49 protein-coding genes and 1 pseudogene (2 of these 50 only partly in view) are annotated in these 56,680 nt (G+C 72.9%); 27 read left to right on the top strand and 23 right to left on the bottom strand.

Annotation, left to right across the window (positions count from 1 at the left end):
• Together ABZX67_RS08385 and ABZX67_RS08380 are read left to right on the top strand one after the other, a co-directional pair.
• Positions 1-501: the final stretch of a glutamate--cysteine ligase gene (locus ABZX67_RS08385; RefSeq protein WP_355356213.1), read on the top strand. It extends 639 nt beyond the left edge of the window; the window shows 501 of its 1,140 coding nt (coding positions 640-1,140); its start codon lies beyond the left edge, outside the window; its stop codon occupies positions 499-501.
• Between the two features lie 146 nt (positions 502-647).
• Positions 648-2,234 (top strand): NAD(P)-binding domain-containing protein, encoded by a 1,587-nt coding sequence (locus ABZX67_RS08380; RefSeq protein WP_355356211.1) that lies wholly within the window; start codon positions 648-650, stop codon positions 2,232-2,234.
• A gap of 80 nt (positions 2,235-2,314) precedes the next feature.
• On the opposite strand, the gene fusA is transcribed toward ABZX67_RS08380, so the two are convergent.
• The 11 genes from fusA to ABZX67_RS08325 all read right to left on the bottom strand — a co-directional run bounded on the left by fusA (position 2,315) and on the right by ABZX67_RS08325 (position 14,646).
• Positions 2,315-4,366, bottom strand: a complete 2,052-nt coding sequence (gene fusA, locus ABZX67_RS08375) for an elongation factor G (RefSeq protein ID WP_355356209.1) — start codon at positions 4,364-4,366, stop codon at positions 2,315-2,317.
• A gap of 348 nt (positions 4,367-4,714) precedes the next feature.
• Complete coding sequence (locus tag ABZX67_RS08370; protein ID WP_355356207.1) at positions 4,715-5,401, bottom strand: restriction endonuclease; 687 nt, start codon at positions 5,399-5,401, stop codon at positions 4,715-4,717.
• A 13-nt stretch (positions 5,402-5,414) separates the two neighbouring features.
• Positions 5,415-5,885 carry a hypothetical protein gene (locus tag ABZX67_RS08365; RefSeq protein ID WP_355356205.1) on the bottom strand — a complete coding sequence of 157 codons (471 nt, stop codon included), beginning with the start codon at positions 5,883-5,885 and terminating at the stop codon, positions 5,415-5,417.
• A complete protein-coding gene (locus ABZX67_RS08360; protein ID WP_355356203.1) occupies positions 5,885-6,529 on the bottom strand; it encodes a hypothetical protein in 645 nt (214 codons plus the stop codon). The genes ABZX67_RS08365 and ABZX67_RS08360 overlap by 1 nt, the downstream gene beginning before the upstream one ends.
• Positions 6,530-6,650: 121 nt before the next feature.
• Positions 6,651-7,943 carry a PP2C family protein-serine/threonine phosphatase gene (locus tag ABZX67_RS08355; RefSeq protein WP_355356201.1) on the bottom strand — a complete coding sequence of 431 codons (1,293 nt, stop codon included), beginning with the start codon at positions 7,941-7,943 and terminating at the stop codon, positions 6,651-6,653.
• Positions 7,944-8,120: 177 nt separating this feature from the next.
• Positions 8,121-9,242: an LOG family protein gene (locus ABZX67_RS08350; RefSeq protein WP_355356199.1), complete on the bottom strand. Its 1,122-nt coding sequence runs from the start codon at positions 9,240-9,242 to the stop codon at positions 8,121-8,123.
• Between the two features lie 28 nt (positions 9,243-9,270).
• Positions 9,271-10,512: an alpha/beta hydrolase gene (locus ABZX67_RS08345; protein ID WP_355356197.1), complete on the bottom strand. Its 1,242-nt coding sequence runs from the start codon at positions 10,510-10,512 to the stop codon at positions 9,271-9,273.
• A 165-nt stretch (positions 10,513-10,677) separates the two neighbouring features.
• Positions 10,678-11,838 carry a hypothetical protein gene (locus tag ABZX67_RS08340; RefSeq protein WP_355356195.1) on the bottom strand — a complete coding sequence of 387 codons (1,161 nt, stop codon included), beginning with the start codon at positions 11,836-11,838 and terminating at the stop codon, positions 10,678-10,680.
• Entirely contained in the window at positions 11,820-12,554 is a 735-nt protein-coding gene (locus tag ABZX67_RS08335) for an ATP-binding cassette domain-containing protein (protein ID WP_355356193.1), read from the bottom strand. Before ABZX67_RS08335 ends, ABZX67_RS08340 begins: the two co-directional genes overlap by 19 nt.
• A gap of 221 nt (positions 12,555-12,775) precedes the next feature.
• Positions 12,776-14,155, bottom strand: coding sequence for an aspartate aminotransferase family protein (locus ABZX67_RS08330; protein WP_355356191.1), 1,380 nt, complete (start codon positions 14,153-14,155; stop codon positions 12,776-12,778).
• The gene (locus ABZX67_RS08325; RefSeq protein ID WP_355356189.1) at positions 14,140-14,646 is read right to left on the bottom strand and encodes an Lrp/AsnC family transcriptional regulator; all 507 of its coding nucleotides are present in this window, start codon (positions 14,644-14,646) and stop codon (positions 14,140-14,142) included. Before ABZX67_RS08325 ends, ABZX67_RS08330 begins: the two co-directional genes overlap by 16 nt.
• A gap of 193 nt (positions 14,647-14,839) precedes the next feature.
• Between ABZX67_RS08325 and ABZX67_RS08320 the strand changes: the two genes are divergently transcribed.
• Positions 14,840-16,276, top strand: a complete 1,437-nt coding sequence (locus tag ABZX67_RS08320; RefSeq protein WP_355356187.1) for a gamma-aminobutyraldehyde dehydrogenase — start codon at positions 14,840-14,842, stop codon at positions 16,274-16,276.
• A 98-nt stretch (positions 16,277-16,374) separates the two neighbouring features.
• On the top strand, positions 16,375-16,590 hold the full coding sequence (locus ABZX67_RS08315; RefSeq protein WP_355356185.1) for a hypothetical protein: 216 nt from the start codon (positions 16,375-16,377) through the stop codon (positions 16,588-16,590).
• Positions 16,591-16,624: 34 nt separating this feature from the next.
• Here ABZX67_RS08315 and ABZX67_RS08310 read toward each other — a convergent pair whose 3' ends face one another.
• On the bottom strand, positions 16,625-18,580 hold the full coding sequence (locus tag ABZX67_RS08310) for a protein kinase (RefSeq protein ID WP_355356183.1): 1,956 nt from the start codon (positions 18,578-18,580) through the stop codon (positions 16,625-16,627).
• Positions 18,581-18,696: 116 nt separating this feature from the next.
• On the opposite strand from ABZX67_RS08310, the gene ABZX67_RS08305 reads away from it, so the two are divergent.
• Positions 18,697-19,233: a hypothetical protein gene (locus ABZX67_RS08305; protein ID WP_355356181.1), complete on the top strand. Its 537-nt coding sequence runs from the start codon at positions 18,697-18,699 to the stop codon at positions 19,231-19,233.
• A 227-nt stretch (positions 19,234-19,460) separates the two neighbouring features.
• Here the strand turns inward: ABZX67_RS08305 and ABZX67_RS08300 are convergent, their stop codons facing one another.
• Complete coding sequence (locus ABZX67_RS08300) at positions 19,461-20,171, bottom strand: glycerophosphodiester phosphodiesterase (RefSeq protein WP_355356179.1); 711 nt, start codon at positions 20,169-20,171, stop codon at positions 19,461-19,463.
• A complete protein-coding gene (locus ABZX67_RS08295) occupies positions 20,156-21,181 on the bottom strand; it encodes an adenosine deaminase (RefSeq protein WP_355356177.1) in 1,026 nt (341 codons plus the stop codon). Before ABZX67_RS08295 ends, ABZX67_RS08300 begins: the two co-directional genes overlap by 16 nt.
• An 85-nt stretch (positions 21,182-21,266) precedes the next feature.
• On the opposite strand from ABZX67_RS08295, the gene ABZX67_RS08290 reads away from it, so the two are divergent.
• Positions 21,267-21,899 (top strand): DUF4190 domain-containing protein, encoded by a 633-nt coding sequence (locus ABZX67_RS08290; protein ID WP_355356175.1) that lies wholly within the window; start codon positions 21,267-21,269, stop codon positions 21,897-21,899.
• A 437-nt stretch (positions 21,900-22,336) separates the two neighbouring features.
• Here ABZX67_RS08290 and ABZX67_RS08285 read toward each other — a convergent pair whose 3' ends face one another.
• Positions 22,337-22,879, bottom strand: a complete 543-nt coding sequence (locus ABZX67_RS08285; RefSeq protein ID WP_355356173.1) for an NADAR family protein — start codon at positions 22,877-22,879, stop codon at positions 22,337-22,339.
• Between the two features lie 175 nt (positions 22,880-23,054).
• Between ABZX67_RS08285 and ABZX67_RS08280 the strand changes: the two genes are divergently transcribed.
• From ABZX67_RS08280 to ABZX67_RS08245, 8 genes and pseudogenes are all read left to right on the top strand, one after another.
• The gene (locus tag ABZX67_RS08280) at positions 23,055-24,569 is read left to right on the top strand and encodes a gamma-aminobutyraldehyde dehydrogenase (protein WP_355356171.1); all 1,515 of its coding nucleotides are present in this window, start codon (positions 23,055-23,057) and stop codon (positions 24,567-24,569) included.
• A 33-nt stretch (positions 24,570-24,602) separates the two neighbouring features.
• Positions 24,603-25,850: a spermidine/putrescine ABC transporter substrate-binding protein gene (locus ABZX67_RS08275; protein ID WP_355356169.1), complete on the top strand. Its 1,248-nt coding sequence runs from the start codon at positions 24,603-24,605 to the stop codon at positions 25,848-25,850.
• A gap of 41 nt (positions 25,851-25,891) precedes the next feature.
• Positions 25,892-27,043, top strand: a complete 1,152-nt coding sequence (locus ABZX67_RS08270) for an ABC transporter ATP-binding protein (RefSeq protein ID WP_355356167.1) — start codon at positions 25,892-25,894, stop codon at positions 27,041-27,043.
• Positions 27,040-27,966 carry an ABC transporter permease gene (locus ABZX67_RS08265; protein ID WP_355356165.1) on the top strand — a complete coding sequence of 309 codons (927 nt, stop codon included), beginning with the start codon at positions 27,040-27,042 and terminating at the stop codon, positions 27,964-27,966. The genes ABZX67_RS08270 and ABZX67_RS08265 overlap by 4 nt, the downstream gene beginning before the upstream one ends.
• Entirely contained in the window at positions 27,966-28,760 is a 795-nt protein-coding gene (locus ABZX67_RS08260) for an ABC transporter permease (RefSeq protein WP_355356163.1), read from the top strand. Before ABZX67_RS08265 ends, ABZX67_RS08260 begins: the two co-directional genes overlap by 1 nt.
• A gap of 21 nt (positions 28,761-28,781) precedes the next feature.
• Positions 28,782-30,200 (top strand): FAD-dependent oxidoreductase, encoded by a 1,419-nt coding sequence (locus ABZX67_RS08255; RefSeq protein WP_355356161.1) that lies wholly within the window; start codon positions 28,782-28,784, stop codon positions 30,198-30,200.
• A 124-nt stretch (positions 30,201-30,324) separates the two neighbouring features.
• The gene (locus ABZX67_RS08250; protein ID WP_355356159.1) at positions 30,325-30,801 is read left to right on the top strand and encodes a hypothetical protein; all 477 of its coding nucleotides are present in this window, start codon (positions 30,325-30,327) and stop codon (positions 30,799-30,801) included.
• Positions 30,794-30,922 (top strand): annotated as a pseudogene (locus ABZX67_RS08245) (phosphohydrolase); the annotation flags it as partial. The gene ABZX67_RS08250 and the pseudogene ABZX67_RS08245, both read left to right, overlap by 8 nt.
• A 150-nt stretch (positions 30,923-31,072) precedes the next feature.
• Here ABZX67_RS08245 and ABZX67_RS08240 read toward each other — a convergent pair.
• On the bottom strand, positions 31,073-31,816 hold the full coding sequence (locus ABZX67_RS08240; protein ID WP_355356157.1) for a phosphatase PAP2 family protein: 744 nt from the start codon (positions 31,814-31,816) through the stop codon (positions 31,073-31,075).
• 102 nt (positions 31,817-31,918) lie between these two features.
• Positions 31,919-33,253 (bottom strand): 4-aminobutyrate--2-oxoglutarate transaminase, encoded by a 1,335-nt coding sequence (gabT, locus tag ABZX67_RS08235; RefSeq protein ID WP_355356155.1) that lies wholly within the window; start codon positions 33,251-33,253, stop codon positions 31,919-31,921.
• Positions 33,254-33,474: 221 nt separating this feature from the next.
• Here gabT and ABZX67_RS08230 point away from each other — a divergent pair, with 221 nt between their 5' ends.
• Positions 33,475-35,610 carry an ATP-binding protein gene (locus ABZX67_RS08230; protein WP_355356153.1) on the top strand — a complete coding sequence of 712 codons (2,136 nt, stop codon included), beginning with the start codon at positions 33,475-33,477 and terminating at the stop codon, positions 35,608-35,610.
• Positions 35,611-35,718: 108 nt separating this feature from the next.
• On the top strand, positions 35,719-37,281 hold the full coding sequence (locus tag ABZX67_RS08225) for a PucR family transcriptional regulator (protein ID WP_355356151.1): 1,563 nt from the start codon (positions 35,719-35,721) through the stop codon (positions 37,279-37,281).
• A gap of 39 nt (positions 37,282-37,320) precedes the next feature.
• Here the strand turns inward: ABZX67_RS08225 and ABZX67_RS08220 are convergent, their stop codons facing one another.
• Positions 37,321-38,778, bottom strand: coding sequence for an MFS transporter (locus ABZX67_RS08220; protein ID WP_355356149.1), 1,458 nt, complete (start codon positions 38,776-38,778; stop codon positions 37,321-37,323).
• 154 nt (positions 38,779-38,932) lie between these two features.
• On the opposite strand from ABZX67_RS08220, the gene ABZX67_RS08215 reads away from it, so the two are divergent.
• The 3 genes from ABZX67_RS08215 (at position 38,933) to ABZX67_RS08205 (ending at position 42,495) form a co-directional block, all read left to right on the top strand.
• Entirely contained in the window at positions 38,933-39,889 is a 957-nt protein-coding gene (locus ABZX67_RS08215; protein WP_355356147.1) for a LysR family transcriptional regulator, read from the top strand.
• A gap of 10 nt (positions 39,890-39,899) precedes the next feature.
• Positions 39,900-40,934, top strand: coding sequence for an EamA family transporter (locus ABZX67_RS08210; protein WP_355356145.1), 1,035 nt, complete (start codon positions 39,900-39,902; stop codon positions 40,932-40,934).
• A gap of 118 nt (positions 40,935-41,052) precedes the next feature.
• The gene (locus ABZX67_RS08205) at positions 41,053-42,495 is read left to right on the top strand and encodes an aldehyde dehydrogenase family protein (RefSeq protein ID WP_355356143.1); all 1,443 of its coding nucleotides are present in this window, start codon (positions 41,053-41,055) and stop codon (positions 42,493-42,495) included.
• Between the two features lie 115 nt (positions 42,496-42,610).
• Here the strand turns inward: ABZX67_RS08205 and ABZX67_RS08200 are convergent, their stop codons facing one another.
• Entirely contained in the window at positions 42,611-43,471 is an 861-nt protein-coding gene (locus tag ABZX67_RS08200) for a hypothetical protein (RefSeq protein ID WP_355356141.1), read from the bottom strand.
• 212 nt (positions 43,472-43,683) lie between these two features.
• Between ABZX67_RS08200 and ABZX67_RS08195 the strand changes: the two genes are divergently transcribed.
• From ABZX67_RS08195 to ABZX67_RS08160, 8 genes are all read left to right on the top strand, one after another.
• A complete protein-coding gene (locus ABZX67_RS08195; RefSeq protein WP_355356139.1) occupies positions 43,684-45,621 on the top strand; it encodes an acyl-CoA dehydrogenase family protein in 1,938 nt (645 codons plus the stop codon).
• Positions 45,622-46,143: 522 nt separating this feature from the next.
• Entirely contained in the window at positions 46,144-46,467 is a 324-nt protein-coding gene (locus tag ABZX67_RS08190; RefSeq protein ID WP_355356137.1) for a hypothetical protein, read from the top strand.
• A 55-nt stretch (positions 46,468-46,522) separates the two neighbouring features.
• Positions 46,523-47,773: a 1-deoxy-D-xylulose-5-phosphate reductoisomerase gene (gene dxr, locus ABZX67_RS08185; protein ID WP_355356135.1), complete on the top strand. Its 1,251-nt coding sequence runs from the start codon at positions 46,523-46,525 to the stop codon at positions 47,771-47,773.
• Positions 47,770-49,071 carry a site-2 protease family protein gene (locus tag ABZX67_RS08180; RefSeq protein ID WP_355356133.1) on the top strand — a complete coding sequence of 434 codons (1,302 nt, stop codon included), beginning with the start codon at positions 47,770-47,772 and terminating at the stop codon, positions 49,069-49,071. Before dxr ends, ABZX67_RS08180 begins: the two co-directional genes overlap by 4 nt.
• Before the next feature lie 175 nt (positions 49,072-49,246).
• Complete coding sequence (gene ispG, locus ABZX67_RS08175) at positions 49,247-50,404, top strand: flavodoxin-dependent (E)-4-hydroxy-3-methylbut-2-enyl-diphosphate synthase (protein ID WP_355356131.1); 1,158 nt, start codon at positions 49,247-49,249, stop codon at positions 50,402-50,404.
• 133 nt (positions 50,405-50,537) lie between these two features.
• Entirely contained in the window at positions 50,538-51,383 is an 846-nt protein-coding gene (locus ABZX67_RS08170; protein ID WP_355356129.1) for a GNAT family N-acetyltransferase, read from the top strand.
• A gap of 15 nt (positions 51,384-51,398) precedes the next feature.
• Positions 51,399-51,992 carry a GNAT family N-acetyltransferase gene (locus tag ABZX67_RS08165; RefSeq protein WP_355356127.1) on the top strand — a complete coding sequence of 198 codons (594 nt, stop codon included), beginning with the start codon at positions 51,399-51,401 and terminating at the stop codon, positions 51,990-51,992.
• Between the two features lie 68 nt (positions 51,993-52,060).
• Complete coding sequence (locus tag ABZX67_RS08160; RefSeq protein WP_355356125.1) at positions 52,061-53,755, top strand: proline--tRNA ligase; 1,695 nt, start codon at positions 52,061-52,063, stop codon at positions 53,753-53,755.
• Between the two features lie 17 nt (positions 53,756-53,772).
• Here the strand turns inward: ABZX67_RS08160 and ABZX67_RS08155 are convergent, their stop codons facing one another.
• The 4 genes from ABZX67_RS08155 to ABZX67_RS08140 all read right to left on the bottom strand — a co-directional run.
• On the bottom strand, positions 53,773-54,690 hold the full coding sequence (locus ABZX67_RS08155; RefSeq protein WP_355356123.1) for a slipin family protein: 918 nt from the start codon (positions 54,688-54,690) through the stop codon (positions 53,773-53,775).
• Between the two features lie 80 nt (positions 54,691-54,770).
• Positions 54,771-55,667: an aminoglycoside phosphotransferase family protein gene (locus ABZX67_RS08150; RefSeq protein WP_355356121.1), complete on the bottom strand. Its 897-nt coding sequence runs from the start codon at positions 55,665-55,667 to the stop codon at positions 54,771-54,773.
• Between the two features lie 132 nt (positions 55,668-55,799).
• Positions 55,800-56,216: a DUF4439 domain-containing protein gene (locus tag ABZX67_RS08145; protein ID WP_355356119.1), complete on the bottom strand. Its 417-nt coding sequence runs from the start codon at positions 56,214-56,216 to the stop codon at positions 55,800-55,802.
• A 30-nt stretch (positions 56,217-56,246) separates the two neighbouring features.
• Positions 56,247-56,680: the 3' portion of a hypothetical protein gene (locus tag ABZX67_RS08140; protein WP_355356117.1), read on the bottom strand. It continues 127 nt past the right edge of the window; 434 of the gene's 561 nt are visible here — the last part of the coding sequence; the start codon falls outside the window, past its right edge — the gene reads right to left on this strand; the stop codon is at positions 56,247-56,249.

Here is a 56,680-nt window from a genome sequence, read left to right as displayed (position 1 = left end):
CTGATCGATCGCGGGACCGTCTTCTGGGACGTGCGCCCCTCGGCCCGGCTGCCCACCCTGGAGGTGCGTGTCGCCGACACGACCGGCACCGCGGCCGAGTCGGCGTTCCTCGCGGCGCTGGTACGCGCCCTGGTCGCGGTGGCGCTGCGGGAGGGCGAGCGCGGCGCGCCCGCGCCCGCGCCGTCGGCGGAGCTGCTGCGCGCCGCCTACTGGCGGGCGGCCCGGGACGGGCTGGGCGGCATGGGGCTCGACGTGGCCACCGGGAAGGCCGTCCCCGCGCCGCTGCTGGCCGAGCGGATGGTCGCGTACGCCCGTCCGGCGCTCACGCGCCACGGGGACGCCGACCTGGTGGACGCGGGGCTGCGGTGGCTCCTGCGCCACGGCTGCGGGGCCGCCCGACAGCGCGCCGCGGCCGCCGCGGCGGGTTCCCTCGCCGGTGCCGTGCGGTGGCTGGTCGAGCAGACGCGGGCGGAGGGGTTCCCCGATCCGGGCGGGCGTTGACGGGACTACGCATCGGGCGGTCCCCGGCGAGAGACGGGAGGCGTAGGCATGGCGCAGTGGCCGGCGACCGTCCTGCGCGGCCGCCGACGCCGGGCGATGATGGCGGCACCAATCGATCCTGAGCGCGGCGGAGGGGGCAGGCGCCGATGGTGACAGCGGACAAGAACGCGGCGACGGGGGAGCACCACCGCCATGTGGTGCTCGGGGCCGGGCCGGCGGGGCTCCAGCTTGGGTGCTTCCTGACGGCGGCCGGCGCCGACCACGTCGTACTGGAACGGGAGGACGCCCCCGGCGGCTTCTTCCGGCGCTACCCCCGCCACCGGCGGCTGATCTCCCTCAACAAGGTGCACACCGTCGAGGAGGACCCGGAGATCCGGCTCCGCTGGGACTGGAACTCGCTGCTGTCCCCCACCTCGCGGCCGCTGTTCCCCGACTACAGCACCGACTGGTTCCCGCACGCCGACACCATGACCGCGTACCTGGAGGACTTCCAGCGCGCCCACGTCCCGCACGTACGCTTCGGGGCCGACGTCACCCGCATCGCCCGCGACGGCCGCGGTTTCTCCCTGACCGCGGCCGACGGCCGGCTCTTCACCTGCGACTGCCTGATCGTCGCGACGGGGTGGGGCGGCCCGTACGTCCCCGCCGTCCAGGGGATCGAGTACGCGCAGGGCTACGAGTCCGCGCCGCTCGACCCGGACGCGTACCGGGGCAAGCGGGTGCTGATCATCGGCAAGGGCAACTCCGCCTTCGAGACCGCGACCCCGCTCCTCGACCACGCGGCGCTCGTCCACCTCGCCTCCCCGAACCCGACGCGCCTCGCCTGGCACAGCAAGCACCCCGGCGACGTACGCGGCCAGTACGGAGCGCTGCTCGACAGCTACTGGTTCAAGACGCTGCACGGGGTCCTGGAGTGCGAGATCGACGAGATACGCCCGGTCGGCGACGCGTACCGGGTCGACATCACCTACACCCTCGCCGACGGGGAGCACGAGTCACTGGAGTACGACACCGTCATCCGGTGCACCGGCTTCCGGATGGACGACTCGCCCTTCGATGAGGACTGCCGCCCGGACCTCGCCCCGTCCGGGCGCTTCCCCGCGACCGGACCCGACTGGCAGTCGGTCAACGTCGATGGGCTCTACTTCGCCGGCACCCTCGCCCAGGCCCGCGACACCAAGCACGCCGCGTCGCCCTTCATCGACGGCTTCCGTTACAACCTGCGCACCCTGGCGCGCCTCCTCGCCGAGCGGTACGACGGACGCCCGCTGGAGTACGGGGTCGTCGACGCCGACCCGGACCGCCTCGCCGACACGATGCTGGACCGCGTCAACTGGTCCTCGGCGCTGTGGACGCAGTTCGAGTACCTGGTCGACGTGTTCGTCGTCGACGGGGGAGACGGGGCCGGCGGGGCCGACGGGCGCGTACGCGTACGGCACTACGAGGACCTGCCCGAGGACTACGCGGTGGCCCGCTTCGGGGACCGGGAGCACTTCTACACGCTGGGGCTGCGCTGGGGCCGCCAGGAGCACGCCGACATCTTCGCCATCCGCCGCAGCCCCGTGCCCGAGCGGGCCCACGAGTCGGCGTTCCTCCACCCGGTGATCCGCCGCTACCGGCACGGGCACCTGGTGGCCGAACGCCATCTGCTGGAGGACCTGCGGGCCCAGTGGCGCCGCCCCGACCGGCACGTGGAACCGTTGCGGGCGTTCCTGCGGGAGCAGGAGCGGTAGGACCAGCGCGAGGCGGCCCCGCCCCAACCTCGGGCGGGGCCGCCCGCGTATCACCGGGTCACCGGGACCTCACCGGGACCTCACCGGGACCTCACCTTCAGCACCTGCTCCGACACCGCCGCCGGGACGGGCGCGTATCCGGCCGGCCGCGTGGTGAAGGTGCCCCGGCCCTGGGTGCGCCCGCGCAGCCGGGACGCGTACCCGAACAGCTCCGCCAGCGGCACGGTCGCCGTGACCACGGCCGTGCCGGCCCGGGCGGTGGAGCCCGAGACCCGGCCGCGGCGCGCCGCCAGGTCGCCGAGCACACCGCCCACGGCGTCGTCGGGCACGGTCACCGTGACCTCGACGACCGGTTCGAGCAGCGTCATCACGCTCGCACGCAGCGCCTCGCGCAGCGCCAGCCGGCCGGCGGTGCGGAAGGCCATCTCCGACGAGTCCTTGACGTGGGTGGACCCGTCGGTCAGGGTCACCCGGACCCCGGTCACCGGGTGGCCGCCCAGCGGCCCCTCGGCCAGGGCGTCTCGGCAGCCGGCCTCCACCGCCCGGACGTACTCCTGCGGTACGCGCCCGCCCACGACGGCCGACCCGAAGACCAGGTCGTCCGGCGTGCCGTCCTGGGCCTCGACGTCCAGGACGACATGGGCGAACTGGCCCGCGCCGCCGTCCTGCTTGACGTGCCGGTACGTCAGCCCGGACACCCCGCGCACGACCGTCTCGCGGTAGGCCACGTGCGGCCGGCCGACCCGGACCTCCAGCCCGTGGGCCCGGCGGACCTTCTCCACCGCCACCTCCAGGTGCAGTTCGCCCATCCCCGACAGCACCGTCTGACCCGTCTCCGGGTCGGTCCGCACGGTCAGGGAGGGGTCCTCCTCGACGAGCCGGGCCAGCGCCGTCGCCAGCCGGTCGGTGTCCAGGCTCCGGCGGGGCTCCACCGCCACCGAGACCACCGGGTCCGCCACCGCGGGCGGCTCCAGGACCAGCGGGGCCCCGGGCGCGCACAGGGTGGTCCCGGCGCGGGCGCCCTTCAGCCCCACCACCGCGACGATGTCCCCGGCCCACGCCCGGTCCACCTCCGCGTGCCGGTCGGCCTGGACCCGCAGGATCCGGCCGATCCGCTCCGTACGGCCCGTGCCCATGTCCAGCACCGCGTCCCCCTTCCGTACCGTGCCCGCGTACACCCGCAGACAGGACAGCCGGCCGGTGGCGGTCGCCTGCACCTTGAAGACCAGCGCGGCGAAGGGCGCCCCCGGGTCGGCGGGCCGCTCCTGCACCGTGCCGTCCAGCGTGCCGCGCACCGGCGGGACGTCCACGGGTGACGGGAGGTACGCCACGACGGCGTCCAGCAGCGGCTCGACCCCGCGGTCGCGGTACGCCGCGCCGCACAGCACCACCACACCCTCGCCGCCGCGGGTCAGGTCGCGCAGCGCCACCGCCAGCGTCCCGTCGGAGACCCCGGAGCCGGTGCAGAACTCCTCCAGCGCCGCCGGGTGGAGCTCCGCCACGGCCTCCTCCAGCAGCCGCCGGCGCCGTTGCGCCTCGTCGCGCAGCGCCCCGGGGACCGGGGCCTCCGTGTACGAGCCGCCGCCGGCTCCCCAGAGCAGCGCGCGCATGCGGACCAGGTCCACCACGCCGGTGAAGCCGCCCTCGCGCCCGATCGGCAGCTGGACCACCAGCGGCACCGTGCCCAGCCGCTGCCGCAGGGAGTCGACCGCCGTGTCGAGGTCGGCGCCCGCGCGGTCCAGCTTGTTGACGAAGGCGATCCGCGGCACGCCGTGCCGGTCGGCCTGGCGCCACACCGCCTCGCTCTGCGGCTCGACGCCCGCGACGGCGTCGAACACCACGACCGCTCCGTCCAGGACCCGCAGCGATCTCGCCACCTCGTCGGAGAAGTCGACGTGACCGGGCGTGTCGATGAGGTTGATCCGGTGGCCGTCCCAGTCGCAGCTGACCGCCGCGGCGAAGATGGTGATCCCCCGGTCGCGCTCCTGCGGGTCGAAGTCGGTGACGGTCGTCCCGTCGTGGACCTCACCGCGCTTGTGGGTGGCGCCGGTGGCGTACAGGATCCGTTCGGTGAGGGTGGTCTTGCCGGCGTCGACGTGGGCGAGGATGCCGAGGTTTCGTACGGTACGCATGCGCATGGCCTGAGGCCTTTCGGTGATCGCGAGCAGGGCGGCGCGATTCCCGGGACGAGGCGGGCGGACGACGGCACGCCGACGCGCCCCTCCGTGGGGGCGCAGCGGGCGTGGGTGCCGAGGTGTCAGATGCTCGTCACGGGCATCCGGTGGCGGCCGCGCAGCCGGCACCGGGCGGACGAGGACACCGGGATCACGTCGTACCGCGAGCGGGGAACGGCGACGGCGGTGTGGTCACGCACGTCGGGCTCCCCTCGATGGCCGGATGGCGCGCCGCGGTGTCGTGACGGCGCGTCAGCGAGCGTAGCGAGCGGGGCCGGCCAGGACACCTTGATTTTCCGTGGGGGCTCACCGGCCGGGGGACCACGGAGCGGGTCCCGTGCCGTCCGTCCAGGCGTCGAGCGCCGCGCGGTCGCAGCAGACGATGCCGCACTGGGCGGCGTACTCCATGGCCGGTTCGGTGAAGTCGCTGCTCGTCACGACGGCGGCCACGTCCGCCTCGTGCACGGCGAAGCAGGTGCCGCCGAAGCGCTGCACGTCCTGCGAGCCGACCTTGTTGCCCGGGGCGTAGTGCTTGCACTGGAGCACCACGCGCCGCCCGTCGGGGGCGGTGGCGACGACGTCGGCGCCCAGGTCTCCCGCGCCGCCGACGACGTCGACGTCGACGCAGCCGTCCCGGATACAGAGCTCCGCCACGGCCCGCTCGAAGGCGTCCGCGTCCATGGCGTCGTAGTCGACGGGGGCCGCGGGAGCCGTCGCGGCGGCGGCCCGGCGGCGGCTGCGTGCCGCCGCCCGGACCAGGACCGCGGCGACCGCCACCAGGCCGAGGGCCGCGAGGAGGGCGCCCGGTACGTCCGAGGCGTCACCGGCGGCCGCGCGGACGGTGGTCGCGGCGCCGCAGACGACGGTGCCCACGAGCCCGACGGCCAGCACGACGTCACGCAGCCGGAGGCGCGGCCGCCGGGCAGGGGCACCCGGACCGGGACCGGCTCCGGTGCGTGCGGGGGCCCGCGGGCGGGTGGGGGAGGTCGTCACAGCGGCCTCTCGCTCACAGGCGCAGCAATCGGTCCGTCAGATCCCGGTACGTCCGCAGCGTGACGCGCAGCTGCTCCGTGTCGACCGTGCCTGCCGGGCTGCCCGCACCGGTCGTGCCGGCCGTGTCGGCCGGGCTGCCTGTACCGGCCGTGCCTGCCGGGCCGGTTGCGCCGCCGTCGCCGTCCCATGCCGTACGGAGCCGGTGACGCTGCTCGTTCAGGGCCTTGGTGAGGTGCTCGGCCGCCTCCTCCATGGCTCCCGCGGCCTCCTCCACGGCGCGCCGCGGATCGTCGACGAAGCCGTTCACCGCGTGCTGGACGCGCCGCGCCAGCGCGTCGCGTTCGGAGTCGCCCAGCAGCGCCCGCTCGTCCGGGCGGGGGCCCTGCGCCGACGGCTTGGCGTGCACCGGGACCACCACCGCCGGTGCGTGGGGGCCCGGCCGGGCGTCCGTGTGCTGCGGTATCCGGGTGGGGTCGACGCTCATCAGATTCCACTTCCCTTCGGCTTCAGCGAGTGGCGCGCACGCGGCAGATGGCGGTCACCGTGCGCCGCCGCGCGTTCATCGTGGCGCCGGTGCCCCCGTCGCCCTTCGCTGATCAGCTCGTCGAAGAGCCCGCGGGCTTCGAGCAGGGCCGTGCGCAGTTCCTCGGTGCTGGTGCCGGCCCCTTCCGGGCGGGCGGCACGGCGTACGCGGCGGTAGGCGTCGACGTTCCCGGGGTGGTGCACCGACAGCGCCGCCGCCTGGTCCTCGTACGCGGTCGCGGCCGGGAAGCCGCGCTCCTGCGCCAGACCGGCCAGCAACTCGCCCGCCTCCGTGACCGCTTCGCGCGGCGCGTCGACGAACCGCTTCTGCAGCGCCTCCCAGCGCTCGGCGTACCGCGCCCGCGTCTCGGGGACGAGCGGCCGCGACCGCAGGTGCCCGAACCGCTCGACCCGCCCGGCGAGCTCCCGCTCGGCGGCCTCGGTGTCACCGCCGTGACGGGCCACGGTCAGGTCGTACTCGGGCCCGAACCGCCGCTGCAGCGCGGGGCCGCCGAGCCCGCGCGACCGGCTCCTCCAGACGTACAGCGCCGCGCCCACGACGGCGACCAACACGATCAGGGCGACGACGATCAGGACAGTGGACATGACTGCCTTCCTCGATCCGTTTGTGCCCAAAGGCTGTTGGGATCGCAGGTTGCCCCGATTCGTCGCGCGAAACGGCGAGACGGCGAGACGCTCTCTAGACCTGAGCCGGGGGAACCATGCGTCATAGCGCAGGCACAGCACCCGTCGACTCACATGGCAAGCAAGAGCCGCGGGACGCCAGGCCGGTCCGGTCGGCTGCCTCGTCGGGGGGTGCCAGGTGGGGGCCGATCCACTCGCACAGCAGGACGGTGGCGTCGTCCTCGAGGTGCCCGTCGTGGTACTCCAGAACGGCATGGACGAGACGGCGCAGCGTCTCGGGGACGGGAAGGCCGTCGGCGTGGTGGCGGATGAGGAATTCGGTGAAGCGGTCCAGGCCGAACTCGGGGCCGCCGGGGCGGCGGGCCTCGGTGATGCCGTCGGTGTACAGGACGATGCGGTCGCCGGGCTGCAGCTGCTCCTGGCACACGGTGGTGGGCAACCCGAGACCCGTGCCCATGGGGTGGGCCGGCCGGCAGGCGAGGTTGGCGGTCCAGCGGTTGTCGCGGATGATGATCGGCGGGTGGTGCCCGCGGTTGACCCACTGCAGCAGGCCGGTGCGGGTGTCGAGGGTGGCCAGGATGCCGGTGACGTAACGCTTGCGGTCGTACTGCTCGATGAGGGCGGCCTCGACGGCCTCGCCCCTGCCGATGAGGTCGGCGCCCTGGCGGCGCGAGTTGCGGCAGGCTCCCAGGGCGAGCGTCGCGGACAGGCCGGCGGCGGTGTCATGGCCCATGGCATCGAAGATCGCCAGGTTGACCAGCGGGCCGTCGATGGCGTACTCGAACATGTCGCCGCTGATCTGGTAGGCGGGCTCCAGGGAGGCGGAGATCGCCACGCGTCCGTCCGCGTACGTACGGGGGGACATCAGATGCCACTGCATCTCCGCGGCGAGACTGACCGGTTGGGCGCGGACCAGCTTGGCCAGCGCGTCGCTCGTGCCGCGCTTGCTGATGATGATCAGTGCGACGAGCCCTGCCAGCGCCTCCATGTCCTGGCGGACGTGTGCGTCGTCGCGGCCGGTGGCGATCCGCATCAGCCCGATGCGCTCGGTCCCGTCCAGCAGCGGCACCCACCATGTGGACACGCCGTCCTCCGCCGGGCAGGCGGGCAGGACGTCACCGTACTGGAAGGCGCGCCCGGCGATCGTGCCCTCGATCGGCAGCGCGCGTTGCCCGCCCGTGCCCTGCGCTCCCTCTCCCGTGAGCGGGCACAGAAGCGTGCGCTGCAAGTCCGCCAGGTAGATCGACGCGTGAGGGAAACCGGCGCCACGCGCGCACTCGGACACCTTGGCCGGCAGCGACTCGACCGGCATCAGGTGGCTGGCAGCCAGCAACCCCGCGAGCATCACCCGCCCGCCCTCGCTGCTCTCCTCCATCAGAGCGCACCCCCAATCATCGCCACCACGCTCCCTTCGGTTCAGAAACCTCGCCTGCCCCGGACTGCCGCCTTTGATCCCTCGGATCGCTTGAACGAGGGGGCGTGCGGGGTGCCGGACCAGGAGCGGGCCGGACATGCCGACCACCGGGCGCGGGGACGCTCGACAAGACACCCCCTAGGCGGTCGACAGCCGCGCCAGGGCCTCCGGGGCCTCGTCCACGGTGTCGACCAGCGCGATCCGCGCCTCCATCGCACGGTCGGCGGCCAGCGCCCGCAGCAGGGGCCAGGCCGGCAGGTGGTCCGTCCAGTGGGCGCGGTTCACCAGGACCATGGGGGTCGGCTCCCCGCGCGACTCGTAGTAGTTGGGGGTGGTGTTGTCGAAGACCTCCTGCACGGTGCCGGCCGCGCCGGGCAGGAAGACGACGCCCGCGGTGCAGCGGGCCAGCAGCCCGTCCTCGCGGGTGGCGTTGGAGAAGTACTTGGCGATGTGCTGGGCGAACGCGTTCGGCGGCTCGTGCCCGTAGAACCAGGTCGGGATGCCCACCGAGTCACCGCCTCCCGGCCGGCGCGAGCGCACCTCGAACGCCGCGCGCGCCCAGTCGCCCACCGACGCGCCGTACGACGGCTCCTTGCCGAGCAGCAGCAGCGCCTCGTCCAGCATCGCGTCCTCGAACGGGGCGGCGTACGCGCCCAGGTTGGCCGCCTCCATCGCGCCGGGCCCGCCGCCGGTCGCGACCGTCAGCCCGGTACGGGCGAGGGTACGGCCGAGGCGCGCGGCGCCGGCGTACGCGTCGGTGCCGCGCGCCATGGCGTGGCCGCCCATCACGCCGACGACCCGCGCCCCGGCGAGGTGCTCGTCGAGCGCGTCGGAGACCGAGTCGTCGTGGACGGCGCGCAGCATCGACGCGAAGACGTCCCCGTCCGCCTTGGTCCGCTGGAACCAGGCGTGCGCGCGGGCGTCGGCCGTCGCCTCGTACCCGTATCCGTCGCCGTCGAGGCCGGCGTACAGCTCGTCGGGGGAGTACAGCAGCCCCCGGTACGGGTCGAACGGCAGGTCCGGTACGGGCGGGAAGACGAGCGCCCCGTCGGCGCGCACCTTCGCCGCCGCGTCCGGCTCCATCGGGCAGCCGAGGAATATCGCGCCGGTCGTCGGTGCGGCGAGCAGCGCCGCCGTACGGTCCGTCAGGTCGACGGACTGGACGCGGTGTCCGACGAGGCTGCCGCGCGCGACGACCTCGTCGAACTCCCGCAGCGTCTCGATCTCGCGGTCGTGGCCGTGCCGTGGAGTGTGTGCCATGCGGCCACGATAGGCGTAGCCGGCTTCCTCAGCCGGACCTGTGGAAAACCACCTCCGGGTGCTCCGCCGACGGGCCGTCCAGCAGGGGTTGGGCCGCGCCCTTGAGGTGCAGGTCGAAGAAGGCGGCCACATAGCGGCGGGTGATGGCCTGCGACCGGTCGCCCGACAGCGGCTCGTCCGGCGGGAGGAGCCCCAGCTGATCGGCGAGCACCGGTACGTCGGTGAAGGTGAAGTGCCCGGAGCCGGTCACCTTCAGCCAGCGCTTCCAGCCGTCGAGGCGCGGCCAGCTCTCCACCCAGGAGCTCTGTTCCTCCTCGGTGCCCATCGCCATGAAGGGGCGGCCGCCGAGGCCGCCGGCCGGCACCGTGTCGAAGAAGCCGCCGTCCAGGTTGGCCCCCGCGCGCACGCGCGGGTCGCGCGCCATGGTGGCGGCGGCGGAGGCGCCGCCGATGGAGTGGCCCGCCATGCCGATCCTCGTGCGGTCGATCAGTCGCGCGTGCCGCCAGGCCGGGTGGGGGTTGGTCAGCCGGTCGATCAGGAAGGAGACGTCCTGGGCACGGACGCGGGGCACGGCGCCGTAGCCGGCCTCCCGCACCTTGTCGCAGGCGGCACAGGTGAGGAGCCGCCCGCCCGGGAACGCGGTGCCCACCCACACGTAGGCGTGGTCGACGGCGGCCACGACGTACCCCCGGGCGGCCAGGTCCTCGGCGAGCAGCGTGAGGGTCGCGCGGTTGACGGTGAAGCCGGGCGACAGGACGACGAGGGGGAACGTGCCGCGTACGGGGGCCGCCCCCAGGCGGGCGTGCGTGCGGGTGCCGCCGAGGGTCTCGGCGGGCACCGTGCCGGCCAGGTCCCGGTCCTCCAGGAAGGCCCGCGCCTCCGCGGTGGTCATGTACGGCGCCGTCCGGCCGCGCCCGGGGCGGGCCGGGTAGTACAGCGAGACCATCAGCTCCCGCGCCCCCGCCTCCGGGACCCACGGGTCGGGGCGGCCGGTGTCCACCAAGTGCAGGGTGTCGCGCCCCACGGCCAGGGGTCCGGTGGGGCGGGGCAGTGCGAGGCGTACGTGGTGGCCGTCGGCGGAGGCGGAGGCGGAGGCGGAGGTGGAGGCGGAGGTGGAGGCGGCAGGGGCGGAGGCGGAGGTGGAGGCGGCAGGGGCGGAGGCGGCGGAAGTGGCGGAGGCCGGGGGTAAGGCCTGGGCCGGTCCCGCACCGAGGGCGAGGAGGGACAGGCCGATCAGGGCGGCGGTGGCGCCGCGTGGCAGTCGGTTCATGGGGATCACGCTAAGGAGCGGGCGCTGCGGCCACCTCCTCCGGCGGGCCCGTCCCTTGATCGGCCCTCCGAAGGACCGAGGCCCCGGGGTCGTTCCGGAGACGGACGGTCCCCTACGACCAGCGTGCCGGTACGCGGCGGCGCGGCCCCGGCGCCCCCCGCGGCCTCACCGGCGCAGCGGCAGCACCACGAGCTCCGCGACCGCCCACGTCAGCGGCGCGAACACCACCAGCAGCACCAGCGCGCGCAGGGCCGCCGCCATGCGCAGCAGGCCGCGCGAGGCACCCAGGCGCAGCAGCGCGTCCTTGGTGTCGACGCGGGTCTGGCGCGACTCCAGCGCCGCCGTGAGCAGGGTGGCCGCCGTGCAGCCGAGGACCAGGCTCGCGCCGAGCCCGGTCAGCGGGCCGAAGGGGCGCACGCCCCCGTCGCCGTACAGCAGCGTCGCGGTAAGGGTCGCGGACGCCACCGCGCAGGCCACGCCCAGCGGCCGCCCGATGCGCCGCGCCTCCGCCATCAGCCCCCGCCCGGCCAGCAGCCGGGTGGCGCCCGGGCGCAGCGCCTGGAGGGCCCGCCCGCACAGATGGGTGACGCCTGGCCCGGTGAGGGCGAGGCCCACGGCGGTGAGCACCCAGCCGGCCAGCACGCCCCGGGGAGGCACCGCCGCCTCGGCGGAGGCGCCGCGCGCCGCGTACGTCCCGAGGGCGAGGCCCACCGCCATCAGGGCCACGCCCCACGGCAGGTCGGCCGGTGTGGTCAGGGGGCGGCGCGCCGGCTCCTCGTGCTCCTGCGGGGCGGCCCCGTCCCGAGGGAGCGGCGTGCGGCGCGGGCGCAGCGCCAGGGCCGCCGCCGCGGAGGCGGTCAGCGGGACGACGGCGAGCAGGGTGAGGGCTCCCGCCAGGGGCAGCGGTTGCCCGGCGGCCAGCAGCTCGGACGCCGCCCCGTCGAACGGCAGGCCGGTGAGGTCGCCGCGCAGGTGCAGGAAGACCAGCAGCGCGACCGCCGAGCCGAGCGCGCTGGACACGGCGGTCGACGCGGCGGCGAGCGCGGTCAGCCGCGCCGGGCCGAGCCCGATCGCCGACAGCCCCGGGCGCGGCCGCGTACCGGGGTCCGTACGAGCCACGGCGACGGCGAGGTGCACGGTCGCCGCCAGCGGCAGCGCGCACCACAGCAGGCGGCGCAGGGCCGCGGCGGAGTCGCCGGGGTGGCCGACGGCGTACCCCAGCGCGCACAGCAGCAGGAAGCCGACCCCGGCCGAGGCGGCCGCGACGAGCAGCCGGCGGAGCAGGACCAGCGGGTGGGCGCCCAGGGCTAGACGGAGAGCGAGCACGCGTCGCGCCCCTCCGCGTCGTGGAGCCGTACGGCGTCGGCGTTGACGCGCCGCCCGTCGAGGAGGTGGAGGGTGCGGTCGGCGACTGCGGCCACGTCCGCGTCGTGCGTGGCGAGGATCACCGTGATGCGGTGCGAGCGGGCCGCGGCGGTCAGCGTGCGCAGCACCTGCGCCCGGTCGGCACGGTGCAGGGGCGCGGTGGGCTCGTCGGCGAAGAGCACCGCCGGCATGGGCACCAGGGCGCGGGCGATGGCGACGCGCTGGCGCTGTGCCTGGAGCAGCGCGGCGGGGCGCTTGCGGGCGCAGTCGCCGATGTCGAGCCGCTCCAGCCACTCCATCGCGGCGGCCTTGGCGGCGCGGTGCGAGGAGCCGCGCAGTAGCAGCGGCAGGGCGGCGTTCTCCCAGGCGCGCAGCTCGGGGACGAGGGTGGGGTGCGGGTCGATCCAGCCGAGCCGGTCGCGGCGCAGCCGCTCGCGCTGGAGGGCGTTCATGGTGTGGACGGGGGCGCTGTTGAACCAGACCTCGCCGTCCTGGGGGACGAGCTGGCCGGACAGGCAGCGCAGCAGTGTCGTTTTGCCGCACCCCCGGGGGCCCGTCACGGCGAGGATCTCGCCCTCGCGCACACCGAGCGAGACGCCGCTGAGGGCGGGGGAGCCGCTGTGGGTGTGGTGGAGGGAACGCGCCCAGAGCACGTCGTTGTCCGGCGGGGCCACCATGGCGTACACCTCGGTCTCAGCTCGGTATCGGATTCCCCCGTATGGGGGAACGAAGGTCAGGGCCGATCGGTCACTGCGCACCGTAGGAATACATGACCGGGTGTATGAAAAGCACGCGGCCCGGGCCGCCCACATCACTCAGATGGGGCAGACCCGGGCCGCGTTCAGCCTACGATCGGACGATCAGGGACCGTGAGGGCGGTCCCGGAACGTTTCTGCGATCAGAGCTTCGTCCAGGCCTCGGTGAGGGTGGCCCGGAGGATCTGCTCGATCTCGTCGAACGTGGACTGGTTCGAGATCAGCGGCGGAGCCAGCTGGATGACCGGGTCGCCACGGTCGTCGGCACGGCAGTACAGACCGTTGTCGAACAGCGCCTTGGACAGGAAGCCGTACAGGACGCGCTCGGTCTCGTCGTCGTTGAACGACTCCTTGGTGACCTTGTCCTTGACGAGCTCGATGCCGTAGAAGAAGCCGTTGCCGCGGACGTCGCCGACGATCGGCAGGTCGTGCAGCTTCTGCAGGGTCGACAGGAAGTTGCCCTCGTTGTCGAGCACGTGCTGGTTGAGCTTCTCGTTCTCGAAGATGTCGAGGTTCGCGAGACCGACCGCCGCGGAGACCGGGTGGCCGCCGAAGGTGTAGCCGTGCAGGAAGGTGTTGTCACCCTTGTAGAACGGCTCGGCGAGCTTGTCCGAGATGATGCAGGCACCGATCGGGGAGTACCCCGAGGTCATGCCCTTGGCGCAGGTGATCATGTCCGGCACGTAGCCGAACTTGTCACAGGCGAAGGTCGTGCCCAGGCGGCCGAAGGCGCAGATGACCTCGTCGGAGACGAGCAGCACGTCGTACTGGTCGCAGATCTCGCGCACGCGCTGGAAGTACCCGGGCGGCGGCGGGAAGCAGCCACCGGCGTTCTGCACCGGCTCCAGGAAGACGGCCGCGACGGTGTCGGGGCCCTCGAAGAGGATCTGCTGCTCGATCTGGTCGGCGGCCCAGCGGCCGAAGGCCTCCGGGTCGTCGCCGAAGAGCGGCGCGCGGTAGATGTTGGTGTTCGGCACCTTGTGCGCGCCGGGGACCAGCGGCTCGAAGGGGGCCTTCAGGCCCGGCAGGCCGGTGATCGACAGGGCGCCCTGCGGGGTGCCGTGGTAGGCGACCGCGCGGGAGATGACCTTGTACTTGGTGGGCTTGCCGACCAGCTTGAAGTACTGCTTGGCGAGCTTCCAGGCGGTCTCGACCGCCTCGCCGCCACCGGTGGTGAAGAAGACCTTGTTGAGGTCGCCCGGGGCTTCGTTGGCGAGGCGCTCGGCCAGCTCGACGGCCTTCGGGTGGGCGTAGGACCACACCGGGAAGAAGGCGAGCTCCTGGGCCTGCTTGGCGGCGACCTCGGCGAGCTCCTTGCGGCCGTGGCCGGCCTGGACCACGAAGAGGCCGGCGAGGCCGTCGAGGTAGCGCTTGCCCTTGTCGTCGTAGATGTAGGTGCCCTCACCGCGGACGATGGTGGGGACGGGGCTGTTCTCGTACGACGACATGCGGGTGAAGTGCATCCACAAGTGGTCGTAGGCGGTCTTGGAGAGGTCCTTGCTCACGGCTATCGGGTTCCCCACATATAGGTCTGCTTCTTGAGCTTGAGGTAGACGAAGCTCTCGGTGGAGCGCACGCCGGGGAGTGTGCGGATGCGCCTGTTGATCACATCCAGCAGGTGGTCGTCGTCCTCGCAGACGATCTCCACCATGAGGTCGAACGAGCCCGCGGTCATCACCACGTACTCGCACTCGGCCATGGCCGTCACGGCGTCCGCGACCTGCTCCACATCGCCTTCGACGTTGATGCCGACCATCGCCTGCCGCCGGAAGCCCACGGTGAGCGGGTCGGTGACGGCGACGATCTGCATGACGCCTTGGTCGAGGAGCTTCTGGACGCGCTGGCGCACGGCCGCCTCGGAGAGGCCGACGGCCTTGCCGATGGCGGCGTACGGACGGCGTCCGTCCTCCTGGAGCTGTTCGATGATCGCCAGGGACACGGCATCGATCGCGGGGGACGATCCATTCCCGGTCCTGGTCTCTGCGCTTCGACTGGCCACGCATCCACTGTGCACCGAGTCTCGTCACTCGCGCAAGCCGAGAACGAGGAAATTCGTTGTTGCGGTGATCGAATACCACTGAATCCGAAGTTCTGGGGCGTCGGGCCTGTCGAAACCGTCACCGCAGCGACTAGGGTGGGCCTGTCCACTACTTGGACTTCGGACATTGAGTCACCGAGCACCACGAGATCGACAGGAGGGGTGGCAAGTGACCACCGAGCTGCGTCGTCTGCGCAACTACATCAACGGGGAGTTCCGGGACGCCGCCGACGGACGGACCATCGACGTGGTCAACCCGGCCACCGGCGAGGTGTACGCCACTTCCCCGCTGTCCGGGCAGGCCGACGTCGACGCCGCCATGGAAGCCGCCGCGGCCGCCTTCCCCGCCTGGCGGGACACCACGCCGGCGGAGCGCCAGAAGGTCCTCCTCAAGATCGCGGACGCCTTCGAGGAGCGCGCCGAGGACCTCATCGCCGCCGAGTCCGAGAACACGGGCAAGCCCCTCGCGCTCACCCGCACCGAAGAGGTCCCCCCGATGGTGGACCAGATCCGGTTCTTCGCCGGTGCCGCCCGCCTGCTGGAGGGCAAGTCCGCCGGTGAGTACATGGAGGGCATGACCTCGATCATCCGGCGCGAGCCGGTCGGCGTCTGCGCCCAGGTCGCGCCGTGGAACTACCCGATGATGATGGCCGTCTGGAAGTTCGCCCCGGCCCTCGCCGCGGGCAACACCGTCGTCCTCAAGCCGTCGGACACCACCCCGGCGTCCACCGTGCTCATGGCCGAGATCATCGGCTCGATCGTCCCCAAGGGCGTCTTCAACGTCATCTGCGGCGACCGCGACACCGGCCGCGCCATGGTCGAGCACCCGACCCCCGCGATGGCCTCCATCACCGGCTCCGTACGCGCCGGCATGCAGGTCGCCGAGTCCGCCGCCAAGGACGTCAAGCGCGTCCACCTGGAACTGGGCGGCAAGGCGCCGGTCGTCGTCTTCGAGGACACCGACATCGCCAAGGCCGTCGAGGACATCTCCGTCGCGGGCTTCTTCAACGCCGGCCAGGACTGCACCGCGGCCACCCGCGTGCTCGTCCAGGAGTCCATCCACGACGAGTTCGTCGCCGCGCTCGCCAAGGCCGCCGCCGAGACGAAGACCGGCCGGCCGGACGACGAGGACGTGCTGTACGGCCCGCTCAACAACGCCAACCAGCTCAAGCAGGTCAGCGGCTTCATCGAGCGCCTCCCCGCCCACGCCAAGGTCGAGGCGGGCGGCCACCGGGTCGGCGACAAGGGCTACTTCTACGCCCCGACCGTCGTCTCCGGCCTCCAGCAGGACGACGAGATCATCCAGAACGAGGTCTTCGGCCCGGTCATCACCGTCCAGTCCTTCACGGACGAGGACCAGGCCCTCGAGTACGCGAACGGCGTCGAGTACGCCCTCGCCTCCTCCGTCTGGACCAAGGACCACGCCCGCGCCATGCGCCTGTCGAAGAACCTGGACTTCGGCTGCGTCTGGATCAACACCCACATCCCGCTGGTCGCGGAGATGCCGCACGGCGGCTTCAAGAAGTCGGGTTACGGCAAGGACCTGTCGGCGTATGGCTTCGAGGACTACACGCGCATCAAGCACGTGATGACCTCGCTGGGCTGATCCCCACAGCATCCCGTCGCGGGCGGGCCGGGTTTCCCGGTCCGCCCGCTTCCGTTTTTCCGGCGTATGGCCGACCGGCCCCCGGGTACTCGCGGACCATGAACGACAAGAAGCCACAGTCCCCGCAGGAACGCGCCCGCGAGCGGGCCGAGAACGAGCCTGGAGCCCACTCCGGCGCCGAGCGCCAGGCGGGCCGGCGCACCGTCCCCGGTACGGCGAGCGCCGCCGAGGGGTACCGCCCCGGCGAGGGAACGAGCGGCGGCGAACCGCTCAAGGGAGTCGAGGCGGACGAGGACGACGCCCACGGTCAGTAGGCGATCTCCGGGCCGCCGGCGACGACGCCCGCGGTCAGCCCGCGACCCCCGGGCCGCCGGTCGCGGTCGCGACCCGGACGAGCTCCTCCTTGCCGCCGGCACCCCCCGGCGCCTCCGCCCGGCTCGCGTAGAGCTTCCCGTCGCCCGCCGGCGTGATCACCATCGAGCCCAGGGCGCGGCAGGTGCCCTTGACCGAGACGAGCGGGCCGAGGACGATCCGGTCGCTCTGCGCACCCGACAGCTCGGCCCGCCACTGGCAGTCCTTGAAGGCACCCGAGCCCGTACCGGTCGCCGAGGCGACCTGAACGCCGATGGCGCCCTGCTCGATCGTCAGCCGCAGGCTGTTGGCGGCGGGCGTGGTCCGCAGGTCCCAGGTGCCCACGAACTTCGGGTGCACGGCGGTCTCGCTCTCCTCGGCCCGGCGCAGCGTCGCCGACTCGGCCCCCGCCTGCCACAGCAGCGTGCCGTCCGGCTGCGCCGTGAGGGTGGTCTGCTCCGGGGACGGCTCGTCGCAGCCCTTCGTGTCCTCCGGTACGTGCTTGGTCCTGGTCCCCGCGCCCAGGACGATCTTCTCGCGGCCGGCGGAGACCAGCGGGACGCGGTCCTGGCAGAGCGCGGAGGGCAGGGTGTACGTGACCGTGGCGACCACCTCGTCCTTCTGCCCCTGCACGATGTCGAAGCGCCCCGTGAACTCGTTCTCGGGCCCCGACCCCATTACGCCCTCCCAGGCGCCGAGGTACGTGCTCGGCACGGCGCCCACCGGGTCCTTGGCCGCGGGGTCCTCGTCCTCGCCGACGAGCACGCCGATGATGATCAGCAGCACGATCACCGCCAGCGGCAGCCCGAACACGATGCCGAGGACGAGCAGCGTGATCTTCCCGCCGCTCATGCCCGGCCGGGTGGCCGGGGGCGGCGTGGGCCGGTGCGTGTACGGATACGGGCCGCCGGGCCCCGGAGGCGGGGTCGGGAACGCCGTGGGAGCGTACGGCGACCCGCTGTGCGGCGGCGGCGTCGGCCGCTGCGGTAGCGGCTGAAGCGCCGGCCCCGGGGCGGGTCGGGGCACGGCGGTGGCGGCCGCCGACGCGGGCGCCTCCGCGTCCAGCAACCGCGCCGCCCGCTGCCCGAGCTGGGCGAGCAGCGCGCCCGGCAGCCAGGCCCCGGCGGGCTCGGCGTCCCGCGTGGCCTCGATCAGCTCCGCGACCGACGGCCGGCCGGCCGGATCCTTGATCAGACAGGCCCGGACGAGCCCGGCGAGCCTCGGCGGCACACCCGTCAGGTCCGGTTCCTCCTGCACGATCCGGTACATCACGCTGTGCACGCCGCTGTCGAGGCTGCCGAACGGCGTGCGCCCGGTCGCCGCGTACGCGAGCACCGCGCCCAGGCAGAACACGTCCGACGCGGGGGTGATGGACTCGCCGCGCACCTGCTCCGGCGACATGAACCCGGGGGAGCCGACGACCGCGCCCGTGCGGGTTTTCACGTCGCCGGCGGTGCCGGCCGCGTCCAGCGCGCGGGCGATACCGAAGTCGATCACCCGCGGACCGTCCACGGTCACCAGCACGTTGGACGGCTTCAGGTCGCGGTGCACCAGGCCCACGGAGTGGATGGACTCCAGCGCCTGGGACAGTCCGCTCGCCAGGGCGCGCACCGACGCCTCGGGCAGGGGCCCGTGGTCCTTGCCGACGACCTCCGAGAGGGAGGGGCCCGGGATGTACCCGGTCGCCACCCACGGCATCGCCGCCCCGGTGTCGGCGTCGAGCACCGGCGCCGTCCACCGCCCGCCGACCCGCCGCGCCGCGGCCACCTCCTGGGCGAACCGCTGCCGGAACTCGCCGTCCTGCGCCAGCTGGCGGAGGACCAGTTTCACGGCGACGGTCCGGCCGCCCTCGCTGCGCGCGAGGTACACACGCCCCATCCCGCCTTCTCCCAGGCGTCCGAGAAGGCGGTACGGGCCTATCCAGGCGGGGTCTTCAGCGGTGATCGGTTGCACGCTCGGATCTTCGCACACGGGGACGCCGGACGACCGGCGCGGACGGTGGGCGGACGCGCGGGCGCGATACCGGGGGCGGGGTAAAGGCCGCGTAAACCCCGGCGTACGCTGCGGACATGAGCGAGACCCGCGCCCTTCTGCGGCGTATACGCGTGTGGTTGGTGTTTTTCATCGTCTGTCTGGTGCTGAGCGGCCTGACGGCCTTTCCGCTCGTCACCGAACTGCACCTCGCCGAGAGCGCCCTGAACGGCTGGGCGTCACCCGTCGCCGACGCCTTCCCCGGTCTGGCGGAGTGGATCGGGCGCGTCCGCGCCGGCCTCGACACCGCCGACCAGCGCTACCCCTTCCTCCTCTACGGCACCGACTGGCTCGCCTTCGCGCACCTCGTCATCGCGGTCGCCTTCTACGGCCCGTACCGCGACCCCGTACGCAACATCTGGGTCATCGAGTTCGGCATGATCGCCTGCGCCGGGATCATCCCGCTGGCGCTGATCTGCGGACCCATCCGCGACATCCCCTTCTGGTGGTCGGTGATCGACATGTCCTTCGGGGTCTTCGGCGTCATCCCGCTGCTGATCGTCCACCGCATGATCAAGCGCCTGGAGTCGCTCACCGCCCCCGTCGGCGGGGTGCGGCCCATGCTGCCCGTCTGATCCGCTCAGGGCCTGTCTTCCGGATCTTGCCGGGCTCGCGGGTCTGGCACGCACATCTGCCGCGTTGTCGTCGGTCGCCAATGTCCCCCGTAGCCCTGCGGGCACGGGAGGTGCCCCCACCGCAGTGGCTCCCTCCTCCGCCTTGCGTCTGCACGCTCCCCCTCGGCTTCGCCTGGGGGGACCCCCAGACCCCGCTCCCTGATCCGGCTTGATCCGAAAGACAGGCCCTACGGGCCGCGCAGCACCGAGACGAGCGTGTCCACGCGATTGGTGGTGATCGAGTCCACCCCGCACGCCACCAGCCGGCGCATGGTCCTGCGGGTGTCGGCGGTCCACGCCGAGACCAGCAGCCCGTCGCGGTGGACGCGCTCGGTCAGCGCGCGGCTGACCAGGCCGAAGCGGTAGTTGAGCCAGCGCGGCGCCACCGCGTCGAGCAGGACGGGGCGCGGCGGGGCCAGCGTCGTCCACGTCAGCGCGATCTCGGCGGCCGGGTCGGCCGCCCGCACCGGCAGCATCGCGGCGGCGCCGGCGCAGTAGTACACGCGCTCCGCCGCGCCGCAGTCGTGCACCGTGCCGACGATGGTCCGCACCGCCGCCTCCGTGGCGCCGGGCAGGTCGATCATCACCCGGTGCCCGCCGCCGATCGCGTCCAGCGCCTCCGCCAGCGTGGGCACGCCCTCCGCGCCGGTCAGCTCCCGCACCTCGGCGAGGGTGAGCCGGTCCAGCGGCCGGTCCACGCCCCACAGCCGCTTCAGCGTGTCGTCGTGGAGCAGGACCGGGACGCCGTCGCGGGTGAGCCGTACGTCGATCTCGACGGCGTCCGCGCCCCGCGCGAGCGCCGCACGGATCGACGCCGCCGTGTTCTCGCGGACGCGGTACGGGTCGCCCCGGTGCGCGACGACGGTGACGGGACGCACCGCGCCTACCGGGCGAGCCACGCGGCGGTGTACTCGTCGATCTCGGCGGCGATCCGCGCCTTGCCGGCCGCGTCCAGGAACGACGCCTCGACGGCGTTCTTGGCGAGCTCCGCGATGCCGCGCTCGTCCAGCTCCAGCAGCCGGGCGGCGACCGCGTACTCGTGATTGAGGTCCGTGCCGAACATCGGCGGGTCGTCGGAGTTGACGGTGACCAGCACCCCGGCGGCGACCATCTCCCTGATCGGGTGCCGGTCGATGTCGGTGACCGCGCGGGTGGCGATGTTGGACGTCGGGCACACCTCCAGCGGGATCCGGTGCTCGGCGAGGTACGCCAGCAGCTCATGGTCCTGCGGCGCGCTGGTGCCGTGGCCGATGCGCTCGGCGCGCAGCTCCCGCAGCGCGTCCCAGATGGTCTGCGGCCCGGTCGTCTCACCCGCGTGCGGCACCGAGTGCAGGCCGGCCGCGATGGCCCGGTCGAAGTACGGCTTGAACTGCGCGCGCCCCACCCCGATCTCCGGGCCGCCCAGCCCGAACGACACCAGGCCCTCCGGGCGCAGGTCGACCGCGAGCCGCGCGGTCTCCTCGGCGGCCTCCAGACCGGCCTCGCCGGGGATGTCGAAGCACCAGCGCAGGATGACCCCGAGCTCCCTCTCGGCCGCGAGGCGGGCGTCCTCGATGGCCGCCATGAACGCCTTCTCGTCGATGCCGCGCCGCGTCGAGCTGAACGGAGTGACCGTCAACTCGGCGTACCGGATGTTCTGCCGGGCCATGTCACGGGCGACCTCGTAGGTGAGCAGCCGGACGTCCTCCGGGGTCCTGATCAGGTCCACCACCGACAGGTACACCTCGATGAAGTGCGCGAAGTCGGTGAAGACGAAGTAGTCGACGAGCGCCTCGGGGTCCGTGGGCACCTTGGAGTCCGGGTGGCGGGCGGCCAGTTCGGCGACGATACGGGGGGAGGCGGAGCCGACGTGGTGGACGTGGAGCTCGGCCTTGGGGAGCCCCGCGATGAAGGGGAGCGGATCGGTCATCGGGGCCTCCTGGGTGCGCGGCCGGGCTGGTCAGGGATCATCGTAGGGCGGTCGTTAGCATGGCGGGACACGATGGGGGAGGCCCATGCCAGAGAACAGCGAAGCGAACGATCCCTGGGCTCCGCCGGACAGCAGGCCGCCCCAGGACCGGGTCGAGCCGGTCAAGCCGCCGGCGGTCCACGAGCAGCCGACGGTGACGTCCATGCCGACGGGCGGGGAGATACCGCCGCCGCCCATAGCCCCCGGCGGGCCCGCCCAGCCGGCCCCGGGGCCGTACGGCTACCCGGCGCCCGCCTCGGCGCCGACGCACGCCGGGGGGTACGGCTACGGCTACCCCACCCAGCCCTATCCCGCCCCGGCGGCCCCGGCCTACCCGGCCTACGGCCGCCACACCGGCTGGGCGCCCGGCCCCTCCAACGGCCTGGGCATCGCGGCGATGGTCCTCGGCATCATCGCCGTCGTCGGATTCTGCTTCTACGGGCTCGGCATCATCCCGGGCATCCTGGCCCTGATCTTCGGCATCGTCGGCCGCAAGCGCGTCCAGCGCGGCGAGGCCACGAACAGCGAGATGGCGACGGCGGGCATCATCCTGGGCGTGATCGGCACGGTGATCAGCGCGGCGTTCCTGGCGTTCATCGTCTGGGCGATCGTCCAGAGCGAGAACTCCGAGGACGACAGCGACCCGTTCGCGACGTCGCTGGTGGTTTCGCGCGACTAACCCCGGGGCGGCGGATTGAGGTGCGGCGGCTTGCGGTTCCGGCGCGGTCGCGCTTCCGTGGGGCGGCTGCCGCCGGTGGGTGGCGGTGCGGGGCCCCCTCCGACTCCTCGACGCCGGCGGCCTTGGGTGCGTACGGACGCGGAACGGTCACGGCACTGCCGGCGTCTGCGGGGACGACCCTGCACGGCCCCACCCCGAGGCCGTACCGCGTCTGCGGGACGGAGTGGGTTCCCCGCCCACCGGGGAGTACGCGCACGGCGGCGGGAGGGACCAGGGTCGCGAGGGGGACGGGGGCGGAGCGTGGGGGGTGGCCGGACGTAAAACGACTGAACGCGCGCGAAGCGCGGTGAACGAGAGTCCGGCCGCCCCCCACCGGAGCCCCCGGCACCCGCCCCGCGCCCACCGGGCGGCAAGCCGAGGCCCAACTCCGCCGACCCTCAAGCCAACCGCGCCCGCGCCTGCATCAGGGCGAAGCCCAGGAGGTTGAGGCCCCGCCACTGGGCGGGGTTCGAGGCGCCGGGGTCCGTGGCGGCGAGGCCGATGCCCCAGACGCGGTCCACGGGGCTGGCCTCGACCAGGACGCGGTTTCCGGTGGCGAGCAGGTACTCCCGCAGCTCGGGGTGTCCGCCGAACTTGTGGACGCTGCCCTCGACCACGATGGCGAACCGCTGGCGGGCCCATATCGCCTCGTCGAAGCCCCGCACCAGCCGCCCCGCCTTCTTCGCGGCCGCGGGGCTCCGCGCCTCGATGGCCTGGCGCTCGGCGTCCGCGTCGCCGAAGAGCCTCGCCTTCTCGGCCATCATCCAGTGCTCGGCCGTCGCGTACCGCACGCCGTCGACGGTGAACGGTGCCGGCCACCACTGACTCAGGCAGCTCGCGCCGATCGTGCCGTCCGGTCTCGGGCGGTGGCCCCAGAAGTGCAGGTACTTCACCCGCTTACCCCGGTTGACCTGCGCCAACAGGTCCTCGATCTTCTCCATGCACGGGAGTCTGACAGCCGCCACGGACACTCCGTAGCGGGTTTCCCGCGCCCGCGCGACACATGGTCGACCGATTCCGTCGCGTAACCAAAAGGCAACAACGGAATCCCTTGTTGGGCAGTCGTGCCTCTGTCAGGATCGGCACTCAATTCGAGCCGGGACAACGGAGAGCGTCATGGGCAACCGCTTCCAGGTGAAGGACGTACGGGACCGCTTCGCGGCCGGTGCGCAGTACATCGGAGGACGATCGCAGGCAGGCACCTCCGGGCGTACGCACACCGTCGTGGACCCCGCCACCGGCGAGGACGTCCTCACCTACGAGCTCGCCGGAACGGCCGACGTGGACGCGGCCGTCGCCGCCGCTCGCGACGCGCTGCCCGGCTGGGCGGGGGCGACCCCGGGCGAGCGGTCCGAGGCGATGCACCGCTTCGCGGGCGTACTCGCCGAGCGGGCCGAGGAGTTCGCGCAGGCGGAGTCGCTCCAGTGCGGCAAGCCCATCAAGCTGACGCGTGAGTTCGACGTGCCCGGCACCGTCGACAACACCGCCTTCTTCGCGGGCGCGGCCCGCCACCTCCAGGGCCAGTCGGCGGGGGAGTACAGCGGCGACCACACCTCGTACGTCCGCCGTGAACCCATCGGCGTCGTCGGGTCCATCGCGCCCTGGAACTACCCGCTCCAGATGGCCGCCTGGAAGGTCCTGCCGGCCATCGCCGCGGGCAACACCATCGTGCTGAAGCCCGCCGAGCTCACCCCCCTGACCTCGCTGATGTTCGCGCGAGCGGCCACGGACGCGGGCATCCCGGACGGCGTCGTCAACATCGTCACCGGCGCGGGGCGGGAGGCGGGCGAGCATCTGGTGGGGCACCCGGACGTCGCGATGACGTCGTTCACCGGGTCCACCGCCGTCGGCAAGCGCGTCGCCGAGATCGCCACCGCCACCGTCAAGCGCCTCCACCTCGAACTCGGCGGCAAGGCGCCCTTCGTCGTCTTCGACGACGCCGACCTGGGGGCCGCCGTCCACGGCGCGGTCGCCGGCGCGCTCATCAACACCGGCCAGGACTGCACCGCCGCCACCCGCGCCTACGTGCAGCGCCCGCTGTACGACGCCTTCGTGGAGCAGGTCGGCGACCTGATGGCGAGCGTGCGGCTGGGCGACCCGTTCGAGGAGAGCACCGACCTCGGGCCGCTCATCAGCCACGCCCAGCGCGACCGCGTCGCCGCCTTCGTGGACCGCGCCCGCGCGTACGCCACCGTCGTCACCGGCGGCGTGGCGCCCCACAACGACGGCGCCTACTACCGGCCGACGCTGATCACGGGGGCCGCGCAGGACAGCGAGATCGTCCAGGCCGAGATCTTCGGCCCGGTGCTCGTCGTGCTGCCCTTCGACAGCGACGAGGAGGGCATCCGGCTGGCCAACGACACTCCGTACGGCCTGGCGGCGTCGGCGTGGACGCGGGACGTCTACCGCGCCGGTCTCGCCACCCGCGCGATCAAGGCGGGCTGCGTCTGGGTCAACGACCACATCCCGATCATCAGCGAGATGCCGCACGGGGGCTACAAGGCATCCGGCTTCGGAAAGGACATGTCAACCTACTCCTTCGAGGAGTACACGCAGGTCAAGCACGTGATGTACGACAACACGGCGGTCGCCCGGAAGGACTGGCACCGCACGATCTTCGGGGACCGATAGCCCGTAACGGCCCGCACCGAAAGGCAACAGCGCATGGAGCAGTACGAGCCCGACAGCCTGTCCGCGGCACAACTCGCCGCGATGCGGCGCAGTCTGACGAACGGCAGAGGAGCCCTCACCCGCCGTTCGATGCTGCGCGCCTCGGGCGTCGGCGCGCTCACGCTCGGCGGACTCACCGGCCTGACCGCCTGTGGCATCCCACCCGCCAAGCGCGAGGGCGAGGGTCCCGCCTCCACCGACTTCTCGGCGAAGGAGAAGCAGCTCGCCTTCTCCAACTGGACGCAGTACATCGACATCAGCGAGGACGAGAAGCACCGCCCCACCCTGGAGGCGTTCACCAAGCGCACCGGGATCACGGTCAAGTACACCGAGGACATCAACGACAACGTCGAGTTCTTCGGCAAGGTCAAGCCGCAGCTCGCCGCCGGCCAGGACACCGGCCGCGACCTGATCTGCGTCACCGACTGGCTCGCCGCCCGCATCATCCGCCTCGGCTGGGCCCAGAAGCTCGACCCGGCGAACCTGCCGAACGCCTACGCGAACCTGTCGAACCAGTTCCGCCGGCCCGACTGGGACCCGGGGCGCTCCCACTCGTACCCCTGGACCGGCATCTCCACGGTCATCGCGTACAACAAGAAGGCCACCGGCGGCCGGAAGGTCGACTCCGTCACCCAGCTGCTCGACGACCCCAAGCTGAAGGGGCGGGTGGCGTTCCTGTCCGAGATGCGCGACTCGATCGGCATGACGCTCCTCGACATGGGCAAGGACCCGGGGACGTTCACCGACGCCGACTTCGACGCGGCGGCCGGCCGCCTCCAGAAGGCCGTCGACACCCAGCAGATACGCCGCTTCACGGGCAACGACTACACCGGCGACCTCAACAAGGGCGACATCGCCGCCTGCCTCGCCTGGGCCGGCGACGTCATCCAGCTCCAGGCCGACAACCCCGACATCGCCTTCGCGATCCCGGCGGCCGGCTACATGACCTCCACCGACAACCTCCTGGTCCCGGCGAACGCCCGGCACAAGACCAACGCCGAGAAGCTCATCGACTACTACTACGAGCTTCCGAACGCCGCGCAGCTCGCCGCGTACATCAACTACGTCTGCCCGGTCGAGGGCGTACGCGACGAGCTGGCCAAGATCGACCCCGCCCTGGCGGCGAACACCCTGATCGTCCCGGACAAGGCGATGGCCGCGAAGTCGCGCGCCTTCCGCTCTCTCAGCGGCGAGGAAGAGACGGCGTACGAGGAGAAGTTCGCCAAGCTCATCGGTGCCTGAGCACGCCGTCCACACCTTCAGAGAACCTGGGACCGCAACCCATGACTGACAGCACGAACACCGGCGGCGACGTCCGCCTCTCCGGGATCAGCAAGACGTACGGCTCCTTCACCGCCGTCCACCCCCTGGACCTCACCGTCCCGCAGGGCTCCTTCTTCGCCCTCCTCGGCGCCTCCGGCTGCGGCAAGACCACCACCCTGCGCATGATCGCCGGCCTGGAGGAGCCCACCACGGGCACCGTCCACCTCGGCGACACGGACGTCACCGACCTGCCCCCCTACAAGCGGCCGGTCAACACCGTCTTCCAGAGCTACGCGCTCTTCCCGCACCTGAGCATCTACGAGAACGTCGCCTTCGGGCTGCGCCGCCGCGGTGTGCAGTCCGTGAAGAAGCAGGTCGACGAGATGCTGGAGCTCGTCCAGCTCGGCGACAAGGCCAGGCACAAGCCGCACCAGCTCTCCGGTGGCCAGCAGCAGCGCGTCGCCGTCGCCCGCGCGCTCATCAACCACCCGCAGGTGCTCCTCCTCGACGAGCCGCTCGGCGCCCTCGATCTCAAGCTGCGCCGCCAGATGCAGCTGGAGCTCAAGCGCATCCAGACCGAGGTCGGCATCACCTTCGTCCACGTCACCCACGACCAGGAGGAGGCCATGACCATGGCCGACACGGTCGCGGTGATGAACGGCGGCCGCGTCGAGCAGCTCGGCGCCCCCGCCGACCTCTACGAGAACCCGCGCACCACCTTCGTCGCCAACTTCCTCGGCACCTCCAACCTCATCCAGGCCGAGGTGGCCGAGGCCGGTTCCGACCTCACCGTCACCGCCGGCGGCGCCACGCTGCGGCTGCCCGCCGACCGGTGCTCCGCCCCCACCGCGACCGGCGGGAAACTGCTCGTCGGCATCCGCCCGGAGAAGATCTCGCTCGCTCACGCCGACGACGCGAGCGCGATCGCCACCGGACGCAACCGGGTCACCGGCCGGATCGTCGCCACCTCCTTCATCGGCGTCTCCACGCAGTACGTCGTGGACGGCCCGGCCGGCCGGGGCCTCCAGGTGTACGAGCAGAACATCGAGCGCGACTCCCGGCTGGCGCCGGGCGCCGAGGTCGTCCTGCACTGGAACCCGGCCCACACCTTCGGCCTGGACGCGGCACAGGACATCGACGCGGGCGTGGAAAAGGTGGAGGACGCCGCGTGACGACCACGGAAGCACCACCCGTCGCCGCCGCAAACAAGCCGGCGATACGGAAGCCGGCCGCCCGCAAGCGGCTCGTCCCGTACTGGCTGCTCCTGCCCGGCATCCTCTGGCTGCTCGTCTTCTTCGCGCTGCCGATGGTCTACCAGGCCTCCACCTCCGTACAGACCGGCTCCCTGGAGAAGGGCTTCGAGGTCACCTGGCACTTCCAGACCTACTGGGGGGCCTTCACGGAGTACTGGCCGCAGTTCACGCGGTCCCTGCTGTACGCCGGTACCGCGACCTTCCTGTGCCTGCTGCTCGGCTACCCGCTCGCGTACCTCATCGCCTTCAAGGCGGGCCGCTGGCGCAACCTGCTGCTCGTCCTCGTCATCGCGCCGTTCTTCACCAGCTTCCTCATCCGGACGCTGGCGTGGAAGACGATCCTCGCGGACGGCGGCGCGGTCGTCGGCGCGCTCGACGCGCTGCACGTCCTGGACGTGACGAACTGGCTGGGCTGGACCCAGGGCGACCGGGTGCTCGCCACGCCCATGGCGGTCGTGTGCGGCCTCACGTACAACTTCCTGCCCTTCATGATCCTGCCGCTCTACACCTCGCTGGAGCGCATCGACGGGCGCCTGCACGAGGCGGCGAAGGACCTGTACGCGTCGCCCGCCACCACCTTCCGCAAGGTGACGTTCCCGCTGTCCATGCCGGGCGTCGTCTCCGGCACGCTGCTCACCTTCATCCCGGCCAGCGGCGACTACGTCAACGCCGAGCTGCTCGGCTCGACCGACACCAAGATGGTCGGCAACGTCATCCAGTCGCAGTTCCTGCGGGTGCTCGACTACCCGACGGCGGCCGCGCTGTCCTTCATCCTGATGGCGATCGTGCTGATCATGGTCACCGTCTACATCCGCCGGGCCGGAACGGAGGACCTGGTCTGATGCGCTGGCTCCGCAAGAACCTCGTCGTCATCGCGGGTCTGCTGACCCTCGCCTATATGATCCTGCCGAACGTCGTCGTGATGGTCTTCTCCTTCAACGACCCGGCCGGGCGCTTCAACTACTCCTGGCGGGAGTTCTCCACGCACGCGTGGCGCGACCCGTGCGGCGTCGCCGACCTGTGCGGCTCGCTCGCGCTCTCCCTGCAGATCGCCGCCTGGGCGATGCTCGGCGCCACCGTCCTCGGCACGATGATCGCCTTCGCGCTGGTCCGCTACCGCTTCCGGGCGCGCGGCGCGATCAACTCGCTGATCTTCCTGCCGATGGCGATGCCCGAGGTCGTCATGGCCGCGTCGCTGCTCACGCTCTTCCTCAACATGGGCGCGCAGCTGGGCTTCTGGACGGTGCTCATCGCGCACGTCATGTTCTGCCTGAGCTTCGTCGTGACGGCGGTCAAGGCGCGCGTGATGTCGATGGACCCGCGCCTGGAGGAGGCCGCCCGCGACCTGTACGCCGGTCCCGTACAGACCTTCCTGCGGGTCACGCTGCCGATCGCCGCGCCCGGCATCGGCGCCGGAGCGCTGCTCGCCTTCGCGCTGTCGTTCGACGACTTCATCATCACCAACTTCAACGCGGGCTCGACCGTGACCTTCCCCATGTTCGTGTGGGGCTCGGCGCAGCGCGGCACGCCCGTACAGATCAACGTCATCGGCACGGCGATGTTCGTCATCGCGGTGCTGGTGGTCCTCGTCGGCCAGGTCACGGCCGCCCGGCGAAAGCGCACCGCACAACCCTAGAAACTGAGGGAGTTGGAAACCATGGCCCCAGCTGCCATGCGTACTGCTGCACAATCACTCTCGGACGCCCAGCCCGTCCCCTTCTGGCTGGAAGACCCCGGCAAGCCCGCCCCGCAGCCCGCGCTCACCCGAACCGACCACTGCGACCTGCTGGTCGTGGGCGGCGGCTACAGCGGCCTGTGGACCGCGCTCCTCGCCAAGGAGCGCGACCCGAAGCGGGATGTCGTCCTCATCGAGGGCCGGGAGGCGGGCTGGGCCGCCTCCGGCCGCAACGGCGGCTTCTGCGCGGCCTCCCTCACCCACGGCTTCGGCAACGGACTGGCCCGCTGGCCGGACGAGCTGGTCAGACTTGAGGAGCTGGGTGAGAGGAACCTGGACGCGATCGAGGCCGCCGTCGCCGCGTACGGCATCGACTGCGACTTTGAACGCAACGGCGAGATCGACGTCGCCACCGAGCCGCACCAGCTCGCCGAACTGACGGAGATGTACGAGACGGCCGCCCGCCTCGGCCTCGCCGACGAGCTGGAGATCCTCGACCGCGACGCCGTCCGCGCCCAGGTGAACTCCCCGACCTTCCTCGGCGGTCTGTGGGACCGGCGCGGCGTCGCCATGCTCGACCCGGCGAAGCTGGCGTGGGGCCTCAAGCGGGCCTGCCTGGAACAGGGCGTCCGCGTCTACGAGAACACCCGGGGCCTCGACCTGGTCCGCGCCGGCGGCGGCATGGCCGTCCGCACCCCGTACGGCAAGGTCCTGGCGCGGCAGGTCGCGCTCGGCACCAACGTCTTCCCGTCGCTCGTCAAGCGCGTGCGCGCGTACACCGTCCCCGTCTACGACTACGCCCTGATGTCCGAGCCGCTCAGCGACGAGCAGCTGGAGTCCATCGGCTGGAAGAACCGCCAGGGGCTGGGGGACAGCGCCAACCAGTTCCACTACTTCCGGCTCAGCGCCGACAACCGCGTCCTGTGGGGCGGCTACGACGCCGTCTACCCCTTCGGCGGACGGCTGCGCGCGGATCTGGACCACCGCCCCGAGACGTACCTGACCCTCGCCGAGCACTTCTTCCGCTGCTTCCCGCAGCTGGAGGGCGTCCGCTTCACCCACGCGTGGGGCGGCGCCATCGACACCTGCTCGCGCTTCTCCGCCTTCTTCGGCACGGCCCACGCCGGTCGCGTCGCCTACGCGGCGGGCTACACGGGCCTGGGCGTGGGCGCGACGCGCTTCGGCGCGGAGGTCATGCTCGACCTGCTCTCGGGCGAGCGCACCGAGCGCACGGAGCTGGAAATGGTCCGCTCCAAGCCACTGCCCTTCCCGCCGGAGCCCATCGCCTGGGCGGGCATCGGCCTGACCAAGTGGTCCCTGGCCCGGGCCGACGCGAACGGCGGCCGACGCAACCTGTGGCTGCGGACGATGGACCGGCTGGGGCTGGGCTTCGACAGCTGAGGCACGATCCCTGCTGCGAGCAACCCGCCCAACCCGCGTAATGATCCGGCTTCACCCGCCTCTCCGACGTGTGAACGCACTGCCCGGCAGGGCAGTCACAGGCACGACAGGGAGGCTGTGGACGATGACCGGTTCGGGGGCTTCGGGTGGCAAGGGCGCGGTGGAGTGGCTGGTGTCGGCGGCACCGGACCCCGCCGCGTGCAGGTGGGAGTGGGAGCGCAGCCCCACGGGGGTGGTGCTGCTGCCGGCTGGGCGGCGCTGGGACGTTCTGATCGTCCCCGGTGAACTCGGCTACCCGACCCTCGACGTGCTCTCCCGGCTCGTCGACCGCCCCGGACCGGTCCTCGCCGACTTCGGCGACGCCCGCATGGGCTTCTTCGTCCCGCCGGGCACGGCCGCCCGCTGGGTCGGCACCGGCATGCGCGCCGCCGGGCGCGGCACCTGGCTCGTGGTCCCGTACCCCTGCCCGGGCCGGGCCACCGGCGGCACGCGCTGGCTGGTCTGGCCCGACGGCGCGGGGACCCTGACGGACCCGGCCCTGCTGGAGCTGGCGCTGCACGAGGCGGCGGGGCAGCTGGCGAGGCAACGGCACGGGACGTGACCGCGGACTGGTCTTCGACCCGGAACTGCTCTGCGTGGGCGCCATGTTCCACGACCTCGGCCTCACCGAGGCGCACCGCGGATCCACCCGCCGTTTCGAGATCGACGGCGCCGAGGACGCCTGGGCAACACGTTCCTGTCCCCCGCCTGGGCGCCGGGGCCCGCGTCGCCGGGCTGATCCGCACCCGCACGGTCGGGGCGGCGCCCTGCCAGCTGATGGAGAGCGTGCCGTTCGTCGACCACACGGCGAAGCGCCTGGCGGAGCTGCCGGCTCAGCGGCGGGCGGCGTAACCCACGCCCAGCAGCACCGGCACGAACAGGCACGCACTGCCCACCACGTCCAGCGGCCAGTGGTAGCCGCGCAGCACCAGCCCGATGCCCGTCGCCACCGTCAGCAGGGCGGCGACGGGCATCAACCGGCGCCGGCGCAGCACCAGCGCCGCACCGCCGTACGCCACCAGCGCCGTCGCCGTGTGCCCGGACGGGTAGTAGCCGGTCTCGGCGGTCAGCGGCCCCACCCGGTCGACGAGCACCTTCAGCGGCACCACCACGGCGGGCACGAGCGCCATCGCGAGCCCCGCGTACAGCGCCGCGCGCCGGCGGCCGCGCCACACCGCGTACGCGAGGGCGGCAGCCAGGACGGGCAGGGCGACCTGGAGGTTGCCGAGATCGGCGAGAAGCTCGGTGAGCGGGCGGGGGCCGCGCCCGGCGAGGGCCCGTCCGGCGCGCTCGTCCAGCCGGGCGAGCGGCCCGTGGACGGCGACCTGCCAGGTGACGGCGGCGAACAGCGCGAGCGCCGCCGCGACCGGGACCAAGAGAAAAGCCGGCCGCCCCGGAACAGGGGGGGTTGTTCCGGGGCGGCCGCCGTGACCGGTGCGCCGCACGCCCCGGGGGGTATGGGGCGGGCGACTGTCCGATCGGTGAGGAGTTCCGGAGCCGAAGGCTCCGGGGGTGTGCGCGAAGGCACGACCAGGACGGGGCTGGGGAGGCTCCGGCCTGGAAGGTGTCTCTCTCATCTGCGGAAACCGTACGGCAGAGAAGCGGGGGGCCGACAGCGGGATCTCCATCCCGCCATCGGCCCCCCACAACCTCTTCACACGTGCGTCCGCGCGGGTGCGTCAGATGCGCGCGAACGCGGCCTCGATGATGTCCAGGCCCTCGTTCAGCAGGTCCTCGCCGATGACCAGCGGCGGCAGGAAGCGCAGCACGTTGCCGTAGGTGCCACAGGTCAGGACCAGCACGCCCTCGGCGTGGCAGGCCTTCGCCAGCGCGCCGGCGGCCTCCGGGTTCGGCTCCTTGGTCGCCGGGTCCTTGACGAGCTCGATGGCGATCATGGCGCCGCGGCCACGGATGTCGCCGATGATCTCGTACTTCTCCTGCATGGCGGAGAGGCGGCCCTTCATGACCTCCTCGATGCGCTTCGCCTTGCCGTTGAGGTCGAGCTCCTTCATCGTCTCGATGGCGCCGAGCGCACCGGCGCAGGCCACCGGGTTGCCGCCGTAGGTGCCGCCGAGGCCGCCGCCGTGGACGGAGTCCATGATCTCGGCGCGGCCGGTGACGGCGGCGAGCGGCAGACCGCCCGCGATGCCCTTGGCGGTCGTGATCAGGTCCGGGACGATGCCCTCGTCCTCGCACGCGAACCACTGGCCGGTGCGGCAGAAGCCGGACTGGATCTCGTCCGCGACGAAGACGATGCCGTTGTCGTTGGCGAACTTCACGATCGCGGGGAGGAAGCCCTTGGCCGGCTCGATGAAGCCGCCCTCGCCGAGCACCGGCTCGATGATGATCGCGGCGACGTTCTCGGCGCCGATCTGCTTGGTGATCTGGTCGATCGCCTGCGCGGCGGCCTCGGGGCCGCAGTTCTCGGCACCGGTCGGCCAGCGGTAGCCGTACGCCACCGGCACGCGGTAGACCTCGGGGGCGAACGGGCCGAAGCCGTGCTTGTACGGCATGTTCTTGGCGGTCAGCGCCATCGTCAGGTTCGTACGGCCGTGGTAGCCGTGGTCGAAGACGACGACGGCCTGGCGCTTGGTGTACGAACGGGCGATCTTGACCGCGTTCTCGACGGCCTCGGCACCGCTGTTGAACAGCGCGGACTTCTTGGCGTGGTCGCCCGGGGTCAGCTCGGCGAGCGCCTCGCAGACCTCGACGTAGCCCTCGTACGGCGTGACCATGAAGCAGGTGTGCGTGAACTGCTCCAGCTGGGCGCTCGCGCGCCGCACGACCGCCTCGGCGGAGGCGCCGACGGACGTCACGGCGATGCCGGAACCGAAGTCGATCAGGCTGTTGCCGTCGACGTCCTCGATGACGCCGCCACCGGCGCGGGTGGTGAACACCGGCAGCACGGAGCCCACGCCGCCCGCGACCGCGGACAGACGGCGGGCCTGAAGCTCCTGCGACTTCGGGCCGGGGATGGCGGTGACGACGCGGCGCTCCTGCGGGATTTCGGTCATGCGGGGCTCCTGGGATGGGGTCTTTCGGACGCTATTGCTCTTTCTTCCGCAGGCTAGGCGTGGAGGAAGGGTGGAGGCATGCGCCGTTAGGGAGTGATGAAGGGCGTGTCATTGTCCGCGGCGGACATAGAGCCGCCGATCCACGTCCCGGGAGGGGCCCGCGCACTAGATTGACGGGTGCACAGACGCGCGCGACCCGGCTGGTCAGGGGGCAGGGGTTCATGGACACCGACGGTACGTACGGCACGTACGGAACGCAGGGAGCGGAGGGGACACAGGGGACGCAAGGGGCGCAGGGCGCGCACGGGACGTACGGCGCACCCGGCCGGGGCGGCGCACCCGCCGTGCCGCCGCCGGCGCACCCGCCGCGGCCCGCGCACCCGCCCGCCGCGCCCACCGGCGGCGGCACGGGCGGCATCGTCCCGTGGCTGCGTACCCCTCGGCCCGACGCCGAGCCCGGAGTGTGGCGGTTCGGACACCGGCCCCGGCCGCGGGAGGAGCCCGAGGCCGTACCGGCCCGGCGCCTCTTCGCCGGCGCCCTCATCGCGCTGCTCAGCGGCTGGCTCCTGTGGTCGCTGCTGTGGAACAACTACCTCGGCGACTACTGGCTCTGGCCCCTGTACCTGCTCACCCCCGACGCCTGGCGCGGCACCATGGCCTTCGTGGTGGCCTGGTACGTCTACGTGGGCCTCGTCGCCGCCGGCCTCCTCGTCTTCTTCGCGCGCGTCGGCCACGTCCCCGAGATCTGGCGCCGGTACGTCCGCAAGAAGGACACCCCGCCGCCGCCCCCGCCCCCCGAGGCCGACCCCGCCGACTGGCCTGAGCTGCGGGCCGCCGGGCTCGCCGACGTCGCCGCGCGGCTCGCCGACGCCACCCGCTCGGGCGCCCTCGGCGACGTGGACTACGCCCGCATCCGGCGCGCCTGGCAGGGCGTGCGGACGCGTCCGGAGCGGCTCGCCGCCTTCGCCGACGCGGTACGGGCGCAGGGCGCCGCCGCCTGCGCGCACCCCTCGGGCGTGCGGGACCTGCCCGTCCGGACCGCCGTGCACGACCTGGTCACCGGGCAGGTGCGGATCGGCACCGCCGCCGACCACCCGCGCAACCCCTACGCGCGGCGGACCACCGGGGTCGCGCTGGAGCCCGAGGTGCTGGGCACCTCGCTGATCGCGGTCGGGCCCGCCGGGTCCGGCAAGACCGTCCGGGTGATCCGGCCGGTGGTGGAGTCCCTGTGCCTCCAGGCCCTCGCCAACCGCGCCGCCGTCGTCGCCGTCACCGCCCAGGGCGCGGCCCTGGCACCGGACGCGGCCTTCGACGTCGTCGTACGCGTCGGGCGCCCGGACTCCACGCACGACCTGGACCTGTACGGCGGCGCCGACGACCCGGACGAGGCCGCCCGCATGCTGGCCGAGGCGCTCGTCGGCGACCTCGTGCCGGACAGCCGCCGGGCGGCGACGGCGCTCGCCCAGCTCATCGGGCCGTACCGCGCCGCGCACGGCCACTTCCCGGCGGTGCCCGAGCTGCGCGAGCTGCTCGGCGGGTCGCCCGAGGCGCTGGCCGGGCTGCGCGCGGCCGTCGCCGGCGACCCGGCGCAGCTGCGGGAGCTCGACGCCCGCGCCCGCCAGGCGGAGCGGGGCGACGACATCGGGGTGCTGCTCGCGGAGCGGATCGCGTTCCTGGACCGGCCCGCGTTCGCCCGGTTCTTCGGCGGGGGCGGCGGCACCCCGGCGTTCTCCCCGCGGGCGATCGAGCACCCGCTGCGCGTCCGTGTCGACCTGCCCGAGCGCGGGCACGCCGAGGCATCCCGGATCGTGGCGCGGCTGCTGCTCGCGCAGTTCACGGACGCGGCGCTCGCGCGCGGCGACCGGTCACTGTTCGCGTGCCTGGTGCTGGACGACGCCACGTACACCGTCACCGCCGACTCGGTACGCGCCATCCAGCGGCTGCGCTCGGCCCATGCCGGTGTCGTGCTGGCGCTGCGCACCCTGGAGGACGTGCCGGAGGCGCTGCGCGGGCCGCTGCTGGGCGCGGTGGGGTGCCGGATGGCGTTCGCGGGCCTCGCCGCCTGGGACGGAGGGCGGTTCGCGGAGACCTGGGGCACCGAGTGGGTGCAGACCCGGGACGTGACCAACCGGCAGATCATCGCCGAGGAGCCGCTCACCAAGGCGCTGCACTTCCTGCGCCGCCTGGTCACCGGCAAGGCCGCGACGGCCGAGGCGATCACGGTGCGCGAGGTGGAGCGGCAGCGCTGGTCCGCCTCGGACCTCGCCCACGGGGTGCCGCCCGGGCATGCCGTACTGTCCCTGACGGGCGTCCGAGGGGAATACACCCCTCCGCTTCTGGTCGATCTGCGCACGTAAGACGGTTGTCATACGTGCTGGCAGAATTGAAGGGAGCCGTTCATACGGGACGGCGAAATTCTCTCCTCGTCCCCCCTCCTCCCTCCCCGAAAGTCCGACGGTTCCGCCATGCCGCTCACGCTCGCCTCGCTCGTCCAGCACTCGGCGCTGAAACTCACCGTCCGCGCCGGGGAGGACCGCCTCGACACGCCCGTCCGCTGGGCGCACGTCAGCGAGCTCGCCGACCCCGTCCCGTACATGGAGGGCGGCGAGCTGCTCCTGGTCACCGCGATGAAGCTGGACGCCGAGAACCGCGAGGCCATGGGCCGCTACGTGAAGCGGCTGGCCGACGCGGGGGTGGTGGGCCTCGGCTTCGCGGTCGGCGTCAACTATGACCAGATCCCCGACGCGCTGCTGGAAGCGGCGCGCGAGGCCGACCTGCCCCTGCTGGAGGTGCCGCGCCGCACGCCGTTCCTCGCCATCTCCAAGGCGGTGTCGGCGGCCCTCGCGGCCGACCAGTACCGGGCCGTGACGGCCGGCTTCGAGGCGCAGCGCGAGATGACACGGGCCGCGCTCGCGGAGGGCCCCGCGGCGGTCGTGGCGCGGCTCGCCTCGCACGTCGACGGCTGGGCCGCGCTGTACGACGCCTCCGGCCAGGTCCTCGCGGCGGCGCCCGACTGGGCCGCGCGCCGCGCGGCCCGCCTGACCTCCGACGTCGAGCGGCTGCGGGAGCGGGCGGCCCCGGCGAGCGCGGTCGTCGGCGGCACCGACGACCGGGTGGAGCTCCAGTCGCTCGGGTCGGGGCGGCGCGTACGCGGCGCCCTGGCCGTCGGCACGGGCGCGCCGCTCGGCACGGCGGAGCGGTACGCCGTCCACTCCGCCATCGCCCTGCTCACCCTCACCACGGAACGGTCCCGCTCCCTCCAGGCCGCCGAGCAGCGGCTCGGCGCGGCCGTGCTGCGGATGATGCTCGCGGGGCAGCCGGACCACGCCCGGGCGGTGGCGGGCGACCTGTACGGCGGGCTGCTCGACGCCCCCTTCCGGCTGCTGATCGCCGAGCCGGTCGGCGACCGCGACCCGGGCGCGGAGCCCGCGCTCACCACCCTCGCCGAGACCCTGGAGACGGCCGCCGCCCGCACCGGCGAGACGGTGCTGACGGTGCCGGAGGGCGAGGAGCGGCTCGTGGTGCTCGCGGCCGACGGGGGAGCGGTGGCCGCCGCGTGCGACGCGTACGCCGAGAAGGAGGCGGAGGAGGCCGGGCTCGTGATCGGCCTGTCCGCCCCGACGGGCCCGACGGCCGCCGCCTCCGCCTACAAGCAGTCCGAGCAGGCCCTCTCGGTGGCCCGCCGCCGTGGCCGGGCGCTCGTCGAGCACGAGGAGCTCGCCGCCGGCTCGGTGCTGCCGCTGCTGGCCGACGACGCCGTACGCGCCTTCGCCGACGGCCTGCTCCGCGCGCTGCACGACCACGACGCCACCGGCCGCGGCGACCTGGTCGCCTCGCTGCGCGCCTGGCTGTCCCGCCACGGCCAGTGGGACGCGGCGGCGGCGGACCTCGGCGTCCACCGCCACACGCTGCGCTACCGCATGCGCCGCGTCGAGGAGATCCTGGGCCGCTCCCTGGACGACCCGGACGCGCGCATGGAGCTGTGGCTCGCCCTCAAGGCGACGGGCGAGACGCCGTCGCCCCGCTGACGCCGTCCCGCTGCCGCCTCGCCCGGGCCGACCGACCTGTCAGCGAACCGCGGCGGGCTCCGCAACGTCCGCCCGAGCCTCGACCTCCTGCTCGCCCCGCGCCCGCGTGCGCAGCCCGAACGCGCCGACCACCACCGCCGCCAGCGCCGCGGCGAGCGGCACCCACAGCGCCGCCCGGTAGCCGTCGAGCAGGGCCCCCGGCGTACCCGCGTCCCCGGTCGCGGCGGCGTTGACCGCGGCCGCGGCGGACAGCCCGAGCGCCGCGCCGAACTGGAACGACGTGTACAGCAGCCCCCCGGCCAGGCCCTGCTCCTCCTCGTCGACCCCTTCCGTGGCGACGATGGTCAGGGGACCGTACGCCAGCGAGAACGCGAGCCCGAGGACGATCAGGCTCGGGAACATCGCGAGGTACGTCCAGTCCGCGCCGACCGGCAGGAACAGGGCGTACGACAGCGCGGCCAGCAGCAGCCCGCCGAAGATGACCCGGCCGTTGCCGAAGCGGTTCACCAGCCGCGGCGTGAGCGTGGGCGACAGGATCGCGTCGATGCCGATGACGATCATCGCGAAGCTCGTCTGGAGCGTGGACCAGCCGCGCAGCTCCTGGAGGTAGAGCACCACCAGGAACTGGAAGCCGAAGAAACCGGCGGCGAAGAGCAGCCCGGCGAGGTTCGCCCGCACCAGCGGCCCGGACCGCAGGATGCCCAGCCGCACCAGCGGCGCCGAGGAGCGGCGTTCCACGGCCACGAAGACCGCCAGGCAGGCGAGGCCACCGCCCAGGATCGCCGGCGTCCAACCGAGCCCGCTGTGCGCGGCCCGCTCCACGCCCAGCACCAGCAGCACGATCGCGGCGGTGATGCTGACCGCCCCCGCCAGGTCCACGCCCTGCCCGTCCCGGTCCGGGCGCGGCGACTTCGGTACGAAGAGGAGGGCGCCGAGCAGGATGACGGCGCTCAGGGCGACGGGCGCGAAGAACACCCACCGCCAGCCGGCCGCCGTGAGCAGGCCGCCGGCCACCAGCCCGATGGAGAAGCCGCCGGCCGCCGTACCGGAGTAGACGAGCAGCGCCTTGTTGCGGCGCGGCCCCTCCTCGAAGTGGGTGGTGATGATCGACAGGCCCGCCGGGGTCATGAACGCGGCGGCCACCCCGGTGACGAACCGCGCGGTGATCAGCGTCCAGCCCTCGGTGGCGAAGCCGCCGAGCCCGGAGAAGAGGAGGAAGACGGTCAGCCAGAAGACGAACATCCGGCGGCGGCCGAAGAGGTCCGCGGCCCGGCCGCCCAGCAGCATGAAGCCGCCGTAGCCGAGGACGTACGCGCTCATGACCCACTGCAACGCGCCGGTGGACAGGTCCAGATCGGCGCGGATGGCGGGCAGGGCCACATTGAGCATGGCCACGTCGATGCCTTCGAGGAAGATCGCGCCGCACAGGACGAAGAGCATGCCCCGTTCGCGTGGCCGCAGCCTCGGCGTACCCGTCTGCGTCATCTGCGTACTCATGGAGGTCCCTTGGAAGAGTGGGGAGTTGGTTGCCCCACCACCCTCGGTGGGCCGGTCCGGGGGAACAACGGCGAAGAACGCGACGTTCGTTCAGTCACGCTTACCGATCGAGGCTCACGCCGGGGGAGAGGTCCGTGGAACGCGACGAGTTGGAGTGTTTCCTGATCCTGGCCGAGGAGCTGCACTTCGGCCGTACGGCGGACCGGAGCGGCTGTCCCGGGCCCGGGTCAGCCAGCTCGTCCAGCGGCTGGAGCGCCGCGTCGGCGCGCCGCTGTTCGTCCGCACCAGCCGCCGCGTCGCCCTCACCGAGCTGGGCCGCCGCCTGCGCGACGACATCGCGCCCCACCACCACGCCATCGAGGAGGCCGTGGCCCGCGCCACCGCCGAGGCGCGCGGCGTCACGGGGGTGCTGTACGCCGGGTTCTCCACGCCGCTGGCGGGGGAGTTGGTGATGCGCACGGTCGAGGCCCTGCGCGCCCGCCACCCCCGGCTGGCCGTCGAGATCTGCGAGGTCCCGCTCGCCGACCCGTACGGCAAGCTGCGCGGCGGGGAGTTCGACGTCCAGCTGACCGAACTCCCCGTGCGCGAGGACGACCTGGCCGCGAGCCCCGCCCTGCTGTCGGACGCGCGGGTGCTGGCGGTCCCCTCCGGCCACCCGCTGGCGGCGCGCGCGTCGGTGGGGTACGAGGACCTGGCCGGCCTGCCGCTGCTCACCATCGACGGCGATCTCCCGCCCTACCGCCGGGAGCTCCACAGCCCGGCGCGCACGCCCGGCGGCCGCCCGATCGGCCGGGGCCCCGCCGTGACCAACCTCCAGGAAGCCCTGATGATGGTCGCCGGCGGCAGGGGCGGCCTGCTCGCCGCCGCACACCTGGCCACGTACCACGCGTGGCCCGGCGTCAGCTACGTGCCGCTCGCGGGGGCCGCTCCCCTCGGCTACGGCTTGGTCTGGCGTGCCGCGGACGCGACCGGCGCGGTGCGTGAGTTCGTCCGTACCGCCCGTGAGCTGGCGACCGCGCGGCAATCGGCAAGCCGCGAGAAGGTGACCAATTCCCGTTCCGCTGCCCGGAATCGGGCAGATTTCTTGATGTCGGGTGCCGGAAATCCATAATCTCCAGTGCATGACAAGCCCCGCCGTCGACCCGGCCGCCGCAGGCACCACCACACCCCCGCCCCCGCCCACGACCCCTTCCCCCGCCCGCCGCCGCATCAGCGGCGCCGTCTGGGCCGCGCTCGGGATCGTGTACGTCGTGTGGGGCTCGACCTACCTCGGCATCCGGGTCGTCGTCGAGACCATGCCCCCGTTCCTCTCCGCCGGCGCCCGGTTCGTCGTCGCCGGAGCGCTGCTCGCCGCGCTGCTCGCCTGGCGGCACGGCATCGGCGTGCTGAAGGTGACCCGCGCGCAGCTCGCCTCCACCGCCGTCGTCGGGCTGCTGCTGATCCTCGGCGGCAACGGCCTCGTCGTCCTCGCCGAGACCTCCGTGCCCTCCGGCCTCGCCGCGCTCCTCATCGCCGTCGTCCCCGCCTGGGTCGTCCTGCTGCGCACCGCGGCCGGCGAGCGGCCCGGCCTCGGCGCGTACGCGGGCGTGCTCCTCGGCCTCGCCGGGCTCGCGATCCTCACGCTCCCCGGCCTCAGCGGCGACGTGCGGATCGCCGGCGTGCTCACGGTGATCGTGGCCACCGTCATGTGGTCCGTCGGCTCCTTCTCGTCGTCGCGCCTGCCCATGCCGAAGAACCCCTTCACCACGAGCGCGTACGAGATGGTCGTCGGCGGCCTCGGCTGCCTCGCGCTCGGGCTCGTCCGCGGCGAGCACCGGGGCCTGGACGTGACCGCCTTCTCGGCGCGCTCCTGGACCGCGCTCGCCTACCTCGTCCTCTTCGGGTCGCTGCTGGCGTTCACCGCGTACGCCTGGCTCCTGCACACCGCCCCGCTGTCGCTCGTCGCGACGTACGCGTACGTCAACCCGGTCGTGGCCGTCGCGCTCGGCGCGCTGCTCCTCGACGAGGCGGTGACCTGGCCCATCGCCCTGGGCGGCGCCATCGTCGTGGCGGGCGTGTGCCTGATCGTCAGCACGGAGCGGCGCCCGGAAAGCAGCCCGGAAAGCCCCGAGAGTCGCCCCCAGAGCCGGTCGGAACATACGGAACGGCGAAACTGACGTCCCGCACCACTCCATCCCGGACAAACCACGGCCCACCCGCCCGGCCCTACCGTGTGAACAGAACAGCAGGACCCCTCCCATCCTCCGCACAGCTTCGAAAGGGCCGGGATCGCACATGACTGCCACCGCCTTCTGGCTCGCCGGCCGCCAGGCCACCGGCGAGACGACCTTCGACGTCACCTCCCCGTGGGACGGCCGCCTCGTCGGCCAGGTCAGCGTTCCCACCGAGGCCCAGGTCGAAGAGGCCGTGGCCGCCGCGCACGCGGTCGTCGACGAGTTCGCCGCGACCCCCGCCCACGTCCGCGCCGCCGCCCTGGACCACGTGTCCAAGCGCCTCGCCGAGCGCACCGAGGAGATCGCCCAGCTGATCTCCGCCGAGAACGGCAAGCCGATCAAGTGGGCCCGCGGCGAGGTCGGCCGCGCCGTGTCCGTGTTCCGCTTCGCCGCGGAGGAGGCCCGCCGCTTCAACGGCGGCGAGGCCCAGCGCCTCGACACCGACGGCGGTGGCGTCGGCCGCCTGGCGCTCACCCGCCGCTTCCCCAAGGGCGTCGTCCTCGGCATCGCGCCGTTCAACTTCCCGCTGAACCTGTGCGCCCACAAGGTCGCCCCGGCCATCGCCGTCGGCGCCCCCATCATCCTCAAGCCCGCCCCGGCCACCCCGCTCTCCGGCCTCATCCTGGGCGAGCTGCTCGCCGAGACGGACCTGCCGGCCGGCTCCTGGTCGGTCCTGCCCGTCCTGAACGAGGCGATGCCCGCCCTGGTCAAGGACGAGCGCCTGCCGGTGATCTCCTTCACCGGCTCCGACAAGGTCGGTTACGCCATCCAGGAGTCGGTGCCGCACAAGCACTGCACCCTGGAGCTGGGCGGCAACGCCGCGGCCGTCGTCCTCGCCGACTGGGCCTCCGAGGAGGACCTGGACTGGGCGGCCACCCGCATCGCCACCTTCTCGAACTACCAGGGCGGCCAGTCCTGCATCTCCGTGCAGCGCGTGATCGCCGACGCGTCGGTCTACGACCGGCTCGTCCCGAAGATCGTCGCCGCCGTCGAGGCGCAGGGCACCGGCGACCCGTCCGACGACACCACCGACGTCGGCCCGCTGGTCAGCGAGGACGCCGCCAAGCGCGTCGAGTCCTGGGTCGACGAGGCCGTCAAGGGCGGCGCCACGCTGCTCACCGGCGGCAAGCGCGAGGGCGCGACCTACGCCCCGACCGTCCTGGCCGACCTGCCCGCCGATGTCACCCTCGCCTGCGAGGAGGTCTTCGGCCCGGTCCTGACCCTGCACAAGGTCGACGGCGAGGCCGCCGCCTTCGCCGAGGTCAACAACTCCAAGTTCGGCCTCCAGACCGGCGTCTTCACGCACGACCTGCAGACCGCCTTCCGCGCCCACCGCGCGCTGGAGGTCGGCGGCGTGGTCGTCGGCGACGTCCCGTCCTACCGCGCCGACCAGATGCCGTACGGCGGCGTCAAGCAGTCGGGTGTCGGCCGCGAGGGTGTGCGGTACGCGATGGACGACTACACGTACGAGCGCGTCCTGGTCCTCACGGGCCTGGCGCTGTAACCCGTACGGCCCAGACCGGCGGCCGGAGCCCACTGTGCGGGGGCTCCGGCCGCCTCCTTTTCTCCCCCCACCTCCGCCGGGTCACCCGGCTGGCGGGCAGGGGGCGGCGACGCCCTCACTGCGCCTCCCACCGCGCCGCGGGGCGGGACTCGTACAGCACCGTGTGGAAGCGTCCGGCCGACTCGAGCCCCTCGGGGTCCGCGCCGAGAGCTCTGACGGCCGCGACGGCGTACGCCTGCTCATGTGCGTCCGTGAAGCGCCGCTGCGGCCAGGAGCGGGCCGGATCGGACACAGTGCGCAGGCCGTGTGCGTCGAGCGCCGCGGCGATGCCCGCGTACGACACGGTGCGCAGCACGAAGGCGCTGACCCACACCGGCCGGTGCGCCGCGTCCAGCAGGGCGTCGAAGGTGCGCCGGGTGACGTAACTGCCCCCTCCCGTGATGGTGATGAGCCCGACGCCCGAGAGGGCCCGGCGCAGGCCCGGACCGGCCGGGCCGCGTTCCAGGTCCTCGGCGAACGCCGCGTCCAGCAGCCCCACCGCTCGCGCGTACCGCAGCGCCCGGCCGGCGATGTCCAGGCCGACGACCGGGACGGCGTCCGAGCGGCGCCGCTCCGCGTAGAACCGCTTGTCCCAGGCCACCAGCTCTGCGGTGGACAGGCGCTGGGCCCGCGGGCAGGTGTAGTGCTCGTACAGCTCCGCGAGCGTGAGGTCGTGGTTGAGCAGAGCGGCGTTGACGCCGTACGAGCAGCACACGTCCAGCACGGTGGGCGAACCCTGGCCGCCGCCACCCGGTGCGGCGGCGCGCCAGTCCGCCACGGTGCGCCTGAAGACCCCTTGGGCGTGGTGGGGGATCTCGTACCGCAGCGGTGCCAGCCGTGCGAAGTACGCGCGCGGGTCCGGCCGGTCGTAGACGTCGTCGAACCGCGTCTTGCCGCCTTTCACGTCACCCGGACCGCCGAGGCCGGAGCCTTTCATCGAGATCTCCTCTCCCTCGCGTCACTCGCGCCGCCCGCCATCGTGTACGCCCATGGCGGCGGAGGGACGTGTGCACCGGGGGCGCACGGGCGCAGGCTCCGCGTCGTGCTCGCCTTTTCGTATGTGCCGGAATCGGGTAGATACGGTCGAGTAACCGGTCGGCCCGAGCACCGGCCGGCCGCCCCCGACTGAAGCGGCGAGGTGAGCCCACCATGTCCGGCCCCCACCACCAGCCCAAGGTCTCCGAACGCGAAGCCCGCGAGGTCGCCGAGGCAGCCCGCGAACAGGACTGGCGCAAGCCCAGCTTCGCCAAGGAGCTGTTCCTCGGCCGCTTCCGGCTCGACCTCATCCATCCGCACCCGCTCCCGCCGGACGAGGACGTGCAGCGCGGCGAGCAGTTCCTCGCCAAGCTGCGCGACTTCTGCGAGACGAAGATCGACGGCGCGCTGATCGAGCGCGAGGCCCGCATCCCCGACGCCGTGATCGACGGGCTCAAGGAGCTCGGCGCCCTCGGCATGAAGATCGACCCCAAGTACGGCGGCCTCGGCCTCACCCAGGTGTACTACAACAAGGCCCTGGCCCTGGTCGGCTCCGTGAGCCCCGCCGTCGGCGCCCTGCTCTCCGCCCATCAGTCGATCGGCGTACCGCAGCCGCTGAAGATCTTCGGCACCACCGAGCAGAAGGAGACCTTCCTCCCGAGGCTCGCCCGCACCGACATCTCCGCTTTCCTCCTCACCGAGCCCGACGTCGGCTCCGACCCCGCCCGCCTGGCCACCACCGCCGTCCCCGACGGCGACGAGTACGTCCTGGACGGCGTGAAGCTGTGGACCACCAACGGCGTCGTCGCCGACCTGCTCGTGGTCATGGCCCGCGTACCGAAGTCCGAGGGCCACAAGGGCGGCATCACCGCCTTCGTCGTCGAGGCCCAGTCGCCCGGCATCACCGTCGAGAACCGCAACGCCTTCATGGGCCTGCGCGGCCTGGAGAACGGCGTCACCCGCTTCCACCAGGTCCGCGTCCCGGCCGCCAACCGCATCGGCCCCGAGGGCGCCGGCCTCAAGATCGCGCTGACCACCCTCAACACCGGGCGCCTCTCGCTGCCCGCGATGTGCGTGGGCGCCGGCAAGTGGTGCCTGAAGATCGCCCGCGAGTGGTCGGGCGTCCGCGAGCAGTGGGGCAAGCCCGTCGCCCTCCACGAAGCGGTCGGCTCGAAGATCTCCTTCATCGCCGCCACCACCTTCGCCCTCGAAGCCGTCGTCGACCTCTCCAGCCAGATGGCCGACGAGGACCGCAACGACATCCGCATCGAGGCGGCCCTCGCCAAGCTGTACGGCTCCGAGATGGCCTGGCTCATGGCCGACGAGCTGGTCCAGATCCGCGGCGGCCGCGGCTTCGAGACCGCCGACTCCCTCGCCGCCCGCGGCGAGCGGGCCGTCCCGGCCGAGCAGCTCCTGCGCGACCTGCGCATCAACCGCATCTTCGAGGGCTCGACCGAGATCATGCACCTGCTCATCGCCCGCGAGGCCGTCGACGCCCACCTCGCGGTCGCCGGCGACATCATCGACCCGGACAAGACGCTCGGCGACAAGGCGAAGGCGGGCGTCCAGGCGGGCGCCTTCTACGCCCGCTGGCTGCCGAAGCTCGTCACCGGCCCCGGCCAGCTGCCGCGCTCGTACGCCGAGTTCCACCCCTCCGGACACCCGGACCTCGCCACGCACCTGCGCTACGTCGAACGCACCTCCCGCAAGCTGGCCCGCTCCACCTTCTACGCCATGTCCCGCTGGCAGGGCCGCATGGAGACCAAGCAGGGCTTCCTCGGCCGGATCGTCGACATCGGCGCCGAGCTCTTCGCCATGAGCGCCGCGTGCGTCCGGGCGGAGCTGCTGCGCTCCGCCGACGAGCACGGCCGCGAGGCCTACCAGCTCGCGGACGCCTTCTGCCGCCAGTCCCGCATCCGCGTCGAGGAGCTCTTCGGCCGGCTGTGGCACAACACCGACGACCTGGACCGCACGGTCGTCAAGGGCGTGCTGTCGGGCACGTACGCCTGGCTGGAGGAGGGCGTCCTCGACCCCAGCGGCGACGGCCCCTGGATCGCCGACGCGACCCCGGGCCCGTCGGCCAGGGAGAACGTCCACCGCCCCATCCGCTGACACCGTTTCCGCCCGTCTCGCCCGCCCCGGTACGTCCAGCACCCATAATCGAGCCGCGATCACCACGATCTCGACGAGGAACGGGAGCACGGATGTACGGGGCGGGACAGCGGTACGGACGGAGCGGGCGCGTCGCCGCCGCGCTCGGCGGCATGCTCCTGCTGGCCGCGTGCAGCGCGGAGCGGCCCGACGCCCCGAACGACGACCCCAAGGCCAAGGCCTCCGCGCGCGAAGGGACCGGCGCCCCTCACCGAGGCCCGGCTGACCGCCGCTGCCTTCGCCGCGGACGAGAAGGCCGGCTCGTACACCACGAGCCCCTACGGTGTCGGTGAAGCGCCCTTCAGCGACAGCTACACCGCCGATCCGGCCGTCTGCCAGCCGCTGGTCAGCCTCGCCAAGGGCGCCACGGCCCACGACCCGGTCGCCGAGGTCCACCGCGACCTGGACCTCGACAGCGAGCTCCGCTCCGTCAACGTCACCGTCCAGCTCCGCTCGTACGCGGGGAAGGACGCCACCGCCGTCATGGCCGCCCTCGCCACGGCGGGCACCGCCTGCGCGGGCGGCTTCACCGAGGACCGGGCCCTCACCAAGGCGCGCTACCTGAAGGTGGAGCCGGTGAAGGCGCCCGCCATCGGCGACGAGGCGAAGGCGTTCCGCTTCACCATCCAGGACGTCAAGAACAAGGACCTCAGGCTGTACGAGTACCTCACGGTCCTCCGCTCCGGTTCCACCACGCTCTCCTTCCGCGCCGACGTCCTCGACACCAAGGACTTCGGCGGCGTCCCGCAGGAGGTCGTCACCGCCCAGTGGGAGAAGTTCCGGGCGGCCACGGGCAGCGGCGCGTAGGCCCGGTCCCAGGGGCGCGGTCCTGGCACACGCCCGTTGCGGCAAGAATGGGGGCATGAGCGACAGCCCATCCCCCCTCGCAGACCCGCACATCGCCTTCGATCCGGCCGAAGGCCGCCGGGACATCGTCGTCCTCGGCTCCACCGGGTCCATCGGTACGCAGGCCATCGACCTGGTCCTGCGCAACCCCGACCGGTTCCGTGTCACGGCCCTGTCCGCCGCGGGCGGCCGGGCCGGGCTCCTCGCCGAGCAGGCGCACCGGCTGCGGGTCCGCACGGTGGCCGTGGCGCGCGAGGACGCGGTCCCGGCGCTGCGGGAGGCGCTCACCGAGCTGTACGGCTCCGAGCCGCTGCCGGAGATCCTCGCCGGGCCGGACGCCGCCACCGAGGTCGCGGCCTCCCCCTGCCACACCGTGCTCAACGGCATCACCGGCTCCATCGGCCTCGCGCCCACCCTCGCCGCCCTCGAAGCGGGCCGCACCCTCGCCCTCGCCAACAAGGAGTCGCTCATCGTCGGCGGCCCGCTGGTCAAGGCGCTCGCCAAGCCGGGCCAGATCATCCCGGTCGACTCCGAGCACGCCGCGCTCTTCCAGGCGCTCGCCGCCGGCACCCGCGCCGACGTCCGCAAGCTCGTCGTCACCGCCTCGGGCGGCCCCTTCCGCGGCCGTACCAAGGCGGAGCTGGCCCACGTGACCCGCGAGGACGCCCTCGCCCACCCCACCTGGGCCATGGGGCCGGTCATCACGGTCAACAGCGCCACGCTGGTGAACAAGGGCCTGGAGGTCATCGAGGCCCACCTGCTCTACGACATCCCCTTCGACCGCATCGAGGTCGTCGTGCACCCGCAGTCGTACGTCCACTCGATGGTGGAGTTCACGGACGGCTCGACCCTCGCCCAGGCGACCCCGCCGGACATGCGCGGGCCCATCGCCATCGGGCTCGGCTGGCCCGAGCGCGTCCCGGACGCGGCCCCCGCTTTCGACTGGTCCACGGCCTCCACCTGGGAGTTCTTCCCGCTGGACACCGAGGCCTTCCCCTCCGTCGGCCTCGCCCGGCACGTCGGCGAGCTCGGCGGCACGGCCCCGGCGGTCTTCAACGCCGCGAACGAGGAGTGCGTGGCGGCGTTCCTCGACGGCCAGCTGCCCTTCACGGGCATCATGGACACGGTCACGGCGGTCGTCGCGGAACACGGCACGCCCGGCACGGGAACCTCACTGACGGTGCCGGACGTCCTGGAGGCGGAGACCTGGGCCCGCGCCCGGGCCCGGGAACTGGCGGAGAAAACCATGGCGGAGGCTCGCGCATGACGATCCTGTTGACGATTATCGGCATCGCGGTCTTCGCCGTCGGCCTGCTCATCTCCATCGCCTGGCACGAGCTCGGCCACCTCTCCACGGCCAAGATGTTCGGCATCCGCGTCCCCCAGTACATGGTCGGCTTCGGCCCCACCATCTGGTCGCGGCAGAAGGGCGAGACCGAGTACGGCATCAAGGCCATCCCCGCCGGCGGCTACATCCGCATGATCGGGATGTTCCCCCCGGGCGACGACGGCCGGATCGAGGCGCGGTCCACCTCGCCGTTCCGCGGCATGATCGAGGACGCCCGCTCGGCGGCGTACGAGGAGCTCCGGCCGGGCGACGAGACGCGGCTGTTCTACACGCGCGCGCCGTGGAAGCGCGTCATCGTGATGTTCGCGGGCCCCTTCATGAACCTGGTGCTCGCCGTCGCCATCTTCGTGGGCGTCTGCATGACCTTCGGCATGCAGAAGCAGACCACCGAGGTCGCCGGGGTCCAGAAGTGCGTCATCCAGCAGAGCGAGGACCGGCAGAAGTGCGCCAAGGGCGACCCGGTCTCGCCCGGCCGGGCGGCCGGCCTCGAGGTGGGCGACCGGATCGTCGCCTTCAACGGCGACCCCGTCCACGACTGGCCCACGCTCTCCGACCGCATCCGCTCCACCATCGGCCCGGCCACCCTCACCGTCGTACGCGACGGCCAGGAGGTGGTCCTGCGCCCCAGGCTCATCGAGAACACGGTGATCGCCAAGGACGCCGACGGCGAGGTGATCGCCGAGAAGTACGTCCGCGCCGGCTACCTCGGCTTCGAGGCCCGGACCGTGATCGAGCCGCTCACCTTCGGCGAGTCCGTCGACCGCATGGGCGACATGATCGAGGACGGCGTGGACTCCGTCATCGCCCTGCCGTCGAAGATCCCCGACCTGTGGGACGCGGCCTTCGGCGACGGCGAGCGCAAGGCCGACTCCCCGGTGGGCGTGGTCGGTGCCGCCCGGATCAGCGGCGAGGTGATGAACCTCGACATCCCGGCGCCGAACATCGTGGCGACGCTCCTGCTGTTCCTGGCGATGTTCAACCTCTCGCTCTTCCTCTTCAACATGCTGCCGCTGCTGCCGCTGGACGGCGGGCACATCGCCGGCGCCCTGTGGGAGTCCCTGCGCCGCAACGTGGCGAAGGTCTTCCGGCGCCCGGACCCGGGGCCGTTCGACGTGGCGAAGCTGATGCCGGTGGCGTACGTCGTGGCGGGCATCTTCATCTGCTTCACGCTGCTCGTGCTGGTCGCGGACATCGTGAACCCGGTGAAGATCTCCTAGCGCCGGCCCGAGCCGAGCCGGAGCCGTAGGCGTACGACAGTGGGTACAGCCGTGCGAGTGGGACGGGCGGCCGGACACCCCGTGGTGTCCGGCCGCTCCACCCCGGGGCTGTAACCTCAAACCTGGAGCCCGCCGATCTCGGGACCTCGATCCACACCTTGGGGTTGCACACCAGATGACCGCGATTTCTCTCGGTATCCCGTCCGTTCCCACCAAGCTCGCCGACCGACGCACGTCCCGGCAGATCATGGTGGGCAGCGTCCCGGTCGGCGGCGACGCCCCGGTGTCGGTGCAGTCGATGACGACCACCCGGACGTCCGACATCGGCGCCACGCTGCAGCAGATCGCCGAGCTGACGGCCTCGGGCTGCCAGATCGTGCGCGTGGCGTGCCCGACGCAGGACGACGCGGACGCGCTGCCGGTGATCGCCAAGAAGTCGCAGATCCCGGTGATCGCGGACATCCACTTCCAGCCGAAGTACGTCTTCGCGGCGATCGACGCCGGGTGCGCGGCGGTCCGCGTCAACCCGGGCAACATCAAGCAGTTCGACGACAAGGTCAAGGAGATCGCGAAGGCCGCCGGCGACGCCGGTGTGCCGATCCGCATCGGCGTGAACGCGGGCTCGCTGGACCAGCGCCTGCTCCGGAAGTACGGCAAGGCCACGCCCGAGGCCCTGGTCGAGTCGGCGCTGTGGGAGGCCTCCCTCTTCGAGGAGCACGGCTTCCGCGACATCAAGATCTCGGTCAAGCACAACGACCCGGTCGTGATGATCGCCGCCTACCGCCAGCTCGCCGCGGCCTGCGACTACCCGCTGCACCTGGGTGTGACCGAGGCGGGCCCGGCGTTCCAGGGCACCATCAAGTCGGCCGTCGCCTTCGGCGCCCTGCTGAGCGAGGGCATCGGCGACACCATCCGCGTCTCGCTCTCCGCGCCGCCGGCCGAGGAGGTCAAGGTCGGCATCCAGATCCTGGAGTCGCTGAACCTGCGCCAGCGCCGTCTGGAGATCGTCTCCTGCCCGTCCTGCGGCCGCGCCCAGGTGGACGTCTACAAGCTGGCGGACGAGGTCACCGCGGGCCTGGAGGGCATGGAGGTCCCGCTGCGCGTCGCGGTCATGGGCTGCGTCGTGAACGGCCCCGGCGAGGCGCGCGAGGCCGACCTGGGCGTCGCCTCCGGCAACGGCAAGGGCCAGATCTTCGTCAAGGGCGAGGTCATCAAGACCGTCCCGGAGTCGAAGATCGTCGAGACCCTCATCGAAGAGGCCATGAAGATCGCCGAGCAGATGGAGAAGGACGGCATCCCGTCCGGCGAGCCCTCGGTCTCGGTCGCCGGCTGACCCCGCCGTACACCTACGACGACAAGCCCCGCCGCACCCCGGCGGGGCTTCTCGCCGTCCGGCCGTCCTGCCACTCCTCCCGCGCCGCCAGGTACAGTGCCAGGACCCTGTCGGAACACGGTGAGGCCCCCTCGTGCTGACGCAGACCACCACCCGGGTCCTCGAACCCGGCGACCTCGGCGCCGCGCTCGCCATCCTGGAGAGCGACCCCGTCCAGAACGCGTTCGTCGCCGCGCGCGTGAGGGCCGCCGGGCTCGACCCGTGGCGCCTCGGCGGCGAGATGTGGGGCTGGTACGCCGACGGACGGCTGACGTCGCTGTGCTACTCCGGCGCCAACCTCGTCCCCATCTGCGCCACCTCCGAGGCCGTCCGCGCCTTCGCCGACCGCGCCCGCCGGGCCGGGCGCCGCTGCTCCTCCATCGTCGGCCCCGCCGAACCGACCGCCCGGCTGTGGCGGTTGCTCGAACCGAGCTGGGGCCCGGCCCGCGACGTGCGCGCCCACCAGCCGCTCATGGTCACCGACCGGCCCTCGCCGGACGTCGCCCCCGACCCGCTCGTCCGCCGGGTCCGCAAGGACGAGATGGACGTGATCATGCCGGCGTGCGTGGCGATGTTCACCGAGGAGGTCGGCATCTCGCCGATCGCCGGCGACGGCGGGCTGCTCTACCAGGCGCGCGTCGCCGAGCTCGTCGGCGCGGGCCGCGCCTTCGCCCGCGTGGAGGACGGCAAGGTCGTCTTCAAGGCCGAGATCGGCGCCGCCACCCCGCAGGCCTGCCAGATCCAGGGCGTCTGGGTCGCCCCCGAGTACCGCGGCCGCGGCCTGTCCGAGACCGGCATGGCGGCCGTCCTGCGCTACGCCCTCGCCGACGTCGCACCGGTCGTCTCCCTGTACGTCAACGACTACAACACCCCCGCCAGGGCGGCCTACCGCCGCGTCGGCTTCCGCGAAGTCGGGGCCTTCATGAGCGTCTTGTTCTGAGGCTAGGGTTCGCCCATGGAAGACGTGGATGACGTGCGGGACGCGGAGGACGCCGACGACGTCGTGGTCGGACCGGTCGACCTCGCCGCGCGCGTGGACGCGGCCCTCGCCGTACAGGCCGTCGCCTTCGGGCTGAGCGAGGACGAGATCGGCGTACGCCGCCACATCGTGCTGCGCCACCTGCTCTGCCCCGGCGCCACCTCCTACGGCGCAACCACGCCCGGCGGGCGGCTCGTCGGCTTCGTGTACGGGATGCCCAACGACCGCGCCCACTGGTGGTCGACGGTCGTCCAGCCTTACCTCGTCCGCGAGGGCAACGAGAGCTGGCTCGACGACTCCTTCGTCATCACGGAGCTCCACGTCCACCCCGCGTACCAGGGCCGGGGCCTCGGCCGTCAGCTCATCACCACCATCACGGACGCCGCCGCGCAGCCACGCTCGATCCTCTCCGCCATCGACGTGGAGAGCCCGGCCCGGATGCTCTACCGCTCCCTCGGCTACCGCGACCTCGCGCGCAGGGTCCACTTCCCGAGCGCGGCGCGGCCGTACGCGGTGATGGGCGCGCCGCTCCCGCTGCGGCGGCGCGGCGACGACCCGCAGGGGAACTGATTTCCGCCGGGCGGTGACCCAGGGCTAACCTCCTAGGCATCACACTTTTCACCGCAGGAGAGTTCCCCATGGCCCAGGTCCAGCGCATGTCCCGGTTGATGGTCAAGACACTGCGCGACGACCCGGCGGACGCCGAGACGCTCAGCCACAAACTGCTCGTCCGCGCCGGTTACGTCCGCCGCAACGCCGCCGGCATCTGGTCCTGGCTGCCGCTCGGCATGAAGGTCCTGGAGAACGTCGCCCGCGTCGTCCGCGAGGAGATGGACGCGATCGGCGGCCAGGAGGTGCTCCTGCCGGCCCTGCTGCCCAAGGAGCCCTACGAGGCGACGGGCCGCTGGAACGAGTACGGCGCGGAGCTGTTCCGCCTGAAGGACCGCAAGGGCGGCGACTACCTGCTCGGCCCGACGCACGAGGAGATCTTCACGCTCCTCGTCAAGGACCAGTGCACGTCCTACAAGGACCTGCCGGTGATCCTGTACCAGATCCAGACGAAGTACCGCGACGAGGCGCGTCCGCGCTCCGGCATCCTGCGCGGCCGCGAGTTCCAGATGAAGGACTCGTACTCCTTCGACACCACCGACGAGGGCCTGGCCGAGTCGTACCGCCTGCACCGCGAGGCGTACATCAAGATCTTCACGCGCCTCGGCCTGGAGCACAAGATCGTCTCGGCGGTCTCGGGCGCCATGGGCGGCTCCGCCTCCGAGGAGTTCCTGGCCCCGGCCGCCGCCGGCGAGGACACCTTCGTCTACTGCCCCTCCTGCGACTACGCCGCCAACACGGAGGCCGTCACCCACCCGCTGACGCCCGTCGACGGCTCGGCGCACGGCCCGCTGGAGGAGCTGGACACCCCCGACACGCCGACCATCGAGACGCTCGCCGCGCACCTGGACGTACCGGCCGCCGCGACGCTGAAGAACCTGCTGGTCAAGGTCGACGGCGAGATCGTCGCCGTCGGCGTGCCCGGCAACCGCGACGTCGACCTCGGCAAGCTGGAGGACCACCTCGCCCCGGCCACCGTCGAGCTCGTCACCGCCGAGGACTTCACCGGCCGCCCCGACCTCGTCCGCGGCTACGTCGGTCCGCAGGGCCTGGACAAGGTCCGCTACATCGCCGACCCGCGCGTGGCCCCCGGCACCGCCTGGATCACCGGCGCCAACAAGCCGGGCACGCACGCGAAGAACGTCGTCGTGGGCCGCGACTTCGAGGTCGACCAGTACCTCGACGTCGTCGAGGTCGAGGACGGCGACCCGTGCCCCAACTGCGGCACCGGCCTGAAGATGGACCGCGCCATCGAGATCGGCCACATCTTCCAGCTCGGCCGCAAGTACGCCGACGCCCTCCAGCTCGACGTCCTCGGCCAGAACGGCAAGCCCGTCCGCGTCACCATGGGTTCGTACGGCATCGGCGTCTCCCGCGCCGTCGCCGCCCTCGCCGAGCAGCACGCCGACGAGCAGGGCCTGTGCTGGCCCCGCGAGGTCGCCCCGGCCGACGTCCACGTCGTCGCGGCGGGCAAGGCCCTCCAGACGGAGCTCGCGCTCGACGTCGCCGGGAAGCTCGGCGAGGCGGGCCTGCGGGTCCTGGTCGACGACCGGGCCGGGGTCTCCCCGGGCGTGAAGTTCACCGACGCCGAGCTCATCGGCGTACCGAAGATCCTCGTCGCGGGCCGCCGCTCCGGCGAGGGCGTCCTGGAGCTGAAGGACCGCCGCACGGGCGAGCGCGAGGAGCTCACGGTCGACGAGGCGATCGCCCGCCTCTCCGCGTAAGCGCCCGGCGCCCGGCCTCACATACAGCCCGCCGTACCGGTGTCGTCCTCCCGCACGTCGTGCACGTGCGGGGAGGCCGGCGCCGGTTCGCGTTTCTGCTCGTGGTCGTACGCCTCCGGCGGCAGCGGCTCGTGCGTGTGCGGTTCGTGGAGGTGGAGCCCCTGGGCCGGCTCTGGCTGCGCGGCCCGCTCCAGGAAGCGCAGCAGCTCGACGGGGAAGGGCAGCACCAGCGTGGAGTTCTTCTCGGCGGCCACCGCCACGATCGTCTGCAGCAGCCGCAGCTGGAGCGCGGAGGGCGTCTTCGACATCACGCCCGCCGCCTCCGCGAGCTTCTTCGACGCCTGCAGCTCGGCGTCCGCGTTGATCACGCGGGCGCGCCGCTCGCGGTCGGCCTCGGCCTGGCGGGCCATCGAGCGCTTCATCGTCTCCGGCAGCGAGACGTCCTTGATCTCGACGCGGTCGATCGTGACGCCCCACTCCACGGCCGGATTGTCGATCATCAGCTCCAGGCCCTGGTTGAGCTTCTCGCGGTTGGACAGCAGATCGTCGAGATCGCTCTTGCCGATGATCGACCGCAGCGATGTCTGCGCGATCTGCGAGACCGCGAAGCGGTAGTCCTCGACGCGGATGATCGCCGCCGCCGGGTCCACGACCTTGAAGTACACGACCGCGTCCACGCGGACCGTGACGTTGTCCCGGGTGATGCCCTCCTGGGCGGGCACCGGCAGGGTCACGATCTGCATGTTGACCTTGTTCAGGCGGTCGACGAACGGGACGATCATGGTGAATCCGGGCGCCCGGACGCCGCTGCGAAGCCGCCCGAACCGCAGCACGACGCCTCTCTCGTACTGCTTGATGACCCTCGCCGCGGCCGCCAGGTACACCGCGCCCGCCGACCCCGTCGCCGCGGCCGCCGCCACCAGTTCCTCGACCATGACAACCCCCTTACGGGTGCGTTATGCCCAATATCGCACCTTTGGGGCCGTTTGGGGGAGGTGGGGCCGCCCGTACGGTCCTACAGCCAGCCCGCGAACTCCATCAGCAGCTCGCCGTCCTGCCGCCGCCCCGCCGCCAGCGCCCGGGTACCCGACTCCACGGCCCGGAAGAGCGTCCAGCCGCGCAGCCGCTCACGGTCCACGTCCAGCGAGTCGGCCAGCCTGCTCACCCGGCGGCGCGCCACCGAGGCGCCCGAGGCCGTCGCCACCAGGTCCTCCACCCGGTCCCGCACCAGCCGCGCCAGGTCGTACGCCCGCTCGCCCACCACCGGGTCCGGCCCCACGGCCAGCCACGGCGCCCGCTCCCCGCCCAGCACCTTGCCCTGCCGGAACGCCCCGTGCAGCAGCAGCTCCTCGGGCGGGGCCGCCACCAGCTCCTCACGGGCGTCGAGCGCGGCCGTCACGAGCGCGGCGGCCTCCGCGTCCTTGCCCGCCCGCATGGCCTCCGCCTGCCGCGCCGTCCGCTCGGCCACCGACTCGAAGCCGTGCCCGGCGGGGGGCTCCACCCACAGCCGCCGGACCGTGCCCGCCGCCTCCAGCAGCGCCTTGGCCTCCGGCAGCGAACGCAGCGAGACCTCCGTGTGCAGCCGCTCCAGCAGCAGCCCGGGCCCCTCGGCGTCGAGGAGCCGTACCGCACCCCAGCCGTTCCAGTGCGCGAGCGCGGCCCGCTCCAGCTCCGGCGCGGCGAACGGCGGCGCGACCTTGAGCGCGGCCGGCTCCCCGGACGGCTGCCGCCGTACGAGGACGACGACGCCGCTGCGCCCGCCCGGGACGACGACCCGCTCGGCCTCCAGACCCCGCCGGTCCAGCGCGTCGGCCACAACCCGCGGGACCTGGTCCAGCCAGTCCCGCGCGGCCGCGTCCCCGTACATCTCGCCGAGCGCCCGCACCAGTCGCTGCGGCGGTTCGAAAGCCATGCGTGCGTTGTTCCCCTCCGAGGCCCGACTCACCGTCTGTTTGGTCGCGTTCCGCTTCGCTACCGCTGCGGGCAGATGCCGCCTTCGTTCCTCAGGCACCCTCTACCCTCCGCTACAGCTCAGCTCAGCTGCTCACCGGCGTTCGGCGAGACCGGGAAAGGCTACGCCGCTGCCGCGCCACCGCACCGCCCGCACCGCCGCCTCCCGCAGGGCGCCCGCCGCCTCGCGCCGCAGCGGGCCCTCGGCCGCCCGGACCAGGTCCGCGTAGACGCCCGCCATCCGGTCCTCCAGCTCGGCGGCGAGCCGTACGGCCGCGGCCGCGTCCGGCACCGCGAACGGCAGGGCGTACCCCGCGGCCGCGGCGGCGGGCTTCGCGCCCAGATCGCGCGCGGTACGCGCCAGTGAGTCCCGCCGCGCGCGGTGCGCGGCGTACGCGGCGGTCGCCTCGGCCCGGCGCTCCTCGCCGACCCGGGCGCCGACGACCCCGTACCCGTACACCGCCGCGTGCTCGGCGGCGAGTGCCGCCTGGACGGCGTCCAGGGCGCTCATGATCGGCTCTCCTCTCGTGGCGTCGGCGCTCTACGCGTCGGCGGTCAGAAGGTACGCGTGCGCGGCGGCCGCCGCTGCGACGGACGCCAGCAGCCGCGCGTACTCCGGCGGGGCGGCCGCCAGCGCGGCGGTGTGCGCGTCCGAGGTGCGGCGGGCGGCCGCGGCCAAGTGGGCCAGCGCGGCGGCCGGGTCCTTCGGCACCGGCTCCCGCGAGGGCGAGGGGCTCGTCCCCGCCGCGGGCGGGGCCGCGGCCTCGGTGCCCGGCGTCGGGGTCGGGGACGCGGCCCGGCGCGTGCCGTCCTCCGCGAGCGCCGCCGTGTGCGCGGCGACCTGGGCGCGCAGCGGGAACAGCCGCGTGCCGAGCGAGGGGTGCGCGGCGAGGACCGCGTCGTACCGCCCGAGCAGCGCGGCGCTGACGGCGGTGGAGCGGCCGCGCAGCCGCGCCGCCTCGCGCGCCGCGCGGT

The sequence above is a fragment of the Streptomyces sp. NPDC003036 genome, from assembly GCF_040611175.1.
GTDB lineage: Bacteria > Actinomycetota > Actinomycetes > Streptomycetales > Streptomycetaceae > Streptomyces.
Note: the sequence above shows the minus strand (reverse complement) of the source record. Positions and strands in the feature narration are given on the sequence as shown.

What these genes read in the sequence shown, in the direction of transcription:
- ABZX67_RS08380 (WP_355356211.1), top strand. Translation starts at nt 648, where the DNA reads ATGGTGACAGCGGACAAGAACGCGGCGACGGGGGAGCACCACCGCCAT.
- fusA (WP_355356209.1), bottom strand. Translation starts at nt 4,366, where the DNA reads ATGCGTACCGTACGAAACCTCGGCATCCTCGCCCACGTCGACGCCGGC.
- ABZX67_RS08365 (WP_355356205.1), bottom strand. Translation starts at nt 5,885, where the DNA reads ATGAGCGTCGACCCCACCCGGATACCGCAGCACACGGACGCCCGGCCG.
- ABZX67_RS08360 (WP_355356203.1), bottom strand. Translation starts at nt 6,529, where the DNA reads ATGTCCACTGTCCTGATCGTCGTCGCCCTGATCGTGTTGGTCGCCGTC.
- ABZX67_RS08355 (WP_355356201.1), bottom strand. Translation starts at nt 7,943, where the DNA reads ATGGAGGAGAGCAGCGAGGGCGGGCGGGTGATGCTCGCGGGGTTGCTG.
- ABZX67_RS08350 (WP_355356199.1), bottom strand. Translation starts at nt 9,242, where the DNA reads ATGGCACACACTCCACGGCACGGCCACGACCGCGAGATCGAGACGCTG.
- ABZX67_RS08345 (WP_355356197.1), bottom strand. Translation starts at nt 10,512, where the DNA reads ATGAACCGACTGCCACGCGGCGCCACCGCCGCCCTGATCGGCCTGTCC.
- ABZX67_RS08335 (WP_355356193.1), bottom strand. Translation starts at nt 12,554, where the DNA reads ATGGTGGCCCCGCCGGACAACGACGTGCTCTGGGCGCGTTCCCTCCAC.
- ABZX67_RS08315 (WP_355356185.1), top strand. Translation starts at nt 16,375, where the DNA reads ATGAACGACAAGAAGCCACAGTCCCCGCAGGAACGCGCCCGCGAGCGG.
- ABZX67_RS08305 (WP_355356181.1), top strand. Translation starts at nt 18,697, where the DNA reads ATGAGCGAGACCCGCGCCCTTCTGCGGCGTATACGCGTGTGGTTGGTG.
- ABZX67_RS08295 (WP_355356177.1), bottom strand. Translation starts at nt 21,181, where the DNA reads ATGACCGATCCGCTCCCCTTCATCGCGGGGCTCCCCAAGGCCGAGCTC.
- ABZX67_RS08290 (WP_355356175.1), top strand. Translation starts at nt 21,267, where the DNA reads ATGCCAGAGAACAGCGAAGCGAACGATCCCTGGGCTCCGCCGGACAGC.
- ABZX67_RS08285 (WP_355356173.1), bottom strand. Translation starts at nt 22,879, where the DNA reads ATGGAGAAGATCGAGGACCTGTTGGCGCAGGTCAACCGGGGTAAGCGG.
- ABZX67_RS08280 (WP_355356171.1), top strand. Translation starts at nt 23,055, where the DNA reads ATGGGCAACCGCTTCCAGGTGAAGGACGTACGGGACCGCTTCGCGGCC.
- ABZX67_RS08275 (WP_355356169.1), top strand. Translation starts at nt 24,603, where the DNA reads ATGGAGCAGTACGAGCCCGACAGCCTGTCCGCGGCACAACTCGCCGCG.
- ABZX67_RS08270 (WP_355356167.1), top strand. Translation starts at nt 25,892, where the DNA reads ATGACTGACAGCACGAACACCGGCGGCGACGTCCGCCTCTCCGGGATC.
- ABZX67_RS08260 (WP_355356163.1), top strand. Translation starts at nt 27,966, where the DNA reads ATGCGCTGGCTCCGCAAGAACCTCGTCGTCATCGCGGGTCTGCTGACC.
- ABZX67_RS08255 (WP_355356161.1), top strand. Translation starts at nt 28,782, where the DNA reads ATGGCCCCAGCTGCCATGCGTACTGCTGCACAATCACTCTCGGACGCC.
- ABZX67_RS08250 (WP_355356159.1), top strand. Translation starts at nt 30,325, where the DNA reads ATGACCGGTTCGGGGGCTTCGGGTGGCAAGGGCGCGGTGGAGTGGCTG.
- ABZX67_RS08240 (WP_355356157.1), bottom strand. Translation starts at nt 31,816, where the DNA reads ATGAGAGAGACACCTTCCAGGCCGGAGCCTCCCCAGCCCCGTCCTGGT.
- gabT (WP_355356155.1), bottom strand. Translation starts at nt 33,253, where the DNA reads ATGACCGAAATCCCGCAGGAGCGCCGCGTCGTCACCGCCATCCCCGGC.
- ABZX67_RS08230 (WP_355356153.1), top strand. Translation starts at nt 33,475, where the DNA reads ATGGACACCGACGGTACGTACGGCACGTACGGAACGCAGGGAGCGGAG.
- ABZX67_RS08225 (WP_355356151.1), top strand. Translation starts at nt 35,719, where the DNA reads ATGCCGCTCACGCTCGCCTCGCTCGTCCAGCACTCGGCGCTGAAACTC.
- ABZX67_RS08220 (WP_355356149.1), bottom strand. Translation starts at nt 38,778, where the DNA reads ATGAGTACGCAGATGACGCAGACGGGTACGCCGAGGCTGCGGCCACGC.
- ABZX67_RS08210 (WP_355356145.1), top strand. Translation starts at nt 39,900, where the DNA reads ATGACAAGCCCCGCCGTCGACCCGGCCGCCGCAGGCACCACCACACCC.
- ABZX67_RS08205 (WP_355356143.1), top strand. Translation starts at nt 41,053, where the DNA reads ATGACTGCCACCGCCTTCTGGCTCGCCGGCCGCCAGGCCACCGGCGAG.
- ABZX67_RS08200 (WP_355356141.1), bottom strand. Translation starts at nt 43,471, where the DNA reads ATGAAAGGCTCCGGCCTCGGCGGTCCGGGTGACGTGAAAGGCGGCAAG.
- ABZX67_RS08195 (WP_355356139.1), top strand. Translation starts at nt 43,684, where the DNA reads ATGTCCGGCCCCCACCACCAGCCCAAGGTCTCCGAACGCGAAGCCCGC.
- ABZX67_RS08190 (WP_355356137.1), top strand. Translation starts at nt 46,144, where the DNA reads ATGGCCGCCCTCGCCACGGCGGGCACCGCCTGCGCGGGCGGCTTCACC.
- dxr (WP_355356135.1), top strand. Translation starts at nt 46,523, where the DNA reads ATGAGCGACAGCCCATCCCCCCTCGCAGACCCGCACATCGCCTTCGAT.
- ABZX67_RS08180 (WP_355356133.1), top strand. Translation starts at nt 47,770, where the DNA reads ATGACGATCCTGTTGACGATTATCGGCATCGCGGTCTTCGCCGTCGGC.
- ispG (WP_355356131.1), top strand. Translation starts at nt 49,247, where the DNA reads ATGACCGCGATTTCTCTCGGTATCCCGTCCGTTCCCACCAAGCTCGCC.
- ABZX67_RS08165 (WP_355356127.1), top strand. Translation starts at nt 51,399, where the DNA reads ATGGAAGACGTGGATGACGTGCGGGACGCGGAGGACGCCGACGACGTC.
- ABZX67_RS08160 (WP_355356125.1), top strand. Translation starts at nt 52,061, where the DNA reads ATGGCCCAGGTCCAGCGCATGTCCCGGTTGATGGTCAAGACACTGCGC.
- ABZX67_RS08155 (WP_355356123.1), bottom strand. Translation starts at nt 54,690, where the DNA reads ATGGTCGAGGAACTGGTGGCGGCGGCCGCGGCGACGGGGTCGGCGGGC.
- ABZX67_RS08150 (WP_355356121.1), bottom strand. Translation starts at nt 55,667, where the DNA reads ATGGCTTTCGAACCGCCGCAGCGACTGGTGCGGGCGCTCGGCGAGATG.
- ABZX67_RS08145 (WP_355356119.1), bottom strand. Translation starts at nt 56,216, where the DNA reads ATGAGCGCCCTGGACGCCGTCCAGGCGGCACTCGCCGCCGAGCACGCG.